General features: G+C 66.9%; 41 protein-coding genes and 1 pseudogene. 14 read left to right on the top strand and 28 right to left on the bottom strand.

Annotated elements, in window-relative coordinates; translation table 11 throughout:
* Positions 1 to 205: 205 nt before the first annotated feature.
* Positions 206 to 1,408: a DoxX family protein gene (locus GOOTI_RS16065; RefSeq protein WP_007239664.1), complete on the bottom strand. Its 1,203-nt coding sequence runs from the start codon at positions 1,406 to 1,408 to the stop codon at positions 206 to 208.
* A 259-nt stretch (positions 1,409 to 1,667) separates the two neighbouring features.
* On the opposite strand from GOOTI_RS16065, the gene GOOTI_RS16060 reads away from it, so the two are divergent.
* Entirely contained in the window at positions 1,668 to 2,786 is a 1,119-nt protein-coding gene (locus tag GOOTI_RS16060; protein ID WP_039994223.1) for a PQQ-dependent sugar dehydrogenase, read from the top strand.
* A 67-nt stretch (positions 2,787 to 2,853) separates the two neighbouring features.
* Here the strand turns inward: GOOTI_RS16060 and gatB are convergent, their stop codons facing one another.
* The 4 genes from gatB to GOOTI_RS16040 form a co-directional block, all read right to left on the bottom strand.
* Positions 2,854 to 4,356 carry an Asp-tRNA(Asn)/Glu-tRNA(Gln) amidotransferase subunit GatB gene (gene gatB, locus GOOTI_RS16055; RefSeq protein WP_007239662.1) on the bottom strand — a complete coding sequence of 501 codons (1,503 nt, stop codon included), beginning with the start codon at positions 4,354 to 4,356 and terminating at the stop codon, positions 2,854 to 2,856.
* 45 nt (positions 4,357 to 4,401) lie between these two features.
* A complete protein-coding gene (locus tag GOOTI_RS16050) occupies positions 4,402 to 5,436 on the bottom strand; it encodes an ATP-dependent 6-phosphofructokinase (protein WP_007239661.1) in 1,035 nt (344 codons plus the stop codon).
* A gap of 104 nt (positions 5,437 to 5,540) precedes the next feature.
* A complete protein-coding gene (locus GOOTI_RS16045) occupies positions 5,541 to 6,248 on the bottom strand; it encodes a response regulator (protein ID WP_007239660.1) in 708 nt (235 codons plus the stop codon).
* Between the two features lie 10 nt (positions 6,249 to 6,258).
* Positions 6,259 to 7,581 carry a sensor histidine kinase gene (locus GOOTI_RS16040; RefSeq protein ID WP_083835937.1) on the bottom strand — a complete coding sequence of 441 codons (1,323 nt, stop codon included), beginning with the start codon at positions 7,579 to 7,581 and terminating at the stop codon, positions 6,259 to 6,261.
* 178 nt (positions 7,582 to 7,759) lie between these two features.
* On the opposite strand from GOOTI_RS16040, the gene GOOTI_RS26415 reads away from it, so the two are divergent.
* Both GOOTI_RS26415 and GOOTI_RS16030 read left to right on the top strand, forming a co-directional pair.
* Complete coding sequence (locus GOOTI_RS26415) at positions 7,760 to 8,515, top strand: hypothetical protein (protein WP_174299149.1); 756 nt, start codon at positions 7,760 to 7,762, stop codon at positions 8,513 to 8,515.
* Positions 8,512 to 9,864 (top strand): alpha/beta-hydrolase family protein, encoded by a 1,353-nt coding sequence (locus GOOTI_RS16030; RefSeq protein ID WP_007239657.1) that lies wholly within the window; start codon positions 8,512 to 8,514, stop codon positions 9,862 to 9,864. The genes GOOTI_RS26415 and GOOTI_RS16030 overlap by 4 nt, the downstream gene beginning before the upstream one ends.
* On the opposite strand, the gene GOOTI_RS16025 is transcribed toward GOOTI_RS16030, so the two are convergent.
* From GOOTI_RS16025 to GOOTI_RS16010, 4 genes are all read right to left on the bottom strand, one after another.
* On the bottom strand, positions 9,749 to 10,714 hold the full coding sequence (locus GOOTI_RS16025) for a DUF389 domain-containing protein (RefSeq protein WP_007239656.1): 966 nt from the start codon (positions 10,712 to 10,714) through the stop codon (positions 9,749 to 9,751). The two genes, GOOTI_RS16030 and GOOTI_RS16025, sit on opposite strands and share 116 nt — an antisense overlap.
* A gap of 65 nt (positions 10,715 to 10,779) precedes the next feature.
* Entirely contained in the window at positions 10,780 to 12,279 is a 1,500-nt protein-coding gene (gene gatA, locus GOOTI_RS16020) for an Asp-tRNA(Asn)/Glu-tRNA(Gln) amidotransferase subunit GatA (protein WP_007239655.1), read from the bottom strand.
* On the bottom strand, positions 12,276 to 12,605 hold the full coding sequence (gene gatC / locus GOOTI_RS16015; RefSeq protein ID WP_007239654.1) for an Asp-tRNA(Asn)/Glu-tRNA(Gln) amidotransferase subunit GatC: 330 nt from the start codon (positions 12,603 to 12,605) through the stop codon (positions 12,276 to 12,278). The genes gatA and gatC overlap by 4 nt, the downstream gene beginning before the upstream one ends.
* A gap of 99 nt (positions 12,606 to 12,704) precedes the next feature.
* Entirely contained in the window at positions 12,705 to 13,298 is a 594-nt protein-coding gene (locus GOOTI_RS16010; RefSeq protein WP_007239653.1) for an antibiotic biosynthesis monooxygenase, read from the bottom strand.
* Between the two features lie 57 nt (positions 13,299 to 13,355).
* Here GOOTI_RS16010 and GOOTI_RS16005 point away from each other — a divergent pair, with 57 nt between their 5' ends.
* Both GOOTI_RS16005 and GOOTI_RS16000 read left to right on the top strand, forming a co-directional pair.
* The gene (locus GOOTI_RS16005) at positions 13,356 to 14,024 is read left to right on the top strand and encodes an ACT domain-containing protein (RefSeq protein ID WP_007239652.1); all 669 of its coding nucleotides are present in this window, start codon (positions 13,356 to 13,358) and stop codon (positions 14,022 to 14,024) included.
* A gap of 90 nt (positions 14,025 to 14,114) precedes the next feature.
* The gene (locus GOOTI_RS16000; protein WP_007239651.1) at positions 14,115 to 14,627 is read left to right on the top strand and encodes an O-acetyl-ADP-ribose deacetylase; all 513 of its coding nucleotides are present in this window, start codon (positions 14,115 to 14,117) and stop codon (positions 14,625 to 14,627) included.
* A gap of 9 nt (positions 14,628 to 14,636) precedes the next feature.
* Here the strand turns inward: GOOTI_RS16000 and GOOTI_RS15995 are convergent, their stop codons facing one another.
* Both GOOTI_RS15995 and GOOTI_RS15990 read right to left on the bottom strand, forming a co-directional pair.
* Positions 14,637 to 14,960: a nuclear transport factor 2 family protein gene (locus GOOTI_RS15995; protein ID WP_007239650.1), complete on the bottom strand. Its 324-nt coding sequence runs from the start codon at positions 14,958 to 14,960 to the stop codon at positions 14,637 to 14,639.
* A 55-nt stretch (positions 14,961 to 15,015) separates the two neighbouring features.
* A complete protein-coding gene (locus tag GOOTI_RS15990) occupies positions 15,016 to 15,798 on the bottom strand; it encodes an SDR family oxidoreductase (RefSeq protein WP_007239649.1) in 783 nt (260 codons plus the stop codon).
* A 157-nt stretch (positions 15,799 to 15,955) separates the two neighbouring features.
* Between GOOTI_RS15990 and GOOTI_RS15985 the strand changes: the two genes are divergently transcribed.
* A complete protein-coding gene (locus GOOTI_RS15985; RefSeq protein WP_007239648.1) occupies positions 15,956 to 16,864 on the top strand; it encodes a LysR family transcriptional regulator in 909 nt (302 codons plus the stop codon).
* Here the strand turns inward: GOOTI_RS15985 and ligA are convergent.
* Complete coding sequence (ligA, locus tag GOOTI_RS15980; protein ID WP_007239647.1) at positions 16,836 to 18,992, bottom strand: NAD-dependent DNA ligase LigA; 2,157 nt, start codon at positions 18,990 to 18,992, stop codon at positions 16,836 to 16,838. The genes GOOTI_RS15985 and ligA overlap by 29 nt on opposite strands.
* A 67-nt stretch (positions 18,993 to 19,059) precedes the next feature.
* Between ligA and GOOTI_RS15975 the strand changes: the two genes are divergently transcribed.
* Both GOOTI_RS15975 and GOOTI_RS15970 read left to right on the top strand, forming a co-directional pair.
* Entirely contained in the window at positions 19,060 to 19,458 is a 399-nt protein-coding gene (locus GOOTI_RS15975) for an MmcQ/YjbR family DNA-binding protein (protein WP_007239646.1), read from the top strand.
* A 97-nt stretch (positions 19,459 to 19,555) separates the two neighbouring features.
* A pseudogene (locus GOOTI_RS15970) lies at positions 19,556 to 20,836 on the top strand (MFS transporter).
* 6 nt (positions 20,837 to 20,842) lie between these two features.
* On the opposite strand, the gene GOOTI_RS15965 reads toward GOOTI_RS15970, so the two are convergent.
* From GOOTI_RS15965 to GOOTI_RS15915, 11 genes are all read right to left on the bottom strand, one after another.
* Positions 20,843 to 21,877: a uroporphyrinogen decarboxylase/cobalamine-independent methonine synthase family protein gene (locus GOOTI_RS15965; RefSeq protein ID WP_007239643.1), complete on the bottom strand. Its 1,035-nt coding sequence runs from the start codon at positions 21,875 to 21,877 to the stop codon at positions 20,843 to 20,845.
* Between the two features lie 14 nt (positions 21,878 to 21,891).
* A complete protein-coding gene (gene mnmA, locus GOOTI_RS15960; protein ID WP_007239642.1) occupies positions 21,892 to 23,037 on the bottom strand; it encodes a tRNA 2-thiouridine(34) synthase MnmA in 1,146 nt (381 codons plus the stop codon).
* Positions 23,037 to 24,245 (bottom strand): cysteine desulfurase family protein, encoded by a 1,209-nt coding sequence (locus GOOTI_RS15955; protein WP_007239641.1) that lies wholly within the window; start codon positions 24,243 to 24,245, stop codon positions 23,037 to 23,039. The genes mnmA and GOOTI_RS15955 overlap by 1 nt, the downstream gene beginning before the upstream one ends.
* Positions 24,246 to 24,338: 93 nt before the next feature.
* Complete coding sequence (locus GOOTI_RS15950; RefSeq protein ID WP_007239640.1) at positions 24,339 to 25,715, bottom strand: FAD-binding oxidoreductase; 1,377 nt, start codon at positions 25,713 to 25,715, stop codon at positions 24,339 to 24,341.
* Positions 25,716 to 25,892: 177 nt separating this feature from the next.
* A complete protein-coding gene (locus GOOTI_RS15945) occupies positions 25,893 to 29,378 on the bottom strand; it encodes an ATP-binding protein (protein WP_007239639.1) in 3,486 nt (1,161 codons plus the stop codon).
* 9 nt (positions 29,379 to 29,387) lie between these two features.
* Positions 29,388 to 31,034, bottom strand: coding sequence for an MFS transporter (locus GOOTI_RS15940; protein WP_007239638.1), 1,647 nt, complete (start codon positions 31,032 to 31,034; stop codon positions 29,388 to 29,390).
* Positions 31,035 to 31,234: 200 nt separating this feature from the next.
* A complete protein-coding gene (locus GOOTI_RS15935) occupies positions 31,235 to 31,747 on the bottom strand; it encodes a DUF4334 domain-containing protein (RefSeq protein WP_174299148.1) in 513 nt (170 codons plus the stop codon).
* A 122-nt stretch (positions 31,748 to 31,869) separates the two neighbouring features.
* Positions 31,870 to 32,814, bottom strand: a complete 945-nt coding sequence (locus GOOTI_RS15930; protein ID WP_007239636.1) for a lysophospholipid acyltransferase family protein — start codon at positions 32,812 to 32,814, stop codon at positions 31,870 to 31,872.
* Between the two features lie 7 nt (positions 32,815 to 32,821).
* Complete coding sequence (locus tag GOOTI_RS15925) at positions 32,822 to 33,709, bottom strand: GNAT family N-acetyltransferase (protein ID WP_007239635.1); 888 nt, start codon at positions 33,707 to 33,709, stop codon at positions 32,822 to 32,824.
* 201 nt (positions 33,710 to 33,910) lie between these two features.
* The gene (locus tag GOOTI_RS15920) at positions 33,911 to 34,864 is read right to left on the bottom strand and encodes an electron transfer flavoprotein subunit alpha/FixB family protein (protein WP_007239634.1); all 954 of its coding nucleotides are present in this window, start codon (positions 34,862 to 34,864) and stop codon (positions 33,911 to 33,913) included.
* A gap of 86 nt (positions 34,865 to 34,950) precedes the next feature.
* Positions 34,951 to 35,736 carry an electron transfer flavoprotein subunit beta/FixA family protein gene (locus GOOTI_RS15915; protein ID WP_007239633.1) on the bottom strand — a complete coding sequence of 262 codons (786 nt, stop codon included), beginning with the start codon at positions 35,734 to 35,736 and terminating at the stop codon, positions 34,951 to 34,953.
* A gap of 197 nt (positions 35,737 to 35,933) precedes the next feature.
* Between GOOTI_RS15915 and GOOTI_RS15910 the strand changes: the two genes are divergently transcribed.
* From GOOTI_RS15910 to GOOTI_RS15900, 3 genes are read left to right on the top strand one after another with little or no spacing between them, the layout of a single operon-like run.
* A complete protein-coding gene (locus tag GOOTI_RS15910) occupies positions 35,934 to 36,782 on the top strand; it encodes a class I SAM-dependent methyltransferase (protein WP_007239632.1) in 849 nt (282 codons plus the stop codon).
* A gap of 8 nt (positions 36,783 to 36,790) precedes the next feature.
* Positions 36,791 to 38,356 carry a 1,4-alpha-glucan branching protein domain-containing protein gene (locus GOOTI_RS15905; RefSeq protein WP_051997992.1) on the top strand — a complete coding sequence of 522 codons (1,566 nt, stop codon included), beginning with the start codon at positions 36,791 to 36,793 and terminating at the stop codon, positions 38,354 to 38,356.
* A complete protein-coding gene (locus GOOTI_RS15900; protein ID WP_007239630.1) occupies positions 38,353 to 39,636 on the top strand; it encodes a glycosyltransferase family 4 protein in 1,284 nt (427 codons plus the stop codon). Before GOOTI_RS15905 ends, GOOTI_RS15900 begins: the two co-directional genes overlap by 4 nt.
* 45 nt (positions 39,637 to 39,681) lie before the next feature.
* On the opposite strand, the gene GOOTI_RS15895 is transcribed toward GOOTI_RS15900, so the two are convergent.
* Complete coding sequence (locus GOOTI_RS15895; protein ID WP_007239629.1) at positions 39,682 to 40,434, bottom strand: acyltransferase; 753 nt, start codon at positions 40,432 to 40,434, stop codon at positions 39,682 to 39,684.
* A 113-nt stretch (positions 40,435 to 40,547) separates the two neighbouring features.
* Between GOOTI_RS15895 and GOOTI_RS15890 the strand changes: the two genes are divergently transcribed.
* Together GOOTI_RS15890 and GOOTI_RS15885 are read left to right on the top strand one after the other, a co-directional pair.
* Positions 40,548 to 41,876: an outer membrane protein assembly factor BamB family protein gene (locus GOOTI_RS15890; protein WP_039994222.1), complete on the top strand. Its 1,329-nt coding sequence runs from the start codon at positions 40,548 to 40,550 to the stop codon at positions 41,874 to 41,876.
* A 30-nt stretch (positions 41,877 to 41,906) separates the two neighbouring features.
* Positions 41,907 to 43,190 (top strand): alpha-amylase family glycosyl hydrolase, encoded by a 1,284-nt coding sequence (locus GOOTI_RS15885; protein ID WP_039994224.1) that lies wholly within the window; start codon positions 41,907 to 41,909, stop codon positions 43,188 to 43,190.
* A gap of 29 nt (positions 43,191 to 43,219) precedes the next feature.
* On the opposite strand, the gene GOOTI_RS15880 is transcribed toward GOOTI_RS15885, so the two are convergent.
* Positions 43,220 to 44,194, bottom strand: coding sequence for a GlxA family transcriptional regulator (locus GOOTI_RS15880; RefSeq protein ID WP_007239626.1), 975 nt, complete (start codon positions 44,192 to 44,194; stop codon positions 43,220 to 43,222).
* A gap of 52 nt (positions 44,195 to 44,246) precedes the next feature.
* Between GOOTI_RS15880 and GOOTI_RS15875 the strand changes: the two genes are divergently transcribed.
* Positions 44,247 to 45,620: an MFS transporter gene (locus GOOTI_RS15875; protein WP_007239625.1), complete on the top strand. Its 1,374-nt coding sequence runs from the start codon at positions 44,247 to 44,249 to the stop codon at positions 45,618 to 45,620.
* Here GOOTI_RS15875 and GOOTI_RS15870 read toward each other — a convergent pair.
* From GOOTI_RS15870 to GOOTI_RS15860, 3 genes are all read right to left on the bottom strand, one after another.
* The gene (locus GOOTI_RS15870) at positions 45,522 to 46,745 is read right to left on the bottom strand and encodes a THUMP-like domain-containing protein (protein WP_007239624.1); all 1,224 of its coding nucleotides are present in this window, start codon (positions 46,743 to 46,745) and stop codon (positions 45,522 to 45,524) included. The two genes, GOOTI_RS15875 and GOOTI_RS15870, sit on opposite strands and share 99 nt — an antisense overlap.
* Positions 46,746 to 46,965: 220 nt before the next feature.
* Positions 46,966 to 47,955, bottom strand: a complete 990-nt coding sequence (locus tag GOOTI_RS15865) for a class I SAM-dependent methyltransferase (protein ID WP_007239623.1) — start codon at positions 47,953 to 47,955, stop codon at positions 46,966 to 46,968.
* Positions 47,956 to 48,045: 90 nt separating this feature from the next.
* Positions 48,046 to 48,282: enoyl-CoA hydratase-related protein (locus tag GOOTI_RS15860; RefSeq protein ID WP_007239622.1), on the bottom strand; the 237-nt coding region annotated here is incomplete at its 5' end.

Below are 48,282 nucleotides of genomic sequence, written 5' to 3'. Positions count from 1 at the left end.
CGTCGACGACGATGTACTCGCCGAGCGCCGCGCGAAGATGGAGGCCTCTGAGCGCCCATGGCAGCCCAGGGACCGCGACCGCAAGGTCTCGACCGCACTACGCGCCTACGCGAAGCTCGCGACGTCCGCCGATCAGGGCGCCGTCCGCAAGGTCGACTGATCGTCGTTCGGACTCGACCGGCCGAAATCGCCGGTCGAGTCCGCACTACCGGGGGTTGCCCGGTGAGCTGAACGGGTCGGTGCCGTTGCAGAAAATCCAGATCACGCACGCGACGGCGACACCGATCACCAGCCAGAGGACCGATCCCACGAACGGTCGTCGGGCCCACCCTCGCGGATAGTCCAGCGAGTAGAGGCCGGGACCGGTCAGGACGAGTGCAGCGGCCGCAGCGGCCATCATCAGCTCGAATTCGACGCCGTTCGCGCTCGCGAAGAACTCTAATCCTCCGCTCGTGGTCGTCTTGAACGCCGCTGCGAGCAACATCACCGCGAGTATCGCCGACGCGCCGATGGGCGTCAGCAGCCCCACGATCACCATCAGGCCGCCGATGGTCTCGGCGAGCGCGATACCCGCGGCCAGCGGCTTGGCCGCATCGGCTGCGAAACCGATCGCAGGGTTGGACGTATTGAGCAGCTCGTTCTGGAAACCGTCGAGTCCTGTGCCGTTCCACCAGCCGAACAGGTGCGACAAACCGTGTGCCATGACGACGGCTCCGACAGCCACACGCAGGAGTAGCAGACCGAGATCGAGCGTTCCGCGGCGAACACGGGGCGCCTGTGCGACACCGGTGGCGTGCTGATCGTCTGCTGTCGTCTCGCCTGCTGTCGTCTCGCCTGCTGTCGTCTCGCCTGCTGTCGCCGACGACGGGCCGTCCACGAGGGCCGCGCTCGGCGTCGCGCTCGAGGTGCCGACATCGCCGTCGTCAACAGCGTCGCCACGCCCGGTCTCGATGATCGCCGTGTCGTGACGCTCGGAGGCCACGGGGGCACCGGGTTCGACGACCCGCTGCGGAGTGGTCCGCGCCTGCTGGTCTCCGGCGACACCGGAACCCTCCACACGTTGTGGTGCGGGCCTGAGGCGACGTCGGTGTCCGGTGTCACCCACTGTCCCTGCCGATGAGCTCGATGGTGCCGCGGGTTGCGGTGCCGCAGGTTGCGACGACGACGCGGCCGGAGGGTTCGGGGTGGACGGGAATCGACGCGTCTCCACGTCGTCCGGGTCGAGATCATCAAGCTCGTCGACGCGGGTCATTCGACGAGAGTGCTTGTCGTAGAACGCATCCCGGTCGGACGACGGGCGGCGCTGCACAGGGATGCGTCCTGTGGTCTCGTCGTAGGGACTTGCCGATTCGCCGGCGGACGCGTCGTAGGGATCGGTGCTGCCGGTCTCGGCGTTGCCTGTCGGCACGCCCTCCCAGCCCGCGGTGTCAGAGCCTGGACCGTCGGAGCCCGGCGAGGTGGCCGTCGGCTCTGAGACGCCTTCGGCAGAACTTCGGTCGTCTCGTTGCGTCACACTCTCGACTGTAGATCGTCACCTCTGGACCACCCCCGAACAGCGCGCGGTGAGTCGTCGGGCATCGCCTACTGTGGTGTGCATGCGTGAGGGGCGGAGCGAGCAGCACCGGACGGCCGGTGGTCGGCGGCCGGACACCGCCGGCAGTCGACGGATGCATTGGTGGGCGCTGCTCGCGGCCACATTCGTCCTGTTTGCCGCGCTCACCGGTTGCGCCGATTTCTCCTCGCAGGACCGCGACCAGGCCGCTGGGCAGTTCTCGGCCAACAACGATTCGTTCGAACAGAAGCAGAAGACCCCCTCACCCGAGCCGAGCGCACCACAGAATCCGGGGCCTCCGCCGACCGGCCCGTGCGTCGATCCCGACCCGCAGGTCATCGCGACGTGCCTCGCTTCCACCGGTGGCCTCATGCCGGGCGACGACCAGGCGACCACCACCGTCGTCGCCGAGCGAACCACGGGGAAGCTGATCACGGCCAAGCGTTACGGACCACAGCGGGCGATCGCCTCGTTCGACGTCGACGGTTCGGGCGACGGCGGTCTCGTCGACTTCGCCTTGTCGCCCACCTACAGCCAGGACCGCCTCATCTACGCGCTCGTCACCACGGCGTCGGACAACCGCGTCGTCCGCATCGCTCCCGGAGACGTCGCCAAACCCATTCTCACCGGCATTCCCAAGGGCGCCACGGGAAACATGGGAGCACTGTATTTCAGGTCCCCCACCGAACTGCTTGTCGCCACCGGCGACGCCGGTGATCCGGCATCGGCAGCCAACCCCACGTCACTCGCGGGAAAACTGCTGTCCGTGACGTCGTTCGGGTCGGGCGCCAACCCCCCACCGAAGATTCTCGCCGCTGGTTTCGGCTCGAACGTGGCGCTGTGCCACAACGACACCGGTTCGGTCTACGTCACCGACCGCACCCAGACCGAGGATCGGCTTCAGGCCGTCGGATCGGGAGCGCCGAAGGTGCTGTGGACGTGGCCCGACCGTCCCGAGGTCGCCGGCTGCGCGGTGTCATCCGGGCAGATCTTCGTGACGACCACCCGCACGCAGCAGATCCTCGCCCTCACCGAACCGACCCGCGACAAGCCGACCATCACCCCGCCGACCGTCGTGCTGGAAAAGCGCTATGGCGCACTGGGCAGGATCGTCAGCTCCACGAGCGGTGCCATGCTGTTCGCCACCGTGAACAAGGCCTCTGGTAACCCGGTCGGCACCGACGACCGTGTGGTGCGTTTCATCCCACCCGCGTCGTCGGAGAACAGGGCCTGACAGGGAGTGTGACACGCGGTCACGACGTGTCAATGCGCAGGGTGCAGACCCTCGGGGCATCTGGTGGTCAGGAGCAGGCGGCGATGACCAGTTCCTTGACGCGCGCCGGGTCGGCCTGACCGCGCGTCGCCTTCATCACGTCGCCGACGATCTTTCCGGCGGCAGCCACCTTGCCGCCCCGGATCTTGTCGGCGATGTCGGGGTTGGCCGCCAGCGCCTCGTCGACCGCCTTCTGCAGCGCCGAGTCGTCGCGCACCACCTCGAGTCCGCGGTCGGCGACGATCTGCGCGGGCTCGCCCTCACCGTCGAGAACAGCGACAGCCACCTGCTGTGCGAGCTTCGTCGTCAGTTTTCCCTCGTCGACCAACCCGATGATCGTGGCGACCTGGGCGGGCGAGATCGACAGATCGACCAACTCGACCTCGCGGCTGTTCGCCTGCTGAGCGAGGAACGACACCCACCAGCCGCGGGCGGCCTCCGGTGCCGCCCCGGCGTCGACGGTCGCGATGATGAGGTCGACAGCGCCGACGTTGACCAGATCACGCATGACCTCGTCGGAGACGCCCCATTCGGCCTGGATCCGGGCGCGGCGTACCCACGGCAACTCGGGCAACGTACTGGCGATCTCGGCCACCCACGCCGAATCAGGTTGCACGGGAGGAAGATCCGGCTCGGGGAAGTAGCGGTAGTCCTCGGCGGTCTCCTTACGACGCCCCGCTGACGTGGTGCCGTCCGCCTCGTGGAAGTGGCGGGTCTCCTGCACCACCTCGCCACCGGATTCGAGAACCGCTGCCTGCCTGCGCATCTCGTAGGAGACCGCGACCTCGACGCTCTTGAGTGAGTTGACGTTCTTCGTCTCGGTGCGCGTGCCGAACTCGGTGGCATCCTTGCGCATCAACGAGACGTTGGCATCGCAGCGCAGTGAGCCCTGGTCCATCCGGACGTCGGAGACGTCGAGAGACTTGAGCAGGTCACGCAATGCCGATACGTAGGCGCGCGCAACCTCCGGAGCTCGCGCACCCGCGCCGGTGACGGGCTTGGTCACGATCTCGACGAGCGGTACACCTGCGCGGTTGTAGTCGAGGAGCGAGTGGTCGGCGCCGTGGATTCGGCCGTCACCACCGACGTGCAGCGACTTGCCCGTGTCCTCCTCCATGTGCGCACGCTCGATCTCCACCCGCCAGGTCGTGCCGTCGGAGAGCACCACGTCGAGATGACCGTCGTAGGCGATCGGATCGTCGTACTGGGAGATCTGGTAGTTCTTGGGCTGGTCCGGATAGAAGTAGTTCTTGCGTGCGAACGTGCTCGACGGTCGGATCGAGCAGTTCAGCGCCAGGCCGATACGGATCGCGTACTCGATGGCCTTGGCGTTGGCCACCGGCAACGACCCCGGCAGTCCGATACACACCGAGCACACCTGGGTGTTGGGATCTGCACCGAATGTGGTCGGACACGCACAGAACATCTTGGTGTCGGTGCCGAGCTCGACGTGCACCTCGAGCCCCAGAACGGGATCGAACTCGTCGATGACCTGGTCGTAGTCCATCAGTTCGGCGGTCGCGGCAGTCATGGCACCCAGTTTATGCGTGCGCGCATCGCCGGGTCGGTCGGGTCGTCAGCCGAAGATGACCCGCATCTCCTGATACTGCGCGGCGGGCACCTGCTTGTGGTTGGCCAGAGCTTCGTCGAACGTGGTGCGTTCGATCTCCGTCCCACGCAGCACGACCATCTGCCCCCAACCCTTGTCGGCGACGAGGTCGGTGGTGGCCATACCGAGTCTGGTGGCCAGTACCCGGTCGAAAGCGGTCGGAACGCCGCCGCGTTGCACGTGACCGAGGACGGTCGCGCGAGTCTCGATTCCGGTGCGTTCCTCGATCATCGGTGCGAGGACCTCGGCGATGCCGCCGAGTCGGGGACGGTTGAATCCGTCGAGTCCTTTGGTCGAGTGCGCGGTCTCCATATCGGGCAGTTTGAAGCCCTCCGCAACGACGACCATCGGCGAGCGGCCGCGATTCTTGACGCTCGTGACCCACGCGCAGATCTGATTCAGGCTCTCGGGGTGCTCGGGAATCAGGATCGCGTGCGCACCACCCGCGATGCCCGAATGCAACGCGATCCAGCCCGCGTGACGGCCCATCACCTCGAGCACCATGCAGCGCTTGTGCGAGTTGCCCGTGGTGCGCAGACGATCGATGGATTCCGTGGCGATCTCGACAGCGGTGTTGAAGCCGAACGTGTAATCGGTCGCGGCGATGTCGTTGTCGATCGTCTTGGGGACACCGACGATGTTGATGCCGTCCTCGTAGAGGCGCTGCGAGGCGGCAGCGGTGCCGTCGCCACCGATCGCGATGACACCGTCGATCTCGAGATTCTTGAGTACCTTCTTGATGTTCTCTGCGCCGCCGTCGGGTTCGGAATACGGACCGAACCGACTGGTACCGAGGATCGTTCCGCCCTCGTGGCTCAGGCCGCGGACGCGTGTGCGAGAGAGCTCGATGATGTCGCCGTACACCAGCCCGTACCACCCGTCACGGAAGCCGACGAACTCCTGCCCGTACACAGTTTCGCCCTTGAGGACCGCGCCACGGATCACCGCATTGAGACCCGGGCAATCGCCTCCGGAGGTGAGGATGCCGTATCTCTTCGCCATGTGTCTTCTTGCCTTCCGCCGTCCGGGTTGACGCTGTCCAATCTAGTGGGCCGCGGTGCACCGCGCCGGACGACGACGAATGCCGGCACCTCCGACGAGCCGCATCACTTCACGCCGTTCTCGTAGGCGTAGACGACCGCTTGAGCGCGATCACGCAACCCGAGTTTCCCGAGCAGTCCGCTGACGTGCGTCTTGACCGTCTGCTCGGTGACGAACAGGGCGGCGGCGATCTCGGCGTTGGACTTTCCCTCCGCCACGAGCTCGAGCACCTCACGCTCGCGCGGTGTGAGCGAGCCGAGCTCGGAGGAGGTGGCCCGGCGCTCGCGTCGAGCGGTCACCTCCGCGATGAGTCGTCGGGTGATCGACGGCGCGAGCAACGCCTCACCCGCGGCGACGACGCGTACCGCCCGGACGAGTTCGTCGGCGGGCGCATCCTTGAGCAGAAAGCCCGACGCCCCGATGCGCAGCGCCTCGTAGACATAGTCGTCGATGTCGAAGGTGGTCAGCATCAGGACTCGCGTATCCCCCGCTGCGCCGTTGGCCGGGTTACCCGCGCCCGCATCGGATTCGGTGTTCCTCTGTCCCTTGGGTCGACCGGCGAGAATCCTTTTCGCTGCCCACAGTCCGTCCCGCTTCGGCATCCGAACGTCCATGAGCACGACGTCGGGAGTCACCCGCGCGCACAGTTCGACGGCCTCGGCACCGTCCGCGGCGTCGCCGAGCACCGAGAAATCGGGTTGCGCGGCGAGCAACGCCGAGAAGCCCTGTCGGACCATCGCCTGGTCGTCGACGATGACAAGCGTGATCGGCATTGGGTGCACGCTACCGTTCGGCGCCCGACGACCCGATCGCGGGCTTGCGCTCCTCTGATGGCGGCGCGATCAGCTCGCCCCCGGACCGGTACAGGGCGGTGTCGGCGGATGCGAACGCGGCGGGAAGCCACGCGCGCACGGCGAATCCACCGTCGGGTGTGTGACTCGTGACGAGCGCACCGCCGACACTGCGCGCCCGGTCGACCATGCCGGGTATCCCCGCGCCGTTGCCCGCCAAACCCAGTGGGGGCTCAGTGCCGATCCCGTTGACCACCGCGAGTTCGAGCTGACCGACAGCCCCGTCACGGAGCCAGATGTCGACGGGTGCGCCAGGTGCGTGCCGGGTCGCGTTGGCCAGCGACTCCTGGACGATCCGGTAGACCGCGAGACCCGACGCCTCGCCGACGTCGACCGCCGACGCGCTGTTGTGCAACCGCACATCGGCTCCCGCCCGACGTGTCGCCTCGACCAACGATTCGATGTGTTCGAGTCCGGGATTCGGTGTGGTCCTGGTTCCACCGTCGGACTCGCGCAGCACACCCAGCAGCTGCCGTACCTCGTCGAGCGAGGTACGCGCAGCGGTCGCGATCGCGTCGAATTCGGCTGCGACATCGTCGCCGACATCGGGGAGTCGATACCGCGCCGTCTGGGCCATCACCACCACCATCGACATTCTGTGCGCGACGACGTCGTGCAGGTCGCGGGCGATGCGTGCGCGCTCCTGCAGTACCGCGGTCTCGGACTCCGCGGCTCTGGTCTCCTGTGTGCGCTGGGCGAGCTGCACACGTGACGCCAGGAGGCCGCGCAGCAGCGCGATCACGATCGCACCGAAGGTCAGCCCGAAGATCCACCCGGGCCGATATGGCTCTGGCGCCGCATTCACCACGACAAGTGTCGACGCCAGCCAGATCACCGGTAACCATCGCAGCGGACTTCGCACGGCGGCCATGAACGAGAGCCCTAGCAACGCGATGATGTGCGTCACCTGGATCGACCACTGCCAGCCGTGTGCTGTCGGGACAACCGCACCGATCACCATCGCGGCGATGAGCGAAACAACCCATCCGACAACGGGAGCCGACCACCCGAGTGCAACCGGCCAGGCGATGGCGGCCGCCGTGGCCGGCATCGCGTACGCCGGGATGTCGTGGGTCAGACTCGACGTCGGCCACGCCACGGCGAACAGCACGATCGCGAACAGCAGGAAGAACAGATTCATGCGGGACGCGAAGTAGCGTCGCAGATCAGGATCCGACAGCGCAGGAATGGCACGCACCTCGTCGACGAAGGCGGCACCGGCCCTGCACATCCAGGTCCGTACGCGTTGGAACATCTGATCACCTCGCCGTCCACCGTATGCGAGCGATTCCGACATGTCCTCATACCCGAGAGGGAGATCGAACTCGCTCTCTGGTTGGAGGTACGACCCCCTGAACGACGCGAATGTGCTGTGTCGTAACCCCACTCGCGACCGATGTGGTGCAGTGCCCTGTATTCCTAGCGTCGATCGCATGACAGCTAGCCGCCCACACGCCCACCCTGTTCGCAGACATCGCCGATGGCCATGGGTGACCCTGCTCTGTGCTGTGGTCATCGTCGCTGCGCTCCCGATCCTGCCCGCGGGCCATGCTGCCGCACACTCGACGACGATCAGCTCGACGCGCGACAGCGCCACGTCACACCGTGGACAGCCGGCGGGGATCGGCGAGGACCCCGCGTCAGCCGAGGTCATCAGGCACGTACTCGACGGGAACGGCGCCCGGGCGTTGGCAGCGCTCCCACCCGGCTTCGAGTCGACCATGGGTTACCGCCCTGTCATCGAAGGAGGCACCGCGAGCAATCCCGACGGCGACTGCTCGTCACCGATACCGCTGCCCGACAAGTTCGAACCTTTCTGTCGCACACATGATTTCGGCTACGACGTGTTGCGCTATTCGGCTCGCACAGGTCATCCGCTCGGCGCGTGGGCCCGCCTCGGCCTCGACACGATGCTGGTGACGCGCATGCACGACACCTGTGACGATCCGATCTGCGATGCCGCGGCGGAGCTCGCACGGGTCGGACTCGCGGTGAACACGTGGAACGAGGGCGATGGTCCCCCACGCGACCGCCTCACGCCCCTGACCGCAGCCGCGTCGGCGGTTCGCCACCTCATCCACGACGACCACCGAGCCGACGAGAACCACGGGACCGACGAGAACCACGGGAACACGCACGGCGCAGCTCAGAGTTCGTCTGACGCACAACCCGCAGTAGCTGCACGATGAACGACCTCGCCGCCCGCAACGACTGCGATGCACCCACCCTCGCCGCCGGCCGCCGGACCGGATCTGCCGTCGGCCCCCTCCATCCGGCCGTCGCCTGCGCGGTGGTGATCGCAACGGTGGTCGGACTCTGGCCCTCACCTCTGCCCCGGACGCCCTGGCTCGCGGGCACGGTGGTGTCCGTCTGCGCTGTGCTCACCGTGACGTGCACGATGGTCTGGACGGCATATCGGCGCCGCCCACCGTTCGCCGCCCGCTGGTGGCCGACGGTGACCGCCGGAAGTGTTCTCGTGTTCGGCGCTGCGGCGAACATGTGGTGGCAGAACGGTATTCGCGCCGAGCTCGGCTACGACAGAGTCGGTATCGAGTGGATCGTCGCTCTCGTCGTCCCGACGACCGTGGTGGTCGCGGCGATCGTGTGGCTCCCCCGGCAGACTGCGGTTGCCGTCGCAGGGATCGCTGCGGTCGTGGTCGGTCTGCTCACCCCGACGACGGGACAGGCGTCGGCATCGGGATCGTCAGCGACGCTGCAGGAGCAGATCACGAACGACCGCGATGCACGTGCACTCGTCGAGCGCTGGGTCGACGAGGGCGGCCTCGACGACGACGCCGTGCTGGTGGCGGTTCCGACGGGGTCGGGGTGGGTGGACACCGGGGCCGTCGATGCGATCGCTGATCGCATCGGGCGCATGCACACGATCTCGCCCCGCTACGCCTCGGTCGCGTCGTGGCGTGCATTCGTCACCGCTCGCGACGCGGCAGGCCGCGCATCCGTCACCCTGCTGTCGGCGCTGACCACCACTCTCGAGACCGTTCCGGCACACCGTCGTCCGCGCATCGTCCTGTACGGCCAGAGCCTCGGAGCGATCGGAGCCGAGGCTGCGCGGGTCTGGGCCGACGAACACCGACCCGGCATGGTCTGGGCGACGGTGCTCTCCGGCGTTCCGGCAGACACAATCGCCACGCATGCACACGGATCGTCACGCACCGTGGTCGCCAACGCGACCGATCCGGTGACCGTCTGGTCGCCTGCGGTCAGCTGGCGCGCTGCTGATCGACCAGCCGACACTGTCACCGTCGGTAGGCAGACCCGGCATCTCCCGTGGCTGCCGCTGGTCACATTCGTCCAGACCTCCGCAGACCTGCTCGGATCGCTCGACGGCCCCGTCGGGGTCGGCCACCGCTACCGCGGCACCGATCAGGTTCCTCCGGTTCCCAGGCGAGCGCCTGCCGACCTCACATCATGCGACGTCGACGCCTCAGCAGCGAATGCGCCCGCCGAATGCGTATCCGTGACCACACCGCCTGTTGGAACAGCAGGGTCAGCCATCCGGCGAGGGCCATACCGATGAGATTCACGACGAGTTGCTCGGCACTGCCCCACACCGTGGCGCTGAGCCCGAACGCCGTGCCCAGAGCGATGTTTCCTGCCGCGGGGACCGTGGTCACGGAGATGAACACACCCGTCAGTCCACCCAGTTTCGACGAGGTGACGGAGATGACGCCCGCCGCTCCGGCGACGAGTGCGACGATGAACGACCACCGGTCGGGGCTCGCGATGAACGCCACATTCGGATGCGGCGAGCGTAGTTCGTCAACCGTGACCCACCCGAGCAGTCGCACGACCAGCGCAAGAACGGCCGTGATCGCGATCGCCGCCACGAAACCAAGGATCAACGTCCGCGTCGCGAGGGCGAGCAGCACCCAGCGTCGCAGCACGAGCGCAACCCCCAGAGCCGCCACAGGTCCGAACTCGGGACCGAGAACCATCGCCCCGATGACGAGGATCTGGGAGTCGAGGACGATCGCGATCGCCGCGAGCACTGTCGCGAGCGTCATGAACGTGAGGTAGGTCCAGTTCAGCTCCGACTCGTCGTACGAGCGCTGGGCGACCTCCGACCAGACCACCGCGTCGGCGCTGCTGCCGGGAGCCTCGAGCTCGGCATCGAAGCCCGACCGCGACAGCCATGTGGCGACCGTGTCGATGTGAATCGTGCCGTCGTGATGCACACCCGTCGCGCGAAGACGGTCGACGAGGTCGTTGGCCACCTCACGCGGGATGTCGGCCTCGACGACGTCGCCGGCCGGTCGCGTCGCGACCCCGCGCAGCACAACGAGGCCGATCGCCGTCGGTTCGTTCGCGATGATCGCCTCGACCTCATCGGTCAGCGCGGTCGGCGACACGACGCGCAGGTGCAACATCGCTGAATCGTCACCGTCCCCGGGCCATCGTCACGCCGTCACCACTCGGTCGTGTGCCGTCTCGATCAGACGATCGGGCCGCGCGCCGCCTCGTACGCCGCGCCCACGCGATAGAGCCGGTCATCGGCGAGTGCCGGAGCCATGATCTGCAACCCGACCGGCAGCCCGTCGTCACCCGACAGTCCGGACGGCACCGACATCGCCCCCACACCCGCGAGGTTGACCGGAAGTGTGCACAGGTCGAACAGGTACATGCTCAGCGGGTCGTCGACCTTGTCACCGATGGGGAATGCCGTGGTCGGCGTCGTGGGAGACACGAGGACGTCGACGTTCTCGAAGGCGGCGGTGAAGTCGCGGGCGATCAGCGTGCGCACCTTCTGGGCCTGACCATAGTAGGCATCGTAGTAACCCGATGACAGTGCGTAGGTACCGATCATGATGCGTCGCTTGACTTCTGGACCGAATCCGGCCTCGCGCGTCAACGCCATCACTTCTTCTGCGCTGTGCTTGCCGTCGTCACCGACGCGCAGCCCGTACCGCATCCCGTCGAAGCGGGCGAGGTTTGACGACACCTCACTCGGCAGGATCAGGTAGTAGGCGCCGAGCGCATAGGTGAAGTGCGGGCACGACACCTCCACCACTTCGGCGCCGCGGTCGGTCAGAGTTGCAACGGCCCGCTCGAATGACTCCAGGACGCCCGGCTGGTAGCCCGCACCCTGCAGTTCGGTCACGACGCCGACGCGCACACCGGACAGGTCTCCGGACGCTCCCGCACGGGCAGCGCCGACGACATCGGGGACCGCGACGTCGATCGAGGTGGAATCGCGCGGATCGTGGCCGGCGATCACCTCGTGCAGCAGCGCGGTGTCGAGCACGGTTCGACCGCACGGGCCGCCCTGATCCAGCGACGACGCGCAGGCGACGAGTCCGTATCGGGACACCGTGCCGTAGGTCGGCTTGACGCCCACTGTCGCGGTGACTGCGGCAGGCTGGCGGATCGAGCCGCCGGTGTCGGTGCCGATGGCCAGCGGCGCCTGGTACGACGCGAGCGCTGCGGCGCTGCCACCGCCTGAACCTCCCGGGATGCGCGAGGTGTCCCAGGGGTTGCGCGTCACCTGATAGGCGGAGTTCTCGGTGGAACTGCCCATGGCGAACTCGTCCATGTTGGTCTTACCGAGAATCGGAATGCCCGCGGCGCGAAGCCGCGCGGTGACCGTCGCGTCGTACGGGGGTACCCAACCCTCCAGGATCTTGGACCCGCAGGTGGTCGGCGCGTCGGTCGTGGTGAACACGTCCTTGAGCGCCAACGGGACTCCCGTCAACGGTGACGACGCCTCGCCCGCGGCGACCGCGTCGTCGGCGGCTTTCGCGGCGACGAGCGCCTCGGACCCGCTGACGTGGAGAAATGCGCCGAGTTGATCGTCGATCTCGGCGATACGGTCGAGGTGCGCCTGGGTGACCTCGACTGACGACAGTTCGCGTGCGGCGATCTTCTCGCCGAGTTCCGCGGCCGACAGTCCTGTGATGTCGCCCGCCGCTCGGGTGGCAGGTGTCTGGGTACTCACTGTTCCTCCCCGAGGATCTGCGGGACGGCGAATCGGTCCTGCTCGACGGCAGGCGCACCGGAGAGCGCCTGCTCGGTGGTCAGGCCGGGCTTGACCACGTCCTCACGCAGGACATTGGCCAGAGCGGCGGGATGTGCGGTCGGCGGGACGTCGTCTGCTGCGACCTCGGAGACCTGCGCGACATGCGTCAGGATCGAATCGAGCTGCTGCGCATAGAGATCGAGCTCGTCGTCGCTCAACGCCAGCCGTGACAGCCGCGCCAGGTGCGCGACCTGTTCGCGCGAGATGGCCGACCCTGCGTCCTGTGACCCAGATCCGTCAGACATTTGAAGAGATCACGTCCTTCCTCACCTGCGGGTGCGGTTGCTCGTCCGAGCGCCCACCGGCAACCCCATCAAGACTAGGCGACTGCCACCGCGCGTTCCTCAGTGGAGCCACCGCTTGAGTCGTTGCGTGATCCACGGCAGCACGAGATAGACCATGATCGGCGTGTTGATGAGTGTGGCGATCAGGGTCTTCACCACCAGCGGCAGAGCACCGAGATGCGGGATCACCAGGAAGTTGATCAGCAACGACAGCGGAAAGAAGCCGAGCCAGATGGTGATCGCCTGCTTCCATCGCGGCGGTGGGGCACCCATCACCCGGACCGCGTTCGTGAGGGTCGACTGCGGCTCGAACCACCCCTCGATGCCGGAGAGCCGATGAGTCGCGTAATCGACGGCCACGCCCTCACCACGGGACAGCCATGCCCTGCGCACCGGTGACGAGTTCCAATCGTCGAGCGCGGCGTCGTCGACGAAGCGGTACACGACGTAGTACTCGTCGGGTTTGGTGCTCGAGCGCAGCCAGCCACCACCGAGAAATCCGGGAAACGTACGGGCCAACGCGATACCCGCGTCTGTCCAGGTGACGAAGTCGTGCTCACGGCCGGATTCGATGCGCCGGGCGACCGATGTGGTGACGTGGGTCGCAGGCTCGTCGTCGTGCGTGTGATCAGGGGCGGAAACCATGTACTCCATCGTGGATCCAGTGCGCGGCCGGTGCCATCCGAGCACGCCCGCTGTCACGGTGCGACAATGTCGCACGTGTCTTACCTGCTGCGCGTGTACCTCGAGGACCGCCCCGGCAGCCTCGGACTGCTCGCCGTGCAGCTCGGGTCCGTGGGCGCCGACATCCTGTCCCTCGAAGTCGTCGAACGCGGTGACGGTTATGCGGTCGACGACCTCGTGGTCGACACCGCGCCCGGATCGCTCCCCGACGCACTCATCACCGCCGCCGAAAAGGTGACGGGCGTGCGCGTCGACTCCATCCGCCCCTACAGCGGATTGCTCGACACCCACCGCGAACTCGAACTCGTCGACCAGGTGGCGACCGCCGACCACGACCGGCTCCAGGTACTCGTCGACAACGCGCCGCGCGTGCTGCGGGTGTCGTGGGCGATGGTCGTCACGCGGGCGGCGAGCGGGGTGCTGCAGCTCTACGGAAGTTCTGGTGCGCCCGAGACGCCGCTGACCAGCGCCGACTGGTTGCCGCTGCAGGAGGCCGCTCAGTTCGCTCCGGATGCCGACTGGGTACCGGGTGCGTGGCAGGACATGGACACGCGGTTGGCCGCAGCGCCCCTCGGCGACGGCCGGAAGGCTGTGCTGCTCGGCCGGATCGGCGGCCCGGACTTCCGACCGTCGGAGATCGCGCGGCTGGGCTATCTCTCGGGCATTGTGAGCACCGTGCTCCGCGCAGAATCCTAGAGCTACATCGAGACTCCCTGCGCCGCAACGGATATGCGGAGTATGCGCAGGACTCTGTGCGCGCAGGGCATACCGGCGTAGCGTGCAGGCATGGCCTGTATCGAGCTCGTACGCGGTGACATCACCGCGCAGCGCGTCGACGCCATCGTCAACGCGGCGAATTCGTCACTTCTCGGCGGCGGGGGTGTCGACGGCGCGATTCACCGCAGGGGTGGGCCGGCGATCCTTGCCGAGTGCCGGGAGCTGCGCGCCACTCGCTATGCCGACGGCCTGCCCACCGGTGCCGCGGTGTCGACGACCGCGGGCGCCCTCGACGCGCAGTGGGTGATACACACGGTCGGACCGGTGTATTCGAGGTCGACCGACCGATCAGAGCTCCTCGCCTCCTGTTACCGCGAATCACTCCGTGTCGCAGACGGACTCGGCGCGGACAGTGTGGCCTTCCCCGCCATCTCGACGGGCATCTACGGCTGGCCCATGGACGACGGCGCCCGCATCGCGGTGAGGACCGTCCGCGACGCCGACACCGCGGTCACCACCATCCGTTTCGTCCTGTTCGACGACGCCGCGATGGCCGCCTTCGAGACGGCCACCGCGGAATGAGTGACTTAGTTACTCGCGAATCGTCATGCGCGACAACTTGTCTCCGCTGACGGTGTAGGTGAACGTCGACGGTCCGTTGAAGCCGTCGCCGCCGACCGTTGCGATGACGACCGTGTCGGCGCCGGTCGTCGTCGCCTCGGTGACCGCGAGCGTCACGTTCTTGCCGATGAACTCGTTGTCGCTCCATCCGGCGATCTCGGCAGGTCCGGTGAAGACGCGACCCCAGTCGTCGACGGCACCGTCGGGTGTGAAGACGTCGAGAAATGCCTGCAAGTCACCGGCATTCGTCGCGTCGATGGAGGCCGCGACCGGAGCGGGTAGTGACGTGGTCATGTGAACTCCTCATGTCTTTCGGGTTGGCGGTGTGCTTACTTCACGATGATCCGCTTCACCGCGTTGTGTATCCACCGTTGGCGAAGATCGTCTGACCGGTGATCCAATGTCCTTCTGTCGCAAGGAAGGTCACGATCGGTGCGATGTCATCTATGTCGGTCAGCCGGTTTCCCATGGCCTGCGACTTGTGGAATTCGACGCGCTCGGGGGTCTCCTGCGGGTAGAAGAACGGTGTGTCCATCGGCCCCGGTCCGATGCTGTTCACCGAGATTCCGCGATCGGCGAACTCCTTGGACGCTGCCCGCGTGAAGTGTTCGACCGGAGCCTTTCCGCCCGCATATGTCGAGTAACCGTCGGTGTAGGCCGCAAGCAGCGAGGTCACGATGCTGATGACCGTACCGTTGTCGTTCAGCCGCTTGCCGGCCTGCTGAATGAAGAAGTAGGCAGCCTTGGCATTGATGTCGAACATCGAATCGTATTCCGCTTCAGTGGTTTCCACGATCGGCTTGCGTAGTACCCTGCCGACGGTGTTCACCGCGATGTCGACGCCACCGAACGCGTCGACAGCCGCGTCGAAGAGCGCCGACACGTTGTCCGGCACGGTGAGATCGCCCTGCACGATGACAGCCTTGCCGCCCTGCTCCTCCACCGCGGCAGCGGTCTTCTCGGCATCGGATCGGCTCGAGTCGCTGTTGTAGTGGACTGCGACGTTCGCACCGAGCGCAGCGAGGTCGCGCGAGACGAGTCCACCGAGATTTTTGGCACCTGCCGCAACGACAGCACTCTTGCCGTCGAGCTTGCGGGTGGTGGTCGCTGACAGATCCTGTGTCTGAGTCATGTGGCTCCCTGTCCTTTTTCGTATCCCTGCCTGCGTCTGACGCCCGGGCCGCCAGCGCCGCGCACGGTCGGTCTCGGACGAACACCGTCGACGTTAGGAACACCAACAATCAAATTCAATCGAAACCAAATGTATGTTTCTCAAGTAGGATTTGTGTATGAAGGATGCCGGAGACTCGCCAGCACTCGACACCCGACGCCTGGAGCAGTTCGTCGCTGTGGCCCAGGCGGGCACACTCTCTGCTGCCGCGGAACAGATGTTCCTCACACAACAAGCGCTCTCGACTGCGTTGCGACAGCTCGAGCGCGAGGTCGGTGTGCCGCTCTTCGACCGCTCCGGCCGCAGACTCGTATTGACGAGCGCAGGCGAAGCCCTGCTGGAGGGAGCGCTACCTCTCCTCGCGGGCGCGCGCGAGCTGGCGCGGTCGGTTCAACGACGTGCCGCAGGCACCGCGCAGGCGTTCGTCATCGGGCACTCGCCCGCACTGTCGAGTGACGAAGCGTTCTCGCTCGTCGAACCCGCGCTCCAACTGCGCCCCGACGTCTCGGTGACCTTCGTCCAGACGTTTCCCCGACACTTCAAGGACGGCCTTCTCGCCGGCGAACTCGACCTCGTACTCCGACGTGGCGTGGAGCCGCCGCCACAACTGACGTCGTCGATCGTCACCTATCACCCGTTGCGGTTGGCCATCCCCGCCCACCATCGCATCGCCGACCACGACCCGATTCGGGTTCGCGACCTCGCAGATGTGCCGATCGTCGTCTGGGCGCCGGAGCGACGCTCGTTCTATACGGACTTTCTCGTCGCCCATCTCCGACGCGGCGGCGTCGAGCCGCGCCTGCGCGTGTGTCGTATCCAGGGGGCGCCACCGGCGACCGCGGTCCTCGTCGACGACGATGCCGTCGCATTCGTCACCGACCCGCCGGGAACGACGCACGGCGGCCGCATCGTCGTGCGGGACTTCGACAGTCCGCCGCTGACCCCGGTTCAGGCTCTGTGGTTGCCGCACACGGTATCCGAGTTCCGCGACACCGTGCTCAGCTCGATTCCTCAGCACTCGGGGTAGACGATTCGGCAGCACGCGCTGGGGGCTCCCCCGTCTCCAGGAGATGTGTGAACTCGTCCTCGTCGAGCACCGGCACACCGAGTTGCTCGGCCTTCGCCGCCTTGCTCCCCGGGGAGTCCCCGACGACGACGTAGTCGGTCTTCTTCGACACCGAGCCCGACGCCTTGCCGCCGCGCGCCAGAATGGCTTCTTTCGCCCCGTCGCGCGAGTAGTTCTGCAGCGAACCGGTCACCACGACGGTCTTGCCCTCGAGCGTGCGCACGATCGACTCGTCACGCTCGTCCTCCATGGACACCCCCGCGGCACGCCACTTCTCGATGATCTCGCGATGCCAGTCGACGGCGAACCAGTCGTGAATGCTCTGCGCGAGTGTCGCGCCGACGCCGTCGACGTCGGCCAGCTGTTCCGGGCTCGCGTCCTCGATTGCCTGCAGTGAGCCGAATTCGGTTGCGAGAGAGCGAGCGGTCGGCGGGCCGACGTGTCGGATCGACAACCCGACCAGGACCCGCCACAGCGGTGCGTGCTTCGCGTTCTCCAGATTGGCGAGTAACGCTCTGCCGTTCTGTGACAGTTCGCCGTCCTGGGTGGTGAACAGATCCGTCTTCCGGAGGTCATCCTCGTCGAGCGAGAACAGGTCGCCCTCATTGGTGATGACTCCGGCGGCCAGCAGCGAGGACGCACCCTTGTAACCGAGAGCCTCGATGTCCAGTGCGCTGCGCCCCGCCAGGTGGAACAGCCGTTCGCGCAGCTGCGCCGGGCAGGTTTCGGCGTTGGGACAGCGGATGTCGGCATCACTGTCCTTCTCCGGACGCAGCGGCGTGCCGCACTCAGGGCACCGGTCGGGCATGACGAACTCGCGCTCGCTGCCGTCACGCATCTCGACCACGGGGCCGAGCACCTCGGGAATCACGTCTCCTGCCTTGCGGATCGTGACGGTGTCGCCGATCAGCACGCCTTTGCGGCGTACCTCCGACTCGTTGTGCAGCGTCGCCCGTGACACCGTCGAACCAGCGACCAGCACCGGTTCCATGAATGCGAAGGGGGTGACACGTCCGGTCCTCCCGACGCCCACCTTGATGTCGAGCAGCTTTGTGGTCGCTTCTTCCGGAGGGTATTTGTAGGCGATGGCCCACCTCGGCGCCCTCGAGGTGGAGCCCAGGCGGCGCTGCTTGGCGAAATCGTCGACCTTCACGACGATTCCGTCGATCTCGTGCTCGACGTCGTGGCGGTGTTCGCCCCAGTAGGCGATGCGGTCGAGAATGGCGTCGGCACCAGAGACCTTGGTGGTGTGCGTGGATACCGGCAGACCCCATGCCCCGATCGCGAGATAGGCGTCGTGCAGCGACGCGGGCTTCCATCCCTCGGTGTGGCCGAGTCCGTGACAGATCATCCGCAGGCGGCGCTGCTTGGTGATCTGCGGATTCTTCTGTCGCAGCGACCCCGCCGCCGAGTTGCGCGGATTGGCGAACGGGGCCTTGCCGTCCTCGACGAGTGCGGCGTTGAGCGCCTCGAAGTCCTCGACCCGGAAGAACACCTCGCCGCGGACCTCGAGCACGTGCGGGATCGGGTAGTCGTCGGTGGACGTCAGGCGCCCCGGGACGTCTTCGATGGTGCGCGCGTTGAGGGTGACGTCCTCACCGGTCCGCCCGTCGCCGCGCGTCACCGCATGGTCGAGGACGCCGTCGATGTAGACGAGCGCGAGCGCCACACCGTCGATCTTGAGTTCGCACAGGTACTCGGTGCCTGCCCCGACCTCGTCCTCGACGCGTGACACCCATGTCCGCATCTCGTCGGCGTCGAAGACGTTGTCGAGCGACAGCATTCGTTCGAGGTGGTCGACGGGAGTGAACGCTGTCGAGAAGCCACCGCCGACGAGTTTGGTCGGTGAATCGGGCGTGGCGAGTTCTGGGTGGTCATCCTCGAGTTCTTGCAACTGACGCAGCAGGCGATCGAACTCGCCGTCAGAGATGATCGGCGCGTCCTTGACGTAGTAGCGGAACTGGTGGTCGCGGATCTCCTCGGCGAGCTTCGACCACTGCTCACGCACGTCAGCGCTGGGATCAGTGGTGGGGTCCGCAGAGCTGGAGTCCGTGGTGTTGGAGTCTGCGGTTCCGACGTCTTGTGCCACTCTCAAAGCCTAGCGAAGCCCACCGACACGCCCGCCCGGTCGGTGTCGGTGCCCTATCGTCACCCATATGCCGCACCCGATCGTGTTCGACGACGCCGACCCGGTCCTCATCCGGGTGCGCTCGATCGCGCTCGCACTCCCCGACACCAGCGAGGTCGTCGCCCACGGGCGTCCGACGTTCCGCTGCGGAAAGATGTTCGGAAACTACGGGGGCAGCGTCAAGGGCGGTGAGCGCCACGATCAGTCACTGTTGTTCATCCCCGACGCGTCCGAGCGGGAGGCTCTGCTCGACGATCCCCGTTTCTACCTCCCCGCCTATCTCGGTCCCTACGGCTGGCTGGGGCTGCTTCTCGACGACGGGTCCGACTGGGACGAGGTGGCCGAACTCCTCGACGCCAGTTACCGCCAGGTTGCGCCGAAACGGTCCCTCGCGAAGCTGTCTTCGTTCGGCGACGACCCCGCCTGAACGCTGAGCGCGACCGCCTGATCCGGAACTCTCGGACAAACCGGACTTCCGTTGGGAACGGCCACTTTTCGCCTGGCGAAGGGTTTAGCGTGAAGACATGGGCGCACCGTCGACCTCTCGTCGCGAACCGCTGACCGCCGATCAACGAAACTCCTTCGCGGCGGCCTATCTCGGCTGGGCGATGGATGCCTTCGACTATTTCCTCGTCGTGCTGATCTACGCCGACATCGCCAAGGACTTCGACGTACCGCTGGCGCGGATGGCGCTGATCACCACCATGACCCTGATCATGCGCCCGGTCGGCGCCTTCCTGTTCGGGTATTGGGCAGACAAACGCGGTCGGCGCATACCGCTGATGACCAATGTCGCGTTCTACAGCCTCATCGGCTTCCTGTGCGCATTCGCGCCCAACTTCTGGATCCTCATGGTGCTACGCATGCTCTACGGGATCGGGATGGGCGGCGAGTGAGGCCTCGGCGCAGCACTGGCCATGGAGAAGATCCCCGAATCGCGCCGCGGATTCTTCTCCGGTTTCCTGCAGAGCGGCTACTCGATGGGATACCTCTGCGCTGCTCTGGCATTCCTTCTGCTGAACACCTGGTGGGGGCTGAACTGGCGCTGGATGTTCGCGCTCTCCATCATCCCGGCACTCATCGCCCTGCTCATCAGGGCACGCGTCAAGGAATCCGCAGCGTGGGAGGCATCACGCGAGCGGATCAAGCTCACCCAGACCACGGCGCGGCAGATCTGGTCGAACCCGGCGATCTGGCGTCGCTTCATCTACCTGATCGCCCTGATGACGGCCTTCAACTGGATGAGTCACGGCACCCAGGACGTCTACCCGACCTTCCTCAAGGCGACCGACGACGACGGGGCCGGCCTTGCGGCGAGCGAGGCGACATGGATCGCCGTGATCTACAACGTCGGCGCGATCATCGGGGGTTTGATCGCGGGCGCGTTGTCGGAACGCTACGGCCGCAAGGTGATCATCATCGCGTGCGCGCTCCTGGCGTTGCCGATTGTGCCGCTGTTCGCGTATTCGACGACGGCGGGCAGCCTGGCTCTCGGGTCGTTTCTCATGCAGATGATGGTTCAGGGCGCGTGGGGGGTCATCCCCGCACATCTGACAGAACTCTCACCCGACGAGATACGTGGCTTCTATCCTGGAGTGACCTACCAGCTCGGAAACTGTCTCGCCGCGTTCAATCTCCCGATCCAGGAAACGCTCGCGGCATCGCACGGTTACCCGTTCGCGCTGACCGTGACCATCGTGCCGGTGCTGATCGTGGTGATCGTGCTGACTGCGCTGGGCTCCGAACGCAAAGGTGTCACCTTCGGCAGCGGTCAGGCGAGCGCGGTTGCACAGCGCTCGGCCTGATCGCCGTCAGAGCGCCTCCGGATCCTCGGCGAGCAATTCGCCCGCGCGTGCACACACGCCGAGCGCTGTGCGCGCCCACGTCGGCGTCGCACCGGCAAGACCGCACGTCGGCGTCACGATCACGTTCTCGGACAGAACTTTTCGAGCCAACCCGATCCGATCCGTCAGCGCGGCCAACGCAGTGGCGACCGTCTCCGCCCGAGCGCGTCGATCCTCACGCTGCGCGGAGAGCACACCTGCGACGAGAGCATCGCCGCGCTCGATCAGATCGCCGATACCGTCGAGCGTCGCGGTGTCGAGGACATCCGGACCACTCGAGACCGCGCGGTCGAGCACGACCGAATGCGCTACTCCACGTAACCGTCCGATGAGATCCCAGCGGGGCGCACCGCAGTTGTGCACGATCGCCGGTCTCCCCACCTGCTCGACGATGCTCGCGAGCGCGTTCGCGACCTCGGGCAGGGGGATCGCACGGATCGGGTCAAGCCGCGTCAGCGGGGTCACCGTGCCGTCGAGAACGGCACCGATCAGCGGTTCGTCGAGTTGCACGGTCACGTCCGCACCAAGCCGTCGGGTGACCTCGGAGACGTGCTGGCTGAGGCCTTCGGCGGTCGACGCAACGACATCATGCCACGCCCCGGTATCGCGTACCACCTTGTGCCCGTTCGGTAGCTCTACCGACGCCGCGAAGGTGAACGGCCCGCACACCGCGACCTTGACCGGGCGTCGGGTACCGATGAAACCTGCTGCGTCCCAGAGCTCCTCGATCGCATCGAGGTCGAATCTCAGATAGTCCGACGCCGCACGCGTGACTCCGGACGGGCGCGCCGACAACCTGTAACCCCACGGCCCGGCGTCGATGGGCATGTCGACGAGCAGTGTGCCCATCCGCCCGACCATGTCGGCACCCACACCTCGAGCCGGCAACTCGGCGAGGTGGGTGAAATCGAGTTCCCCGTTCACGACTGCCGCGGCTTCGCGGGCGTCGGTTCCCGGCATGGAGCCGACGCCGGTACCGGTGCCGGTCGGCAGCGACGTCATCGACTCACCGGCGATCAGTGCGAGCCGGACGGTGCGCCCGCGGCGACTTCGTCGCCACGGGGTACATGCGAGGTTCCCACGATGCGTCCCGAGCCGACGACGAGGTCGCCCCTCTCCGTATCGGGTAGATAGAGCACCGCCGCCTGACCACGGGCGACGCCGGTCAGCGGTTCGCGTAGTGCGATGTCGATACCGGGCTGACCGTCCGCACGCGTCGTCGGGGTCGCGACCGCGCGCGCCAGTCCTCCGTGTGCACGCACCTGCACAACACACTCGAGCGGACCGCTCGGCTGCTGCCCGGACGTCCACACCGCCTTGGTGGCGCTGATCGAGAACACCTGCAGATTCTCCGCGGAGCCGACGGTCACGGTGCCCGACTCGGGGTCGATGTCGGTGACGTAGCGCGGGCGACCGTCGGCCGCCGGTGCGTCGATACCGAGTCCCTTGCGCTGGCCGATGGTGAAACCGTGGACGCCCTCATGGTCGGCGAGGCGCTCACCGGAATCGGCGTCGACCACGGCACCGGGACGCACACCGATACGCGCGCCGAGGAAGGCGCGGGTGTCGCCGGTGGGGATGAAGCAGATGTCGTGCGAATCGGGCTTCGACGCCACGGACAGCCCGCGGCGAGCGGCCTCGTCGCGGATCTGTGGCTTCGAGGTGTCGCCGACCGGGAACATCGCGCGAGACAGTTGCTCCCGCGTGAGCACCGCCAGCACATACGACTGGTCCTTGTCGTCGTCGACAGCGCGCCGCAACTCGCCGTCGGCGAGACGCGCATAGTGGCCCGTGGCGAGCGCGTCGAATCCCAGCGCAAGTGCCTTCTCTGCAAGGGCGGAGAACTTGATCTTCTCGTTGCAGGTCAGGCACGGATTCGGAGTCTGCCCGGCCGCGTACGCCTCGACGAACTCGTCGATGACGTCGTCCTTGAACTTGTCCGCGAAATCCCAGACGTAGAACGGGATACCGAGCACATCGGCGGCGCGTCGCGCGTCGTCGGCGTCCTCCCGTGAGCAGCACCCACGCGATCCGGTGCGCAGCGCACCCGGAGCCGTCGAGAGTGCGAGATGCACACCGACCACCTCATGGCCTGCATCGACGGCGCGCGCCGCTGCGACCGCGGAGTCGACGCCTCCGCTCATGGCTGCCAGTACGCGCATCAGTTCCCCCTGCCTGCGGGAGCGGAGACCAGGCCTGCAACCCGCGCACGATCGACGACCTCGCCGATGATCTCCGCGACCGCATCGATGTCTGCCTCGGTGGTGGAATGGGCGAGCGAGAATCGCAGCGATCCCCGAGCGTCGGCCATACTCACCCCCATGGCCAGCAACACGTGGCTGGCCTGCGCGACTCCGGCGGTACACGCCGAGCCCGTCGAACACTCGACACCATTGGCGTCGAGCAACATCAGAAGCGAGTCTCCTTCGCAACCCGCGAAGGAGACGTGCACGTTGCCGGGTAGCCGACGATGATCGCGCGGCCCGTTGGCGCTGGCACCGTCGATCGACAGCAAGACGTCGAACAGACGATCGCGTATCGCCGCGACCTGCGGCATCGTCTCGTCGAGCGCGTCGACGGACAGGCGCAGTGCGACAGCCATCCCGACGATCCCCGGCACGTCCTGGGTCCCTGACCGCAGATCCCGTTCGTGCCCGCCGCCGTGCTGCAGTGGCTCACAGTCGACGTCTCGGCCGAGGAGCAGGGCACCGCATCCGTACGGTCCGCCGAACTTGTGTCCCGCGATACTCATCGCGGAGAGCCCGCTACCGGTGAAGTCGACCGGTACGTGACCGGCCGCCTGCACCGCATCGGAGTGCACGGGAACGCCGAACTCGGCGCCGAGTGCTGCGATCTCACCGATCGGTTGGATCGTTCCGACTTCGTTGTTGGCCCACATGACCGAGATCAGCGCAGTCTGCGCGGCATGCTGCTCGAGTTCTGCGCGAATGTGCGCCACGGAGACCGTCCCGTCGGCGTCGACCGGGATCACCACGAGTTCGGCATCGTCGTGGTCGGCGAGCCACTGCGCGGCGTCGAGCACCGCGTGATGCTCCACTGCGGACACCAGGACTCGTCGACGCTCGGCATCGTCTCGTCGCCGCGCTCGGTAAATACCCTTGACAGCGAGGTTGTCGGCCTCGGTTCCGCCGCTGGTGAAGATCACCTCTGACGGGCGCGCTCCGAGTGCCGCGGCGACGGTCTCACGCGCCTCCTCGAGGTGGCGCCGGGCGCGGCGGCCCGAGCCGTGTAGCGACGACGCATTACCCGGCTGCAGGTAGCAGGCGGTCATCGCCTCGAGCGCCTCCGGCAGCAGAGCTGTCGTCGCGGCGTTGTCGAGGTAGATCGGGGCGCGGGATGACGTGGACATACGCACCCCAGGATAAACGCGTGATCACCCGTCACCAATTCCGTGACGAAGCAATCCGGTGCCCGACCCGCCGTGCTCGCTCCGCTGCCGGTGTCAGCGGACCACCTGGCCGACCGCGAGCGCCTCGCACGGATCGTGCTGGCGGGCCAGCGCTGCGAGCCAGGCCGCTGTCTCCTCGTCGTAGCAGGAGCGGACAGTCCGTGGATCGGCACTGGCGGTGAAGTTGGGTAGCCGTCCGCCCGTCGCCCACGCCGACATGTCGCCGACCAGGCGCGTCGCATGTTCGGGCACGATGTCGGCGATGGGGCCGACGAGCGCACCGATGATGTGCAGATTGACGGCGGCGTCGCGGTGGCAGACCGCGCTGTCGGGTCCGCGCTGCTCGGCGAAAGCACCCCCGAGCAGCCGGAGCTCCACGACGAGCAGCGGCGAGGCCGCGGCGGGCCCTACGTGACGGAGCAACGTGGTCACCGCCTCGTCGGTCAGATCCGACAGCAAGATGCCGTCGTCGTGCGTCGGCAGCGGGTCGGTCGGGTCGGCGTGGATCATGCCGACGGCCGCGTACGGCATCGTGTCCACCATGTCCAGAATGGGGGTCGCGACAGCGCGCATCGGGGCGAACGTGGCCGCTGCGGTGTCGACGTCGGCGACGCTGGCATAGCGCACGGCCACGGTGCGCTTTCCCGCGAGCATCGGCGGGACCCCCGGCATGTCCGGCAGTCGGAGAAAAGCGACCGACGTCGACGCCTCACGGGGCAGCTCCTGCGCCCAGCGCTTCCATGCCGCAAGAACAGCCGACGCATCGGCACCGTCGAAATAGACTGCACCACCGTAGAACTGAGCAATGGGCAACAGTTCCACCTCCACCTCTGTGATGATGCCGAGCGTTGCTTTTCCGCCGCGCAGACCCCAGAACAGGTCCGGATCCACGTCCGCAGTGACCCGACGGAGGCGTCCGTCGCCGGTGACCACCTCGAAGGCACGCACGTAGTCCGAAGACACCCCGACCGTGCGGACCAGGGGTCCGATGCCACCGCCCGAGAGGAACCCGGCGACCCCGACACCGGGCGCCGAACCACACAGCGGCGCAAGCCCGTACGGGGCGGCGGCGTCGATGACCCGCTGCCACCGGACGCCCGCTCCGATCCGTGCAGTGCGGGTGTCGGGATCGACGTCGCAGGTGTCGAGGGCCGCGGTTCGAACCAGCAGCGACTTCCCGTCGACCGATGTCGCCCCGTGTCCCGTCGCGTGAACCGCGACGGTCATGGAGTTGTCTGCCGCGAACGACACCGCAGCGGCCACATCGTGAGCGTCGGCGGCGTCGATGACCGCCCACGGACGCCTCGACACCGCGGGATTGAAGCCGACGGTCGCGTATCCCTCCTGGCTCGGGCGGAGAACGTCTCCGCGGATTCTGGCGCGCAGGTCGGCGATGTCGGCCTGGTCGATGGGGGTCGGTGTCTGGGTCATCACGAAGCTCCTCGAAGTGTGCGAACTGTTGGCGGCTCGGGCCGGTTGCGTCCGGTCTGTGTCGTGCCGCCGGGCCGTGTTCTCACCATGTCCGCACACCCTTGTGATGATCTTGCTGTCTTCTTGGAGTCGGCGCGACTGCAATGTCAGTCGATCGACTGGTGCGGGTCGGAGGGCTCAGCGGGCGCGCGCCGCAGTGGCAGCCGACGCCAGAGCCGTCATGTTCGCCACGGTCGCCAACGCCGCGATGTCGGCGAGTTCACGGTCGCGTCGCGGTCCCGCGGGCGCACGGGACGCTGCGGCCATCCGGCACCGCAGTACCCCGGGCACGCTCCCCGCGGACTCCGAAAGCTGACGGGCTCGGTCCAGTGCCTCGATGGCCGCGTCTTCGTGGCCGAGAAGGAAGTGGAGCTCGGCGAGAGCCAGGTCGACCGGACCGATGCAGCCGACCTGCCCGACGGTGGCGATGGCACCCGCGAAGGGTTCGAGGTAGTCGACCAAGATCTGTGCGCGATCGGCCAGGTCGAGTTCGACGACCACTCCGGAGAGGATCACCGCCTGCGCGAGCGACGTCCACATCATCGGCTCCCGATCAGCCAGCCACGCATCGACCATCGCAATGGCGAGTTCTGTGTCGCCGTGCACGCCAGCGACGGTGGCGACACCCGAAGCCAGCAGCGTCGCAACGGAATTCCCCGCGGCCCCGGACACCACGGTCCGCACCCATTCCAGTCTGTCGTCGCGGTCGATGCCGAGGACGTCGTCGACGAACTGCTCGAACATCCCCTCCTGCGTGGCCATCGCCATCATCGCGAGCGCCCCACTGCCGGCGACGTAGAGCTGCGTCTGTTGGTGGACGGCGAAAGCGGTGTCGAAATGCTCCCGCGCACGATCGAATTCGCCGTACCAGACGGCGAGAGCGGCCTCCATCCAGCGGAGCTGTGCACGCAGGATCGGCAGACGCATCCGTTCACTGCCGACGATTCCGCGACGGAGGTGCCGCTGTGTGGCATCGAGGTCGCCGAGTGTCGTCGTCGCCATCGTCAGCACCGAGTCGACGATCACCTCGTCGAACGCCGACAACGTATGCGCCATGTCGCGGATCGAGTTACCGAGGGCAACGGATTCCGCCGCCCGCTCGGCGACACCGGAGTACGTGATCAGCCGGGCGATCATGACATCGGCGAGCACGTCCACGTCGCCGGCTCGCTGCGCGCATGCTTCCGCGCGGGCGAGGAGCGTCGCCGGGACGTTCGCGTCACGGCTGTAACAGGAGCCGATCGCCAACGCTCCCAGTACGCGTGCGCTGCTCGCGGCGTCTCCGTCGGTGAACTCGCCGACCGTTCTCAGGACCTCCTGCAGCGGACCACTCTCGACACCCGGCGGAACCCACGGCCATCCCCCACCCGATCGAATCAGCGTCGCCGCGAGCCGTCCGGCGGTCTGCGTACTCCCCGAGCGCATGGCATCCGTCAGACGCTCGGCGACGGTGTCGAGGACGGTCGCTACGTTTCCGGCGCGCAGGTGCGCATCGAGGAGATCGACGAGGAGATCGTCGCGCACCGTGACATCTTGCACCTCGGAAGCCAGCGACTCATAGGTGCGCAGCGCGGCGTCGAGCCAGTAGGCGGCATTGACCGAGTCCCAGCGCGACGTGGCGTCGGCGGCAACCCGACGACACGCGGCGATCACCTCGGAGACCTCCGCCAACGGCAGTGCGTTGAGCAGGTGCCCTGCCCGTCGCACCGTAGAATCGGCACCCGTCGTGGTTGCGAGGATCTCGGCCGTGCGGAGATGAATTCTGCAGCGGCGCAACGTCTTGATGCCCGCCATCGCCTCCTCGCGGAGGAGCGCGTGCGCGAACACGGTCCGATTGTGGCCGACGCCTGCCACTACGATCCGTTCGTCTACCGCGTCGTCGATGCAGTCGGCGACCTCGTCGACGTCGCGTCCCATCACCGCGGCGAGCAGCGTCACGTCGATCTCATCGGAGATGACCGCCGCGTGTCCGAGCACCTCGCGGGTGGTGGGATCGAGCGAGACGAGCCGGCGGTCGAGCACGGAACGCACTGCAGCCGGAATAATCTCTCTGCGTTGCGAATTCGGCAGGCGCGCATACTCGGCGACGAACAACGGGTTACCGCCGGTACGGTCGAAGAGCCCGTCGAGTTCGGCGGCGGACAGCTCGTCGTCGGATGTCTGTCGTGCCAGGGCGGTCACCTCGTGGCGTGTCAACGCCGGAACGTCGACGACGCGGCCGCCTGCGCGAACCAACGCGCCTCGTAGACGGGCGAGTTGCGCGTCGACCTCCTCCTCTCGGATCGTGAGGATCACGCGCACCGCCACGTTTCGCAGCGCCGTGGTCAGATACACCAGCAGGTCGATCGACATCGGGTCGGCCCACTGCGCGTCGTCGACGATGATGGTGACAGGGCGTGCCGATGCGCGTGATTCGATGAGGGCCTGCACCCGTTCGTACACCGCGAAGCGCGCAGCGTCGGCGTCGACTCCCGGCGGCACCGACAGCATTGCCGCCGCGTCGGCCTTGAGGTCACGGCACAGCTGTCGCATCGGCCACCATGCCGGAATACCCTGTGCGTCAGGGCATCTCACCCACACGACATCGTCACCGTTGCGCGCCGCGACGTCGGCTGCCTCCTCGGCGAGCCGGGTCTTGCCGATCCCGGCCACGCCCGACAGAGCGAGCCAGCGAGTCGCGGGGCCCGAGCTGTCGTCGAACAGTGCGGTGAGCGTGGTCATCTGCGCCTCACGCCCGACCAATGTGCTGACGGATTTCTCTGACAGTGCTTCTGTCGTCGGGGATTCGAGGTCGGAGACGAGAGACGAGGATCGCGTGGGCGAGGACACCGGAGACGCCCCGGACCAGTGCGGCTGTCTCGGCCACGCGGCGATCTCGGCGTCGTGGCGGAGGATGGCTCCCTGCAACTCGCGCAGCTCACGGCCGGGGTCGAGGCCGAGTTCGTTGTCGAGTCGCCGCACGTGGTCGGTGTAGGTGGCCAGCGCATCGGCCCCGCGTCCGGCGCGGTACAACGCAACCATGTGCAACCACGCGGCTCGATCACGCAGCGGGTCGATGGCGCGCAAGGCCACAGTCTCGGTCAGCGCCTGACCGGTGTCGCCGTGCGCGAGGAGCGTCGTGATGTGCGCCTCGGTGACGGCCAGCCGCGTCTCGGTCGCCGCAACGGAATCGGGCCCGACCCACTTCTCGTCGGCCATGTCGGCGAGAAGCTGCCCACGCCACAGCGCCAGGGCCCGCTCGCAACCCTCCCGCGCGTCGCGCCAGCGCGCGGCATCCACGTGATCGCGGATCTCGCGCGCCAGCGCGGTGTACTCGACGAGGTCGACCGAGTCGTCGGCGATGTTCAACCGGTATCCGGGACTGACACGTTCGATGGGCGACGGACCGCCGGATTCGCCCCGCAGCGCGCGCCGCAGATTCGAGATGTAGGCCTGCAGGCTGGTCGTCGCCGCAGGAGGCGGATGTGGGCCCCACACCGCATCGATCAGCCGATCAACCGACACGACGGCTCCGCGCGCGAGCACAAGTGCACCGAGCACGGCCCGCTGCTTGGGCGACCCGAGGTCAAGGAGCTCGCCGTCGCACCGGACCTCGAGCGGACCGAGTATCAGATACTCCCGCATCTTGTCCCCTCACTCGTGCGGTCCGGGATGCCGGAAATCCGGCGATCTCGAGTCTACGACCAGCAACGACGCCGTGTCCCGTGTCCGCGTCGGTTCACCGCCTGCCGTGCGAGCGGCGTGCGTCGCAGCCGTGCTCGTCCGGCCGGAAGCCACCTGGCCGGTTGCCTGGTCTGTGGTGGCGCGGGCGCGACGCATCGCGGCGACCACCACGAATGCGCCGACCACCGCGATGGCGGCGCTGATCCAGAGGGCGACGCGCAGGGCGTCGACATAGGCGCCCGCGTCGCCGCCGTGCAGCACCGATGCCGCGGGGAACACGGCGCCCAGCGCTGCCACACCGAGCGCGATCCCCGACTGACGGAAGACGTCGTTGACACCGGCGGCCAGCCCTGCGTCGTCGTGCTCCGCCTCGGCAAGTACGACCCCGCTCATCACGGGATTGAACACGCCGGCGCCGATGCAGGAGAGCAGGAATCCGGGCACCATGACCCAGCCACTGCTGTGCTCACCCGCGATGGTCATCCAGGCCAGACCCGCGGCAACCGCGACGAGCGCGGCCGACAACAGCACCCATGCGGGCACGCGGCCGACCGCTTTGTCCGTGAGTCCTGCGACCACGAGCATGACCATCGTTCCCGGCAGGTAGACGAGGCCGGCGGCAATGGCCGACATACCGAGCACACCCTGCAGGTAGATGGTCACGTACACGAACACCGCGAACATCGACGCACTGATCGCGAACGTGGCGACCTGTGCGCCGGCGAACGCAGGGTTGGCAAACATCGTGAGTGGCAACATGGGCTGTGCGACAACACTTTCGACAGTCAGAAAGACACCGAAAGCGACGACCGCGACACCGAAGGAGGTCAGGGTCACCCCGTCCGTCCAGCCGCGCGCATTGGCCTCGAAGAACCCATAGGTCAACGCGCCGAGCGCCACGATCGCACTGAGCTGACCCCAGATGTCTCCCCGTCGCGGACTCCTGCTCGCCGACTCCTCGATCCAACGGGTCGCGTACAGCATCGCGACACCCAGGGGGATGTTGACGACGAAGATGGCTCGCCAGTCGATCCAGTCAGTCAGCACACCCCCGAGCAGTGGTCCGATGGCGAACGAGGCGCCGATGGTCGCCCCATAGGCGGCGAGCGCCCTGGTCCTGTGTTCTCGGCCCGGAAATGCGTGCGCCAGCAGCGCCAGCGACGACGCGAACAGTAACGCGGCGCCCAATCCCTGTACGACGCGGGCCGCGTTCAAGGTGGCGATGTCAGCGGCGACGGTGCAGAGCACCGAGGCAGCGGTGAACACGAGGGCTCCGACGACGAAGACGCGGCGTCGACCGATGCGGTCGGCCCACGCTCCCGCGCTCAAGACAACGGTCGCCAGCGCGAGTGTGTATCCGTCGATCACCCATTTCAGCGAGTTCATGCTCGCGTCGAACTCGCGCGCCATGGACGGCAGTGCGGTGTTGACCACCGCGATGTCGAGCATGAGCATCGCCGTGGCCGCGCAGACGACCGCGAGCGTGATGCGTTGGACCGTGCTGAATGACCCCGCGACGTCGGTGAGCGGTGCGCTCCGGATCCATGGCGGGTTCGTGTGTGCCGGCGGGTTCGTGTCTCTCGGCGGGTTCGTGTGTGTCGGTTCGGTATGCGCCATGGCTTCTGCCTTCGTGTCGATCCTTCAGGGACGACGACAGAGTGCGGTGAGGCGCTTGGCGATCACTTGCCGACGGCTTGACGTCGACGCCGGAGGCAGCTCGGCGTGGACGGGCCCTGCGAACGATGTGGCTCTGCGAGCGATGTGGCCCTGCGATCGATGTGGCCCTGCGAACGATGTGGCTCGACGATCGGGACGGCTCAGGAATCCCGCTCGAGGTAGAAGTAGAAGTGACGACCACCGATGAGTCCGCCGCTACCGTTCATGATCCCCATCACGGTGGTGTCGTCGACGCGTTTGAAGTGGTCGATCACCGGCTGGCCGTCGTAGACCATCGACGCGGTGACCTCGCCGCGGAACTCGACGGCCCACAGCGACGCCTCACCCTTGCCGACCTCGGTGTTGGAGTACAGTTCGCCCGCATCGTTGCGGCAGACCAACGGCTGAACCTCGCTGGTCGAGATGAAGTTCTTGCCGTACCAACCGATCTTGGTGAGCAATCCGTTCATCGCGTGACCGGTCACGAACTCGCCGCCGTGCCACCGTCCGAGCATGTCCGCGGGTCTGATCGTGTCCAGGTCGGCCCACACCGCGTCGAGATCGGCGTCGGCGACGGGCGTTCGGGCGGTACGCAGTTCGGCAAAGCGCGCCTGTGCCGCCTCGCGACGTGCGTCGACGTCGTTCTCGATCGGTGCCTGCGAACTCGCGGTCACGAAAGCCTCCCGACGGTTGGGCGCGCCCGGGGACGGTGCGCTGTTCTCACCGTAACCGATCCGCCCGCAGGGTGTGTCGGCGATCACCCGTGCCCCGCCACGCGTCCGCGCACCCCGCCGGTTCACCGATGAAGGTGCCCGACCGGGCCTCCGACGAGTTCGGCGCACCGGTCGGCGAGTTCCCTACGGTCGGATCGGGGGAGCTGGGACTCGTGCACTCGGATACGCACCGCGAGTCCACGGGTGCGCAACACGCGCCGCAACGTGTCGGCGGGCGAGTCATCGCCGATGAAACCCGCTGCGGTGGTGACCGTCCCGGAGACGGTGAACTCCACATGCAGCGGGATGACCGGGACGCCCGCATCGATGGCGGCTTGGAAGAAGGCAGGCCGGAAGTCGCCGCGGGCGCGACCGCACCAGGTGGTCCCCTCCGGGAAGACCGCGACCGAGTTGTCGGCCTGCAGTTCGGTGACAGCCCTGTGCACCGTCGCGGGCAGGGCGCGCAACGAGCCCCGGTCGATCGATATGATGCCGAGCCTGCGTGCAAGAGTCGACACCACCGGCATCGACATCACGTCACATTTCGCCACGAATCGGGCAGGGTTGACCACCGCGACCGCGAGGATGTCGAGATACGAGATGTGGTTGGCCACCACGAGCCCTCTGGTGTTCGTGGCGAAGGGTCGACGGTCATCGATGACCACCCGAATCCCCAAGGACCACAACAGGGTTCGCGCACTGGTACGGATGTAGGCACGACGCAGGAGTCGCGGCAGGAACGCGACCAGGGATCCCGTCAGCAGAAACAGCGTGGTCGACGCCGCGAGTAGCACGACGCGGGTCACGACGGTGAGCATGTTCGCCGTCGCTCGCGCATCGTCGGCGTGGCACTCGTCGCCGCACGGACTCGCCGGGAACCAGGCGTGGCGCACGTCCTCGTCCGACGACGCGCCGTGCTCAACACTCACGCCTGGAAGTGCGGACGGAACCGGTGTCGGCGAGAGCGGTGCCGGTGGCGTCGGGGTGTCCGGCAGCGTGGGCACGGGGATGATCGTGGCGGCCGTCATGGGGACCTCACTCTCGGGTGGGTACTGCGAGTCGCGCGCCTGTCGCACGAAGTCTGTCGAGGTAGCGGATGTTGGCGGTCTCGCGATCGAGAACCGTGACGAAGTCGCCGACGTCGAAGATCTCGTCGATCGCGGGTTGTCCGCAGACCGTTGCGCCCAGCCGCAGGTAGGCGCGCAGAAGCGGCGTGATCGTGAGCGTGACGGGCGGCTCGATCTCGTCGAGGGTGCGACCGTCGACGAGGGGGTCGCGCAACGGAGTGGCTCGCCAGGGCGCCGGATGGCGGTCGAGCACGTGGTCGCGGACGCCGCGCAGCGTCGCACCCCGTGGTTGCCCGCCCGGTCCGCTCAACGGAACCGAGACGCAGCCCATCACGTAGCGGTAATCGGCGTCGTCGAGATATCGGACGAGAGCCGCCCACAGCAGCGCGGTGATCGCCCCGTGTCTGTGCCCCGGCGCCACACACGCGCGCCCCATCTCGACCAGTGACCCACCGATCCGGTCGATCTCGCGGAGGTCGAACTCACTCGCGGAGTACCACCCGCCGGCGGCGATAGCGCGCGGCGGCGCGAGCAGCCGCGCGCAACCCAGCACACCGTGCTCGTCGTCGACAGCGACGAGATGCTCTGCGAACTCGTCGACGTGGTCGGCGTCACGGGCCGTCGTGTGGTCACCGATGCGGTCGGAGAAGCCGGGCTCCTCGGCGAACACGTCGTAGCGCAGTCGCTGGACCGCGTCGATCAGCTCGGCCGAGTCGGTCAGGACGATCCGCAGGCGTCCGGCATCGACGAGGGTGCGGGTGTCGCTGCGGCCGAGCTCTGACGAGCACGCGAGGTGACGCCCCACAACCGAAGAGGTCAGTACGTCTGTCATGTCCCAGATGAAAGCCAGTCGCAACGACCGTGCTGCTACGTGGGCGTGACGTGTCGGGGCGTGCTCGGTGAACAGAAAGCAGCGATCCCCGGCCCAGATGGGCCGGGGATCGCTACGAGTGGTTTCGACAGGCTCAACCAGCGGCAGGCAGCTCAACCAGCGGCAGGCAGCTCAACCAGCGGCAGGCAGCTCAACCAGCAAGCCCGCTGATCGAGCTTGTCGAGATCACTTACGCTTCTTGACCTCTTCGGTCAGCTGCGGTGCGACGTTGAACAGGTCGCCGACGATGCCGTAATCGGAGATCTCGAAGATCGGCGCTTCCTCGTCCTTGTTGACGGCGACGATGGTCTTCGAGGTCTGCATACCCGCGCGGTGCTGGATCGCACCCGAGATGCCGAGCGCGACGTAGAGCTGCGGCGACACGGTCTTGCCGGTCTGACCGACCTGGAACTGGCCGGGGTAGTAGCCCGAGTCGACGGCGGCACGCGAGGCACCGACCGCTGCACCGAGCGAGTCGGCGAGCTCCTCGACGACCGAGAACTTGTCGGCGCTACCGACACCGCGACCACCGGAGACGACGATCGATGCCTCGGTGAGCTCGGGACGGTCACCACCGACGTTCGGCTCGACCTTGGTGATCTTCACGCCACCCTCCTGCGCCGGAACCTCGACGTCGACGCGCTCACCCGCGCCTGCCTGCGGGGCGGCCTCGACGCCGCCGGGGCGCACCGAGAAGATCGGTGTGTCGCCCTTGGCCTGCGCATCGACGGTGAACGCGCCACCGAAGATGGAGTGGACGCCCACGGCGCCCTCCTTGACGTCGACGACGTCGGCGAGCACGCCCGACCCGAGACGAACCGCGAGACGTCCCGCGATCTCCTTGCCGTCGGCGTTGGCCGCAACGAGGATGCCCGCGGGCGATGCCTGCTCGGCAACCGACGACAGCACGTCGACCTTGGGGCTGATCAGGTAGTTCGCGGCGTCGTCGGACTCCGCGACGTAGATCTTCTCGGCGCCTGCGGCCTTGAGGTCGTCGATGATGCCGTCGGCACCACCCGGTGCGCCGACCACGACGGCCGACGGCGTGCCGAGTGCACGAGCGGCGGTGATCAGTTCGTTGGTCACCTTCTTCAGGGCGCCCTCGGCGTCCTGCTCGACCAGAACGAGTACTTCTGCCATTGTTTTTGCTCCTGGATGTCTGGGTGGCCTGCGGCGAGCTAGGTGGCTGCGCGGGCCGGTGAGGTGGTCTGGTTACGCAGCGGCGCCTAGATGATCTTCTGGCTCACGAGGTACTCGGCGACCTTCACGCCGCCGTCGCCCTCGTCGGTGACACGCTCGCCCGCGGTCTTCGGGGGCTTCGGGGTCGAGCTGGTGACGGTGGTACCGGCGTTCTCCAGACCCACATCCGACGGCTCGACGTCGATCTCGGCGAGCCCGACGACCTGAACTTCCTTCTTCTTGGCGGCCATGATGCCCTTGAAGGACGGGAAGCGCGGCTCGTTGATCTTCTCGTTCACGCTGACGATCGCGGGAAGCTCTGCCTCGATGTGGTAGATGCCGTCGTCGGTCTCGCGCTCACCCTTGAGCGACTCGCCCTCGACGGTGAGCTTGCGCAGGTGCGTCAGGTGCGGCAGTTCGAGGTACTCGGCGATCATCGCGGGGATGGCGCCGACACGACCGTCGGTGGCCTCGTTACCTGCGATGACCAGCTCGACGCCCTCGACGGTGCCGAGTGCGCGTGCAAGCACGTAGGCGGTCTGCACCGCGTCGGAGCCGTGCAGCGCATCGTCCTGGATGTGGATGGCTTTGTCGGCACCCATCGACAGTGCCTTGCGGATGGCCTCGGTGGCACGCTCGGGGCCTGCGGTCAGGATGGTGACCTCGCCTCCGTTGGCTTCCTTGATCTGCAGCGCTTCCTCGACCGCGCGCTCGTTGATCTCGTCGAGCACGGCGTCGGCGGCCTCACGATCGAGCGTGAAGTCGCTCTCGGAGAGCTTTCGCTCGGACCAGGTGTCCGGAACCTGCTTGATCAGAACGACAATGTTTGTCATGGGTCTTCGTCGACCTCCTGCGTCGGGTTCGGCAACTTACCGGCGGGTAAGGCCATCGGTCTCCACCCACTTTAGCGCCTCCGAATTGGCCGCAGAACATCGCCTACCTCACACTATGCCCACGATCCGACCGCCGCGACCGCGCGAGTGCACCGGAGGGGGTTCGTGGGACGACCCCGGGTACTAGTCTCGTGGGGATGAGCGACGCACAGGGCTCGACCACACAACGTCGGTCGACGGTGAGCACCGAATCCGCTGCCGCCACAGGCGCGGCGAGCTTGGCCACGTTGAGCACCGAGACACAGCTCGCGCTGACCGGGGAACGCACGGTTCCCGGCATCCCCGCCGAGAACTACTGGTTCCGGCGCCACGAGATCGCCTACCGCTTCATCGCCGAATCGTGTCGAGGTCTGCACGTACTCGAAGCGGGGTCCGGAGAGGGATACGGCGGAGCGATGCTCGCAGCGGAGGGCGCGACGGTCACCTGTGTCGACTACGACGCGTCGGCCGTCGAGCACACGCGTCGGCGTTATCCGCAGCTGACGATGATCCAGGGCAATCTCGTCGACCTGCCGTTGCCGGACGAGTCGGTCGACGTGGTCGTCAATTTCCAGGTCATCGAGCATCTGTGGGACCAGGCGGCATTCATCGCGGAGTGCAGACGCGTGCTGCGCCCCGGCGGACGCCTGCTGATCTCGACACCCAACCGCATCACCTTCTCACCGGGACGCGACACCCCGTTGAATCCCTTCCACACACGTGAGCTCGACGCAGCAGAGCTCACCGATCTGCTGATCGAGGGTGGGATGGAAACCGTTGTGATGCATGGCGTCTACCACGGTGCAGGTTTGTCGACACTCGACGAGAAGTGGGGCGGGTCGCTCATCGATGCGCAGATCGACCGTGCGCTTGCGGGCGAGGACTGGCCGGACGAACTGGTCGCCGACGTCGCCGCCATCACAGCCGACGACTTCACCATCGTCGCCGCCGACGACGTCGACATCGACGCCTCGCTCGATCTGTTCGCCGTCGCGGTCCGGCCCTGACGACGCCGATGACCTCTTCTCCCGTCGCAGGTTCTGCGCACCCGATCGGTGGCGATTCGCCCGTGCCCGGACAGTTCACACTGGTGCTGCACTCTCATCTGCCGTGGTTGGCCAACCACGGCAGATGGCCGGTCGGCGAGGAATGGCTGTACCAGTCGTGGGCTGCGTCCTATCTTCCTGTGTTCGCCATGTTGCGACGCCTCGCCGCCGACGGTTTCACCAATCAGCTCTCCCTCGGGATCACACCTGTACTGGCCGCCCAGCTCGACGATCCGTACTGCCTCCGCTCGATGCACGAATGGCTTGCCGACTGGCAGCTGCGGGCGATGCAGGCGACCGAAACACCCGACGTCGCGCGCCGCGAGCTCGCAGGTCACGAGTTCCGTTGCGCCGCACAAGCAATGGCGGAGTTCGAGCGGCACTGGCTACACGGCGCGAGCCCTCTCGTCAGATCTCTGGCCGAGACCGGCGTACTGGAGATCCTCGGTGGCCCGCTGGCTCATCCGTTCGGTCCACTACTCGACCCGCGACTGCGTCGTTACTCGCTCGCCGAGGGACTCGCCGATGCTCGCGGGCGTTGGGGCTTCGCGCCGCAGGGCATCTGGGCCCCTGAGTGCGCCTTCACGCCCGGAATGGAGACCGAGTACGCGGCGGCCGGCGTCGGACACTTCATGGTCGACGGCCCCGCGCTCCACGGCGACACCGCGCTCGCGCGGCCCGTCGGCGACTCCGACGTACTCGCGTTCGGTCGGGATCTGACGGTGAGCTATCAGGTGTGGTCGCCCAAATCGGGTTATCCGGGCCATCCCGCCTACCGCGACTTCCACACCTACGATCACTCGACAGGGTTCAAGATGTCGCGTGTGACAGGCAAAACCGTTGCGGGACAGGACAAAAAGCTCTACCAGCCGGATCGCGTCGCCCCGGTCATCGGCCGTCACGTCGACGATTTCGTCGAGCACGTGCGCGCACGGCTGGTGTCGGAGTCCGAGCGTATCGGACGACCAGCGCTCGTCGTCGCGGCCTTCGACACCGAACTGTTCGGACATTGGTGGCATGAGGGACCTCGATGGCTCGAGCAGGTACTCCGACGCCTGCCGGAGGCGGGCGTGCGCGTCGGGACGATGGCGTCGGCCGCAGCCAACGGGTTCGTCGGCGAGCCGGTCGCACTCACCGACAGCTCGTGGGGATCGGGCAAGGACTGGCGGGTCTGGAACGGCCCACAGGTCGAGCACCTGGTCGACCTCAACGCCGAGGTGGTCGAGACCGCACTCGACACCATCGACAAGCTGCTCGACGCCGGATCGGTGCGCGACCACGTCGCCGACCAGATCGTCCGGGAGACGCTGCTGACCGTGTCGTCGGACTGGCCGTTCATGGTCTCCAAGGACACCGCCGCCGAGTACGCCGTCCGCAGAGCACACACCCATGCGCACGCTGTGCGCGAGATCGCCGACGCTGCCCTGCGCGGCCGAACAGCGCAGGCCGGCCGACTCGCTGCCGGGTGGAATCTCGCCGACGGACTGTTCGCCGACCTCGACGCCCGACGCCTGCGCGGGAGCGAGCGCGTATGAGGGTTCTGCTGGTCTCGTGGGAGTACCCGCCGGTCGTGGTGGGCGGTCTCGGCAGGCATGTGCACCATCTCGCCACCGAACTCGCCGCAACCGGGCACGACGTCGTGGTGCTGACGCGCAGACCGTCGGGGACCGACGCACTGACCCATCCGACCACTGACACCCGTGTCGAGGGTGTCCGTGTGATCGCCGTCGCCGAGGACCCACCGGAGTTCGAATTCGGGCAGGACATGATGGCGTGGACGCTCGCCATGGGTCATGCGTTCGTGCGAGCGGGGTTGCGCATCCTCGCGGCGGATCCCGACTCGCGGTGGACCCCGGACGTCGTCCACGGACACGACTGGCTGGTCGCCCATCCCGCGGTCGCGCTCGCAGAACTGTTCGACGTCCCGCTCGTCTCGACCATCCACGCCACCGAGGCGGGCAGACACAGTGGCTGGGTCAGTGGGCGCACCAATCGACAGGTGCACTCCGTCGAGTGGTGGCTCGCCAACGAATCAGATGCGCTCATCGCATGCTCGACGTCGATGCGCGACGAGGTCAATCGGTTGTTCGGTCCGGGACTGCCCGACGTCCAGGTGATCCACAACGGCATCGACGTCGACCTCTGGCCGTATGCCGAACGAACACGCACCGCCCAGGGGCCTGCGGAACTGCTGTTCGCGGGCCGCCTCGAATACGAGAAAGGGGTGCAGGATCTTCTCGCCGCGCTCCCCCGGATCCGCCGCACGCACCCCGGTACGACGCTGACGATCGCCGGCGATGGCACCCAGTACGACTGGCTCGTCGAGACCGCCCGTCGACACCGGGTGTCGCGTTCGGTGCGGTTTCTGGGTGCGGTCGGGCACGACCGACTCGTCGACCTCATGCACCGATGCGACGCGATCGTCCTGCCGTCGCGGTACGAGCCGTTCGGCATCGTCGCCCTCGAAGCGGCGGCCACCGGAGCACCGCTCGTCGTCTCCACGGCCGGCGGGCTGGGCGAGGCGGTGTCGGTGCACCCCGACGCCGACCCGACCATGTCGCCGACCGGCCTGTCCTTCGCCCCGGGCGACGTGGCGGGACTGACAGCGGCCGTTCGGTCATGTCTGTCCGATCCCGCAGAGGCCGGCGCGCGTGCCCGACGCGCCCGGCAACGCTTGACCGAGGAGTTCTCCTGGCGGGAGGTCGCCGAACGCACCAGCGGCGTCTACCTGTCGGCGAAACGTCGTGTGCGGCACCCGGTGGGCCGCCCGTTCATTCCCGAAAGGCCACTGCCCGAACGCGATCCAGGACACTAGCGTCCCTCGACACTCACCGGCGGCCGATCACCGCCAGACTCGAACTCAGTGCCCGTGCGCGCGGGCCTCGGCCTTCTTGCGCTCGATGTCGGCCAGCGCACGTTCGAGTTCCGCACGCTCCTGCGCGTTCGCAGCCCAGTCGTCCTTGCGGTTCTTCACCACTCGTGCGGGCGCTCCGACGGCGATCGAATAGTCGGGGACCACACCCTTGACCACCGCGTGCGACCCCAGCACGCATCCGCGCCCGACGATCGTGTTGCGCAGGACCGACACCTTGGCCGCGACCCAGGTGTCCGAGCCGATCCGCACCGGTCCCTTCACGATGCCCTGGTCCTTGATCGGCAACGTGATGTCGTCGGTCTTGTGGTCGAAGTCGCAGATGTAGCACCAGTCGGCGATCAGCACCGAGCCGCCGATCTCGAGGTCGAGATAGGAATTGACGACGTTGTTGCAGCCGAAGACCGTCTTGTCGCCGATGCGGAGACTTCCTTCGTGACATCGGATCGAGTTGCCGTCGCCGATGTGCACCCAGCGTCCGATCTCCATCCTGCTCAACTCCGGTGTCGCGTGGATCTCGACATTGCGGCCGAGGAAGAGCATTCCGCGCAGGACGATGTGGGGGTTGGCCATACGGAACCGGGCCAGCCGGTAGTACCGGACGAGGTACCAGGGTGTGTATGCCTTGTTGCGCACCACCCAGCGCAGCGAGTCGAGTGTGACGAATCGCGCCTGGCGCGGATCGCGGCGGCGTCCGGCCCGCCAACGAGACCGGTAGGAGGCGTTCCACATCGTCGTCATGACGACTCACCCTAATCGACGCCGCGGTCCGGATCGGCGGCGGAGCGTCGCACGATAGGCTCTACTGCTGGCGTCCCGGTGCAGTGCCGGGAGCCGAACACGACGGGAGCAGGATGGCTGTGGTTGGCCGCCGGATTCGGGCACCGCGACGAGTTCTGGCTTCGCTGGTGCTCCTGCTCAGCGCCGTGCTGACGATCAGCGCCTGTTCTGACGGACACATCGACGTACGTTCGGTCGCAAGCCCGGGTTGGGCCAGTTACGGCGGCAACGGCGCGAATTCGAACTACGCCTATCCGTCGATCCCGGATGATCTTGCGCTGAGCTGGACCAGACCGACCGGCGGACCGGTGACCGCGCCGGTCACGGTGTCGAACCACTCGAACGTGAACGTCACCGCGGCTACCGCCAACGGGTGCAACCTGCTCGTTCTCGACCCCAACTCCGGTCGCATGAACTTCTGCAAGCGCATGCGCGTGGGCATCGAGGCGAACTCCACACTGCTCGACCAGTTCGACCAGCCCTACGTCGGCGAGGAGGCGACCTTCCTGTCGCTCAACGCTGGTGGCGCGATCCGGTGGCGGATGCCGGTCATCGGCGTGCCGCTGTCTGCGAAGTTCGCGGCTCCCGGTGAGGTCCTCGTCGTGACGACACAGGGCCAGATTCTGATGCTCAACACCCAGACCAGCGACTTCACCGCCCCGGAGGTGCGACTGCGTCCCGAGGCCGACCCCGGCGATCCCCTCTGGGGTTACGGCGACTGCGTGAGCAACGGTCCGCGCTGCGCCGTGCCCGCCCCTCCCGCTGTCGACGAACAGCACAGCCGCTTCTTTCTGAATTTCTGGCCGACGGGCGCCATCGCCTCCCAGATCCGGGGCTTCTCGTACGCGAAGCAGGGCGATACGCGAACGATCCGCGAGATGTGGCACGCCGACGTTCCCGGTGGTGTGATCGGCGCGCCGACGCTGTCGGCCGACGGGACCACGCTGTACACGTTCAGCCGTCTCGGGCAGATCGTCGCGCTCGACGCCGCGAACGGGAAGACCAAGTGGACCTACGACAACGGCGGCTACGGATTCGCGTCCATGACCGTGTCACCCGATGGCCTGATCATTCCGACCGGTGTACTCGGTGCGCCGCTGACGCTGCTGCGTGATCGCGGCGACCGCGCCGAGCAGGTGTGGCAACGCAAGGATCTCGCGGCCGTGAGCCTGTCGACCCTCACCTCGTCCACGAGCGTCTGGACGGTCGTGCGCAGCGAGGATCAGAAATCGCTGTCGCTGGTCGAGGTCGACACCGCCAACGGGAACACGAAACGCACGCTGGCGATGCCGGGCGCCACCGGCTTCGCGACGGGTGTCGCGGTGTCCGCCTCCGGCCAGATCGCCACCGCCACGAACATCGGTGAGGTGTTCTTCTTCGATTCGAAGAAGAACATCGACTAGCTGCACACGGCAGCCACTAGAGTGGGCGCGATGACGACAACCACGCCTGCCTGGGTCGCCACGTCGATCTGGTGGCACGTCTACCCTCTCGGCGCGCTCGGCGCCGACACCACCGGAGTGGATCGGCACTGCCGTCGCCCGCTGTCGGCACTGATCGACTGGCTCGACCACGCAGTCGCGTTGGGTGTCAACGGAATCGCGCTCGGTCCGATCTTCTCGTCGGCCACTCACGGATACGACACGCTCGATCACTTCACGATCGACGAACGCCTCGGCGACAGAAGCGATTTCGACGCTCTCGTCGCCGCGTGCCGGTCTCGCGGCATCCGCATCATGCTCGACGGCGTCTTCAACCACGTGTCGCGCCAGCATGATCAGGTGTCCGACGACGTGGCTGAAGGGGGTTGGGAGCGTCGGGACCGGGATGGACACGTGCAGACGTTCGAGGGCCATGGCGACCTGGTCACGCTCGACCACCGCAACCCCGCGGTGGCCGATCTGGTGGTCGAGGTGATGTGCCATTGGCTTGCGGCGGGCGTCGACGCGTGGCGCCTCGACGCCGCCTACGCCGTCCCGCAGGAGTTCTGGCGCACCGTCCTGCCACGTGTCCGTGAGCGGTTCCCGGACGCCTACGTGATGGCAGAGGTGATCCACGGCGACTATCCCGGCTACGTCGCCGACACCGGGGTCGACTCGGTGACTCAATACGAGCTGTGGAAAGCGTTCTGGAGCAGCATCATCGACGCCAACATGCATGAATTGCAATGGGCCCTCGTGCGCCATGGCGAGATGCTGCAGACGTTCGTCCCGTGGACGTTCGTCGGCAACCACGACGTGACCAGGACGGCGACGCGTCTTGCCGAGCACTCTGCCGACCTCGCCGTGGTTCTGCTTGCGACGCTCCCGGGCACCCCTGCGGTCTATTACGGCGACGAGTTGGGATGGACCGGAACCAAGGAGGATCGCGTCGGTGGTGACGATGCGGTCCGTCAGATGTTGCCCGACACACCGCCTGTCGACGACGAACTTCCGCCCGTCTATCGTCTTCACCAGCGACTCTTCGCGATTCGGCGCCGATTCTTCGACATCGAGCACGCGCAGGTACGTGTTCTGACCGTCGATCAGGGCCTGCTCGTGTACGAGGTGTCCACTGGTCCCCCGATCATCGTGGCACTCAACGCGAACCGGACCGCCACGGACGTGACGGTCGACCTCGGCGACACCGGACATCTCGCCTCCGAGGCGAGCCACCGGGACGGCAACAACATTCGACTCGAGCCAGGCGGCTGGTACATCGCGGGCACCGAGTCCTGACCGATAGCGTCGAATCAACCGACCCGACATCACCTGCCCACGAAGACCTTTCGGTATGCACTCGGCGCCATGCCGAGATGCCTACGCAGATGGTGCCGCAGCGTGTCGGCAGACCCCAGACCGGATCTCGCAGCAATCACGTCAATGGACAGCTCACCGGCCTCGAGTAGTTCGCGAGCAAGGTCGAGACGTCGCTCCCGTACCCAGACGCCCGGCGACACGCCGGTCTCCTCTTGGAATCTGCGGCTGAAGGTCCGCTGGCTCATCTGTGCGCGGCGTGCAAGTGCGCTGACCGAGAGGTTCTGGTCGAGGTGGTGGACTGCCCACTCGCGCGTCGCGGCGGTTGTCGGGCCCCCGACGCCGGGGACCTGACGTTCGATGAACTGTGCCTGTCCTCCCTCGCGCCAGGGAGGGACCACACAGTGCCGGGCAACGGCGTTGGCCACCGCGGTGCCGTGATCACGTCGAATGATGTGCAGACACAGGTCGATTCCCGCGGCGAGACCGGCCGAACTCAGGACGTCACCGTCGTCGACGAAGAGCACCGACTCGTCGAGATCCACACGTGGGTACAGCCTTCGGAAGTCGTCGGCGTAACGCCAATGCGTCGTGGCCCTGCGCCCGTCGAGATAGCCGCCCGCCGCAAGCACGAAAGCCCCCGTGCAGATCGACACGACGCGGGCCCGCGGCCGGATCAGTGTGAGCGCTTCACGCAGATCGTCGGGAATGGTCCCGTCGATGCGGCACGACGCCAGTTTTGTCCCCGGCACGATCACCGTGTCCGCCGTGGCCAAGGCCGAGACGTCAGCGCTGGGCGTGATTTGGTAGGCCGTCGTCGTCTGCAATGGCGACGGTCCGAGTCCGACCGTCTCGACCTCGTAGAGCGACCGACCGGCATCGTCGACGGCCTGCCCGAAGAGCAACGGCGGAATCGTCGCATCGAACCCGACCACCGGCTCCAGCAGCAAGACGGCGATGCGATGGATGGCAGATTCTTCCGACATATTGGCAATTATGCCACTGGCACTCGGGACAGCTGCGCCCGATTCTTGATATGTGACCGTGACACCAGAGCGCGAGCCCCTGAGAACACCCCTGCGTCAACGTTTGGGCGGCCGTCGGCCGCACTGGGCGTGGCTGGTCGCGGGCGCGAGCTTCATCGCGATTCTCGGCGCCGCCGGATTCCGGGCCGTGCCGAGCGTGATGATGGATCCCCTCCACATGGAGTTCGGCTGGTCCCATGCGACGATCGGCGCAGCGATGTCGATCAACATGGTGTTGTTCGGAGTCACCGCACCATTCGCCGCAACGCTCATGGACCGGTTCGGCGTACGTCCGATTCTGACCGTCGCACTTGGATTGATCGCTGCGGGAACAGGTCTCGGAGTCTTCATGACGTCGAGCTGGCAGTTGTTGCTTCTCTGGGGCGTGCTCGTCGGGTTGGGTACCGGGTCGATCTCCATGGGATTCGTCGCGACGGTGTCCACTCGCTGGTTCGTGGCCAGACGCGGCGTCGTCACCGGTGTGCTCACGGCCGCGAGCGCCACCGGACAACTGATCTTCCTGCCGGTCGTCGCACACATCACCGATGTCTACGGGTGGCGGTGGGCCTCGATCGTGGTCACGGTCGCCGCAGTAGCCGTGATCCCGGTCGTGCTGCTGTTCATCAGGGACAGACCATCCGATGTGGCGACCACGGCCTACGGGGCAACGTCGCACGACGCGATCGACACACTACCCAATGGCAGCTTCGGCGCAGCAGCCGCAGGGCTGCTCCAGGGAGCGCGTACACGCGCATTCTGGCTTCTGGCAACGAGTTTCGCAATCTGTGGTATGACGACGAACGGGCTGATCGGCACCCACTTCATTCCAGCGGCACACGACCACGGGATGCCGACGACCGTCGCCGCGTCGCTGCTGGCCACCATCGGGATCTTCGACGTCGCCGGGACCGTGTTCTCCGGTTGGCTCACCGACCGCGTCGACCCGCGCGTGCTGCTGGTGATCTACTACCTGGGTCGCGGAGTGTCGCTCCTACTCCTGCCGCTACTGCTCTCACCCCACGCCGAACCGAGCACCTGGGTGTTCATCATCTTCTACGGACTCGACTGGGTGGCCACCGTGCCGCCGACCATTGCGATCTGCCGACACTACTTCGGCGCCAACACCCCGGTCGTCTTCGGCTGGGTGTTCGCCTCCCACCAGATAGGCGCCGCGATCGCCGCATTCGGCGCAGGCTACATCCGCGACGCGCAGGGCAGCTACGACAACGCCTTCCACATCGCGGCGGCACTCTGCGTTGTGGCTGCCATCTGCTGCGGTGCGATCAGGCTAGACCGCCCTGACACCGGCCTCGCACAGGAACCCGACACCCTTGCGGCCGATGCGGGTGAGCACCAGGCTCAGGGACCGAGACCCCTTGAGACGTAGCCGCTTCCGCAGAGCATCGGGATCGACGTCGAGTCCACGGACAAGGATCTCCAATGTTCCACACCCGTACGCGGCGACAGCCTTGCGTAGCGCCTTCTCCGACGTCGACACCTCCTCGAGCACCTCGAATCCGCGCTCTCCCGGAGGTACGTGATCGCCTGTGAGGTAAGCGATCTGGGGATCGAGCTGATGCAGTCCGTGCCGTGCCGCGTACTGGCGAACAAGCCCCGCACGTACCACGGCGCCGTCGGGGTCGATGATCCACCTGCCGACGGGACCACTGTGCTCGACATCGTCGGGTTCGTCGTCGCTGATCTCGAAGCCACTGACGGCGCCGTCGGTCCCGGTGCGCAGAACTGTCGCACGTGTTCGCTCGCCGATTCCCGGTCCGCTCCACAGACACGCCTCACGAACTCCGCCGTCGAGCGAGGTCACCTGCACTTCACCGCTGAAGCCGAATCGGTTACGCAGCGCCCGATAGTCAATGCCCGGGGCACATTTGACGATCACGACACGATCGGCATAGGTCATCAACACGTCCGGCAGCGGCGGTGCGAGCTGGTCGAGTCGGAAGACACGCCCACCGCCGGAACGTCGGGCGGGATCGGCGAGCACGACATCAGCGGTCGAGGTCGGCGTCAGGGCATCGGCGAGCAGCAGCGCCGAGGGTAGGTCACCGCCGATCTCGCGACAGTTGTATTGCGCCATGCCCACTCTCACCCGATCGAGGTCGCTGCCGATGACGCCGCCGATTCCGTCGGTCGCAGTCAGTTCCACCATCTCGCCGCCGATGGAGCACGTGACATCGTGGACAACCGCACCTGGAAATCTGTCGGCGATCTCGAAAGCTCGGTGCGCGGCAACCACACTCGGCGTCGCCTGTTGAAGCGCATCGTCGGTCAGCAGCCAGCGGTCGGCATCGCGGAGTTTGGCGGTTGCCCGACGCCGGCACCGCGTCGTCTCGATGAGCGCAGCGTCGTGTGGGGCGTAGCGCCCGCGTGCGTGTTCGACGTCGGCGATCATCGATGCAGACGTCAAGGGCATGCCCGACACCACATCGAGCGCCTTCTCGCCATAACGACCACGGAGAAACGCGACGTCGTCGAGCGTGAACCGATAACCCAATTGGCATCTCCCCTGGCAGGTGCGGGTTCCACAGACACCTTGGCACACGCCGGGCTCGCGACATCGCGCAGGTTCAGTCGGAAGGAGGACGTAACACCGGAAACCATGAGGTCGGCCAAGGAGTACGGGCGTATGACACCGGCCCACTGAGCAGCCATCGATACACATCGCACCGCGGAGGAGTCCTGCGCGGCGCGATGTCTGTAAGGCGATCGGTCACTCAGTTGGCGGGTTTGGTTCCCGTCACGACGACGTTGTAGAAGAACTTGGGCGGTACGACCTTACGCAGCACGTTCTCGTCCAGCCAGGTCATCCGCTTCCAGCCTCCGAACGCGAAACCAGCCCAGCCCCAGCCGAGCTTCTCCGAGGGGACAGCGGCCTCGAACGTGCGGACAGGCCAGCCGAGCATCGCCGCGGCCAGCTCTTCGGTCGCCGTCTCGACCTGCGCCGCTCCCGCGGAGCGTGCTATGTCCGCCAGCTCGTCCGGATCGAACGTGTGGATGTCGACGACGGCTTCGAGCGCCGCGGCGCGTGACGACTCGTCGAGTTCCTCCTGCGGTCGACGCCACGACTTCAGCGGCCCCAATTTGGTGACGTTGGTTGTCGCCCACCAGGTGGCCCGACTCATCCAGCGTGCGTAGAAGTCGCCGATCGTCGACGGCTCACCCGCGAACACGAAACGGCCGCCCGGCTTGAGGACGCGCAGCACCTCACTCAACGCCTGCTCGACGTCGGGAATGTGGTGCAGCACAGCGTGCCCGACCACAAGGTCGAAGGTGTTGTCGTCGTACGGAATACGTTCCGCGTCTGCGACACGGCCGTCGACGTCGAGGCCCAGGTTCTCGGCGTTGCGCAACGCGACCTTCACCATGCCGGGCGACAGGTCGGTCACCGAGCCCTTTGTCGCAACACCCGACTGCATCAGATTCAGCAGGAAGAAGCCGGTTCCGCACCCGAGTTCCATCGCACGTTCGTACGGCAGCGGTTGGTCGGCTGCCACGGCGTCGAATCGGCCGCGCGCATAGTCGATGCACCGCTCGTCGAAGCTGATCGACCACTTCTCGTCGTAGGTCTCGGCCTCCCAGTCGTGGTAGAGCACCTGCGCGAGCTTGGTGTCCTCCAGGGCGGCCTTCACCTGCTCCTCGGTGGCATGCGGATTGGGAGCCGGATCGACGTGATCGGCTGCCGACTCGTTTTCGGTGGTCGTCATGGGTCTCCTACTCTCGCCCTGTGCTGTGTCCGCGACGGCGATACCTACTCGCCGGTAGGGCACGTTGCCGTTGAACCCTACCCGCGCGCATCACTTGCCGGTGAACTGCGCCTTGCCGGGGCCGTTCGCGACGAACGAGTCCATTCCGATCGTGCGGTCGTCCGTGGCGAACAGTGCGGCGAACTGCTGTTCCTCGATCCTGAGTCCGGTCTCGAGGTCGACGCCGAGGCCCTGGTCGACGGACTTCTTGGCCGCCGCAAGCGCCAGGCTCGCCGCGTTACGGAACTGCCCGGCCCACGCCACCGCGGCGTTGTAGACCTCATCGGG

The sequence above is a fragment of the Gordonia otitidis NBRC 100426 genome (assembly GCF_000248075.1).
GTDB lineage: Bacteria > Actinomycetota > Actinomycetes > Mycobacteriales > Mycobacteriaceae > Gordonia > Gordonia otitidis.
The sequence above is the reverse complement of the archived record's forward strand: the minus strand, read 5'-3'. Positions and strand labels throughout refer to the sequence as shown.

Bases quoted from the DNA above. Each gene is read 5' to 3' on its own strand.
- GOOTI_RS15890 (WP_039994222.1), top strand. From the start codon at position 40,548: ATGGCTGTGGTTGGCCGCCGGATTCGGGCACCGCGACGAGTTCTGGCT.
- GOOTI_RS16050 (WP_007239661.1), bottom strand. From the start codon at position 5,436: ATGGCGAAGAGATACGGCATCCTCACCTCCGGAGGCGATTGCCCGGGT.
- GOOTI_RS15945 (WP_007239639.1), bottom strand. From the start codon at position 29,378: ATGCGGGAGTATCTGATACTCGGTCCGCTCGAGGTCCGGTGCGACGGC.
- GOOTI_RS16000 (WP_007239651.1), top strand. From the start codon at position 14,115: ATGGCCTGTATCGAGCTCGTACGCGGTGACATCACCGCGCAGCGCGTC.
- GOOTI_RS15920 (WP_007239634.1), bottom strand. From the start codon at position 34,864: ATGGCAGAAGTACTCGTTCTGGTCGAGCAGGACGCCGAGGGCGCCCTG.
- GOOTI_RS15990 (WP_007239649.1), bottom strand. From the start codon at position 15,798: ATGACTCAGACACAGGATCTGTCAGCGACCACCACCCGCAAGCTCGAC.
- gatC (WP_007239654.1), bottom strand. From the start codon at position 12,605: ATGTCTGACGGATCTGGGTCACAGGACGCAGGGTCGGCCATCTCGCGC.
- GOOTI_RS16005 (WP_007239652.1), top strand. From the start codon at position 13,356: ATGTCGCACGTGTCTTACCTGCTGCGCGTGTACCTCGAGGACCGCCCC.
- GOOTI_RS16045 (WP_007239660.1), bottom strand. From the start codon at position 6,248: ATGCCGATCACGCTTGTCATCGTCGACGACCAGGCGATGGTCCGACAG.
- GOOTI_RS15885 (WP_039994224.1), top strand. From the start codon at position 41,907: ATGACGACAACCACGCCTGCCTGGGTCGCCACGTCGATCTGGTGGCAC.
- GOOTI_RS16010 (WP_007239653.1), bottom strand. From the start codon at position 13,298: ATGGAGTACATGGTTTCCGCCCCTGATCACACGCACGACGACGAGCCT.
- GOOTI_RS15985 (WP_007239648.1), top strand. From the start codon at position 15,956: ATGAAGGATGCCGGAGACTCGCCAGCACTCGACACCCGACGCCTGGAG.
- GOOTI_RS26415 (WP_174299149.1), top strand. From the start codon at position 7,760: ATGACAGCTAGCCGCCCACACGCCCACCCTGTTCGCAGACATCGCCGA.
- GOOTI_RS15965 (WP_007239643.1), bottom strand. From the start codon at position 21,877: ATGACGTCGCTGCCGACCGGCACCGGTACCGGCGTCGGCTCCATGCCG.
- GOOTI_RS16040 (WP_083835937.1), bottom strand. From the start codon at position 7,581: ATGTTCCAACGCGTACGGACCTGGATGTGCAGGGCCGGTGCCGCCTTC.
- GOOTI_RS15895 (WP_007239629.1), bottom strand. From the start codon at position 40,434: ATGACGACGATGTGGAACGCCTCCTACCGGTCTCGTTGGCGGGCCGGA.
- GOOTI_RS15955 (WP_007239641.1), bottom strand. From the start codon at position 24,245: ATGTCCACGTCATCCCGCGCCCCGATCTACCTCGACAACGCCGCGACG.
- GOOTI_RS15940 (WP_007239638.1), bottom strand. From the start codon at position 31,034: ATGGCGCATACCGAACCGACACACACGAACCCGCCGAGAGACACGAAC.
- GOOTI_RS15900 (WP_007239630.1), top strand. From the start codon at position 38,353: ATGAGGGTTCTGCTGGTCTCGTGGGAGTACCCGCCGGTCGTGGTGGGC.
- GOOTI_RS16025 (WP_007239656.1), bottom strand. From the start codon at position 10,714: ATGTTGCACCTGCGCGTCGTGTCGCCGACCGCGCTGACCGATGAGGTC.
- GOOTI_RS15880 (WP_007239626.1), bottom strand. From the start codon at position 44,194: ATGTCGGAAGAATCTGCCATCCATCGCATCGCCGTCTTGCTGCTGGAG.
- gatB (WP_007239662.1), bottom strand. From the start codon at position 4,356: ATGACTGCCGCGACCGCCGAACTGATGGACTACGACCAGGTCATCGAC.
- GOOTI_RS15910 (WP_007239632.1), top strand. From the start codon at position 35,934: ATGAGCGACGCACAGGGCTCGACCACACAACGTCGGTCGACGGTGAGC.
- GOOTI_RS15950 (WP_007239640.1), bottom strand. From the start codon at position 25,715: ATGACCCAGACACCGACCCCCATCGACCAGGCCGACATCGCCGACCTG.
- GOOTI_RS15930 (WP_007239636.1), bottom strand. From the start codon at position 32,814: ATGACGGCCGCCACGATCATCCCCGTGCCCACGCTGCCGGACACCCCG.
- GOOTI_RS15865 (WP_007239623.1), bottom strand. From the start codon at position 47,955: ATGACGACCACCGAAAACGAGTCGGCAGCCGATCACGTCGATCCGGCT.
- mnmA (WP_007239642.1), bottom strand. From the start codon at position 23,037: ATGCGCGTACTGGCAGCCATGAGCGGAGGCGTCGACTCCGCGGTCGCA.
- GOOTI_RS15975 (WP_007239646.1), top strand. From the start codon at position 19,060: ATGCCGCACCCGATCGTGTTCGACGACGCCGACCCGGTCCTCATCCGG.
- GOOTI_RS15915 (WP_007239633.1), bottom strand. From the start codon at position 35,736: ATGACAAACATTGTCGTTCTGATCAAGCAGGTTCCGGACACCTGGTCC.
- GOOTI_RS16060 (WP_039994223.1), top strand. From the start codon at position 1,668: ATGCATTGGTGGGCGCTGCTCGCGGCCACATTCGTCCTGTTTGCCGCG.
- GOOTI_RS16030 (WP_007239657.1), top strand. From the start codon at position 8,512: ATGAACGACCTCGCCGCCCGCAACGACTGCGATGCACCCACCCTCGCC.
- GOOTI_RS15905 (WP_051997992.1), top strand. From the start codon at position 36,791: ATGACCTCTTCTCCCGTCGCAGGTTCTGCGCACCCGATCGGTGGCGAT.
- GOOTI_RS15995 (WP_007239650.1), bottom strand. From the start codon at position 14,960: ATGACCACGTCACTACCCGCTCCGGTCGCGGCCTCCATCGACGCGACG.